52 protein-coding genes, 2 tRNA genes and 1 riboswitch (2 of these 55 only partly in view) are annotated in these 56,707 nt (G+C 69.0%); of the genes, 26 read left to right on the forward strand and 28 right to left on the reverse strand.

The genetic code is table 11. The features are described from left to right. The 4 genes from ABT115_RS16755 to ABT115_RS16770 all read left to right on the forward strand — a co-directional run. Window positions 1-388, forward strand: the 3' portion of a protein-coding gene (locus ABT115_RS16755; RefSeq protein ID WP_351789722.1) for a M48 metallopeptidase family protein. Its footprint begins 236 nt before the window's first position; only the last 388 of its 624 coding nucleotides appear in the window; its start codon lies off the left edge, out of view; the stop codon is at window positions 386-388. Between the two features lie 107 nt (window positions 389-495). Then, window positions 496-2,124 (forward strand): TerD family protein, encoded by a 1,629-nt coding sequence (locus ABT115_RS16760; RefSeq protein ID WP_351789725.1) that lies wholly within the window; start codon window positions 496-498, stop codon window positions 2,122-2,124. Window positions 2,125-2,135: 11 nt separating this feature from the next. Beyond that, window positions 2,136-2,816, forward strand: a complete 681-nt coding sequence (locus ABT115_RS16765; protein ID WP_351789728.1) for an AIM24 family protein — start codon at window positions 2,136-2,138, stop codon at window positions 2,814-2,816. 18 nt (window positions 2,817-2,834) lie between these two features. After that, window positions 2,835-3,590, forward strand: coding sequence for an AIM24 family protein (locus tag ABT115_RS16770; RefSeq protein WP_351789731.1), 756 nt, complete (start codon window positions 2,835-2,837; stop codon window positions 3,588-3,590). An 84-nt stretch (window positions 3,591-3,674) separates the two neighbouring features. Here the strand turns inward: ABT115_RS16770 and ABT115_RS16775 are convergent, their stop codons facing one another. Further along, a complete protein-coding gene (locus ABT115_RS16775; protein WP_351789734.1) occupies window positions 3,675-4,223 on the reverse strand; it encodes an NUDIX hydrolase in 549 nt (182 codons plus the stop codon). Next, a complete protein-coding gene (locus ABT115_RS16780) occupies window positions 4,220-5,671 on the reverse strand; it encodes a zinc-dependent metalloprotease (protein ID WP_351789736.1) in 1,452 nt (483 codons plus the stop codon). Before ABT115_RS16780 ends, ABT115_RS16775 begins: the two co-directional genes overlap by 4 nt. 192 nt (window positions 5,672-5,863) lie before the next feature. Between ABT115_RS16780 and ABT115_RS16785 the strand changes: the two genes are divergently transcribed. The 3 genes from ABT115_RS16785 to ABT115_RS16795 all read left to right on the forward strand — a co-directional run bounded on the left by ABT115_RS16785 (window position 5,864) and on the right by ABT115_RS16795 (window position 9,237). After that, complete coding sequence (locus ABT115_RS16785) at window positions 5,864-7,006, forward strand: SDR family oxidoreductase (protein WP_351789739.1); 1,143 nt, start codon at window positions 5,864-5,866, stop codon at window positions 7,004-7,006. Window positions 7,007-7,243: 237 nt separating this feature from the next. Further along, a complete protein-coding gene (locus ABT115_RS16790; protein ID WP_351789741.1) occupies window positions 7,244-7,705 on the forward strand; it encodes a molybdenum cofactor biosynthesis protein MoaE in 462 nt (153 codons plus the stop codon). 443 nt (window positions 7,706-8,148) lie between these two features. Next, window positions 8,149-9,237, forward strand: a complete 1,089-nt coding sequence (locus ABT115_RS16795) for a YlbL family protein (RefSeq protein WP_351789744.1) — start codon at window positions 8,149-8,151, stop codon at window positions 9,235-9,237. Between the two features lie 30 nt (window positions 9,238-9,267). On the opposite strand, the gene ABT115_RS16800 is transcribed toward ABT115_RS16795, so the two are convergent. Then, complete coding sequence (locus tag ABT115_RS16800; RefSeq protein ID WP_351789746.1) at window positions 9,268-9,828, reverse strand: PPA1309 family protein; 561 nt, start codon at window positions 9,826-9,828, stop codon at window positions 9,268-9,270. 137 nt (window positions 9,829-9,965) lie between these two features. Here ABT115_RS16800 and ABT115_RS16805 point away from each other — a divergent pair, with 137 nt between their 5' ends. The 4 genes from ABT115_RS16805 (at window position 9,966) to ABT115_RS16820 (ending at window position 15,515) form a co-directional block, all read left to right on the forward strand. Beyond that, entirely contained in the window at window positions 9,966-12,884 is a 2,919-nt protein-coding gene (locus tag ABT115_RS16805) for a UPF0182 family membrane protein (RefSeq protein WP_351789858.1), read from the forward strand. Window positions 12,885-12,935: 51 nt separating this feature from the next. Next, a tRNA-Met gene (locus ABT115_RS16810) sits at window positions 12,936-13,009 on the forward strand. A gap of 212 nt (window positions 13,010-13,221) precedes the next feature. Further along, window positions 13,222-15,360 carry an SEL1-like repeat protein gene (locus ABT115_RS16815; RefSeq protein WP_351789749.1) on the forward strand — a complete coding sequence of 713 codons (2,139 nt, stop codon included), beginning with the start codon at window positions 13,222-13,224 and terminating at the stop codon, window positions 15,358-15,360. A gap of 81 nt (window positions 15,361-15,441) precedes the next feature. Then, window positions 15,442-15,515, forward strand: a tRNA-Met gene (locus ABT115_RS16820). 61 nt (window positions 15,516-15,576) lie between these two features. Here the strand turns inward: ABT115_RS16820 and ABT115_RS16825 are convergent. The 4 genes from ABT115_RS16825 to ABT115_RS16840 form a co-directional block, all read right to left on the reverse strand. Then, a complete protein-coding gene (locus ABT115_RS16825; RefSeq protein ID WP_351789861.1) occupies window positions 15,577-16,686 on the reverse strand; it encodes an ABC transporter substrate-binding protein in 1,110 nt (369 codons plus the stop codon). 69 nt (window positions 16,687-16,755) lie between these two features. Continuing rightward, on the reverse strand, window positions 16,756-17,616 hold the full coding sequence (locus ABT115_RS16830) for an ABC transporter permease (RefSeq protein WP_351789752.1): 861 nt from the start codon (window positions 17,614-17,616) through the stop codon (window positions 16,756-16,758). Further along, window positions 17,613-18,428 (reverse strand): ABC transporter ATP-binding protein, encoded by an 816-nt coding sequence (locus tag ABT115_RS16835; RefSeq protein WP_351789754.1) that lies wholly within the window; start codon window positions 18,426-18,428, stop codon window positions 17,613-17,615. Before ABT115_RS16835 ends, ABT115_RS16830 begins: the two co-directional genes overlap by 4 nt. 198 nt (window positions 18,429-18,626) lie before the next feature. Beyond that, on the reverse strand, window positions 18,627-19,046 hold the full coding sequence (locus ABT115_RS16840) for a Fur family transcriptional regulator (RefSeq protein WP_351789757.1): 420 nt from the start codon (window positions 19,044-19,046) through the stop codon (window positions 18,627-18,629). 161 nt (window positions 19,047-19,207) lie between these two features. Here ABT115_RS16840 and ABT115_RS16845 point away from each other — a divergent pair, with 161 nt between their 5' ends. Next, window positions 19,208-20,659 carry a catalase gene (locus ABT115_RS16845; RefSeq protein ID WP_351789759.1) on the forward strand — a complete coding sequence of 484 codons (1,452 nt, stop codon included), beginning with the start codon at window positions 19,208-19,210 and terminating at the stop codon, window positions 20,657-20,659. Window positions 20,660-20,753: 94 nt separating this feature from the next. Here ABT115_RS16845 and ABT115_RS16850 read toward each other — a convergent pair whose 3' ends face one another. From ABT115_RS16850 to ABT115_RS16875, 6 genes are all read right to left on the reverse strand, one after another. Continuing rightward, window positions 20,754-21,158, reverse strand: coding sequence for a CBS domain-containing protein (locus ABT115_RS16850; protein ID WP_351789761.1), 405 nt, complete (start codon window positions 21,156-21,158; stop codon window positions 20,754-20,756). A gap of 165 nt (window positions 21,159-21,323) precedes the next feature. Next, window positions 21,324-22,127: a histidinol-phosphatase gene (gene hisN, locus ABT115_RS16855; RefSeq protein ID WP_351789764.1), complete on the reverse strand. Its 804-nt coding sequence runs from the start codon at window positions 22,125-22,127 to the stop codon at window positions 21,324-21,326. An 87-nt stretch (window positions 22,128-22,214) separates the two neighbouring features. Continuing rightward, window positions 22,215-22,538, reverse strand: coding sequence for a DMT family transporter (locus ABT115_RS16860; protein WP_351789767.1), 324 nt, complete (start codon window positions 22,536-22,538; stop codon window positions 22,215-22,217). 215 nt (window positions 22,539-22,753) lie between these two features. Then, window positions 22,754-23,770: a ribosome small subunit-dependent GTPase A gene (gene rsgA, locus ABT115_RS16865; RefSeq protein WP_351789769.1), complete on the reverse strand. Its 1,017-nt coding sequence runs from the start codon at window positions 23,768-23,770 to the stop codon at window positions 22,754-22,756. 3 nt (window positions 23,771-23,773) lie between these two features. Then, window positions 23,774-25,090 carry a 3-phosphoshikimate 1-carboxyvinyltransferase gene (aroA, locus tag ABT115_RS16870; protein ID WP_351789772.1) on the reverse strand — a complete coding sequence of 439 codons (1,317 nt, stop codon included), beginning with the start codon at window positions 25,088-25,090 and terminating at the stop codon, window positions 23,774-23,776. A 24-nt stretch (window positions 25,091-25,114) separates the two neighbouring features. Beyond that, window positions 25,115-25,828, reverse strand: coding sequence for a M50 family metallopeptidase (locus ABT115_RS16875; protein ID WP_351789775.1), 714 nt, complete (start codon window positions 25,826-25,828; stop codon window positions 25,115-25,117). A 65-nt stretch (window positions 25,829-25,893) separates the two neighbouring features. Between ABT115_RS16875 and ABT115_RS16880 the strand changes: the two genes are divergently transcribed. The 7 genes from ABT115_RS16880 (at window position 25,894) to def (ending at window position 32,761) form a co-directional block, all read left to right on the forward strand. Next, entirely contained in the window at window positions 25,894-26,709 is an 816-nt protein-coding gene (locus ABT115_RS16880; protein WP_351789778.1) for an SOS response-associated peptidase, read from the forward strand. A 362-nt stretch (window positions 26,710-27,071) separates the two neighbouring features. Beyond that, window positions 27,072-27,728: a sigma-70 family RNA polymerase sigma factor gene (locus ABT115_RS16885; protein ID WP_351789864.1), complete on the forward strand. Its 657-nt coding sequence runs from the start codon at window positions 27,072-27,074 to the stop codon at window positions 27,726-27,728. Then, window positions 27,725-28,045: a mycothiol system anti-sigma-R factor gene (rsrA, locus tag ABT115_RS16890; RefSeq protein ID WP_351789781.1), complete on the forward strand. Its 321-nt coding sequence runs from the start codon at window positions 27,725-27,727 to the stop codon at window positions 28,043-28,045. Before ABT115_RS16885 ends, rsrA begins: the two co-directional genes overlap by 4 nt. Window positions 28,046-28,201: 156 nt before the next feature. Then, on the forward strand, window positions 28,202-29,644 hold the full coding sequence (locus ABT115_RS16895; protein ID WP_351789784.1) for an HD-GYP domain-containing protein: 1,443 nt from the start codon (window positions 28,202-28,204) through the stop codon (window positions 29,642-29,644). Then, window positions 29,641-30,945 (forward strand): HD-GYP domain-containing protein, encoded by a 1,305-nt coding sequence (locus ABT115_RS16900; RefSeq protein WP_351789787.1) that lies wholly within the window; start codon window positions 29,641-29,643, stop codon window positions 30,943-30,945. The genes ABT115_RS16895 and ABT115_RS16900 overlap by 4 nt, the downstream gene beginning before the upstream one ends. Before the next feature lie 80 nt (window positions 30,946-31,025). After that, a complete protein-coding gene (locus ABT115_RS16905; RefSeq protein ID WP_351789789.1) occupies window positions 31,026-32,018 on the forward strand; it encodes a tetratricopeptide repeat protein in 993 nt (330 codons plus the stop codon). 104 nt (window positions 32,019-32,122) lie between these two features. Next, window positions 32,123-32,761, forward strand: coding sequence for a peptide deformylase (def, locus tag ABT115_RS16910; protein WP_351789792.1), 639 nt, complete (start codon window positions 32,123-32,125; stop codon window positions 32,759-32,761). Between the two features lie 125 nt (window positions 32,762-32,886). Here the strand turns inward: def and ABT115_RS16915 are convergent, their stop codons facing one another. Then, window positions 32,887-33,861, reverse strand: a complete 975-nt coding sequence (locus tag ABT115_RS16915; RefSeq protein ID WP_351789795.1) for a GlxA family transcriptional regulator — start codon at window positions 33,859-33,861, stop codon at window positions 32,887-32,889. An 81-nt stretch (window positions 33,862-33,942) separates the two neighbouring features. Between ABT115_RS16915 and ABT115_RS16920 the strand changes: the two genes are divergently transcribed. Continuing rightward, window positions 33,943-34,155 (forward strand): hypothetical protein, encoded by a 213-nt coding sequence (locus tag ABT115_RS16920; RefSeq protein WP_351789798.1) that lies wholly within the window; start codon window positions 33,943-33,945, stop codon window positions 34,153-34,155. Here ABT115_RS16920 and ABT115_RS16925 read toward each other — a convergent pair. The 5 genes from ABT115_RS16925 to ABT115_RS16945 form a co-directional block, all read right to left on the reverse strand. Next, the gene (locus ABT115_RS16925) at window positions 34,152-35,171 is read right to left on the reverse strand and encodes a ribonucleotide-diphosphate reductase subunit beta (protein WP_351789801.1); all 1,020 of its coding nucleotides are present in this window, start codon (window positions 35,169-35,171) and stop codon (window positions 34,152-34,154) included. The genes ABT115_RS16920 and ABT115_RS16925 overlap by 4 nt on opposite strands. Continuing rightward, complete coding sequence (locus ABT115_RS16930) at window positions 35,171-37,582, reverse strand: ribonucleoside-diphosphate reductase subunit alpha (RefSeq protein WP_351789804.1); 2,412 nt, start codon at window positions 37,580-37,582, stop codon at window positions 35,171-35,173. The genes ABT115_RS16925 and ABT115_RS16930 overlap by 1 nt, the downstream gene beginning before the upstream one ends. Window positions 37,583-37,733: 151 nt before the next feature. Continuing rightward, window positions 37,734-37,836: riboswitch (adenosylcobalamin-variant (AdoCbl-variant) riboswitch) on the reverse strand. Window positions 37,837-38,014: 178 nt separating this feature from the next. Next, a complete protein-coding gene (gene mctP, locus ABT115_RS16935; RefSeq protein ID WP_351789807.1) occupies window positions 38,015-39,652 on the reverse strand; it encodes a monocarboxylate uptake permease MctP in 1,638 nt (545 codons plus the stop codon). Beyond that, window positions 39,649-39,903, reverse strand: a complete 255-nt coding sequence (locus ABT115_RS16940) for a DUF3311 domain-containing protein (protein ID WP_351789810.1) — start codon at window positions 39,901-39,903, stop codon at window positions 39,649-39,651. The genes mctP and ABT115_RS16940 overlap by 4 nt, the downstream gene beginning before the upstream one ends. 312 nt (window positions 39,904-40,215) lie before the next feature. Continuing rightward, a complete protein-coding gene (locus ABT115_RS16945) occupies window positions 40,216-40,980 on the reverse strand; it encodes a GntR family transcriptional regulator (protein ID WP_351789867.1) in 765 nt (254 codons plus the stop codon). 280 nt (window positions 40,981-41,260) lie between these two features. Between ABT115_RS16945 and ABT115_RS16950 the strand changes: the two genes are divergently transcribed. Continuing rightward, complete coding sequence (locus ABT115_RS16950; RefSeq protein WP_351789813.1) at window positions 41,261-42,814, forward strand: glycoside hydrolase family 3 protein; 1,554 nt, start codon at window positions 41,261-41,263, stop codon at window positions 42,812-42,814. 35 nt (window positions 42,815-42,849) lie between these two features. Here the strand turns inward: ABT115_RS16950 and nagB are convergent, their stop codons facing one another. Continuing rightward, a complete protein-coding gene (gene nagB, locus ABT115_RS16955) occupies window positions 42,850-43,635 on the reverse strand; it encodes a glucosamine-6-phosphate deaminase (RefSeq protein ID WP_351789816.1) in 786 nt (261 codons plus the stop codon). A gap of 608 nt (window positions 43,636-44,243) precedes the next feature. Between nagB and ABT115_RS16960 the strand changes: the two genes are divergently transcribed. Further along, window positions 44,244-45,710 (forward strand): histidine kinase N-terminal domain-containing protein, encoded by a 1,467-nt coding sequence (locus ABT115_RS16960; protein ID WP_351789870.1) that lies wholly within the window; start codon window positions 44,244-44,246, stop codon window positions 45,708-45,710. A gap of 174 nt (window positions 45,711-45,884) precedes the next feature. On the opposite strand, the gene ABT115_RS16965 is transcribed toward ABT115_RS16960, so the two are convergent. After that, complete coding sequence (locus ABT115_RS16965) at window positions 45,885-46,142, reverse strand: WhiB family transcriptional regulator (RefSeq protein WP_003953983.1); 258 nt, start codon at window positions 46,140-46,142, stop codon at window positions 45,885-45,887. A 314-nt stretch (window positions 46,143-46,456) separates the two neighbouring features. Next, window positions 46,457-47,425, reverse strand: a complete 969-nt coding sequence (locus tag ABT115_RS16970; protein WP_351789819.1) for a diacylglycerol/lipid kinase family protein — start codon at window positions 47,423-47,425, stop codon at window positions 46,457-46,459. 239 nt (window positions 47,426-47,664) lie between these two features. On the opposite strand from ABT115_RS16970, the gene ABT115_RS16975 reads away from it, so the two are divergent. Further along, window positions 47,665-48,042: a hypothetical protein gene (locus tag ABT115_RS16975; protein WP_351789872.1), complete on the forward strand. Its 378-nt coding sequence runs from the start codon at window positions 47,665-47,667 to the stop codon at window positions 48,040-48,042. A 13-nt stretch (window positions 48,043-48,055) separates the two neighbouring features. Here ABT115_RS16975 and ABT115_RS16980 read toward each other — a convergent pair whose 3' ends face one another. The 3 genes from ABT115_RS16980 to ABT115_RS16990 all read right to left on the reverse strand — a co-directional run bounded on the left by ABT115_RS16980 (window position 48,056) and on the right by ABT115_RS16990 (window position 49,958). Continuing rightward, window positions 48,056-49,009 carry an RNA polymerase sigma factor SigF gene (locus ABT115_RS16980; RefSeq protein WP_502969108.1) on the reverse strand — a complete coding sequence of 318 codons (954 nt, stop codon included), beginning with the start codon at window positions 49,007-49,009 and terminating at the stop codon, window positions 48,056-48,058. Then, entirely contained in the window at window positions 49,006-49,419 is a 414-nt protein-coding gene (locus ABT115_RS16985; RefSeq protein WP_073781878.1) for an ATP-binding protein, read from the reverse strand. Before ABT115_RS16985 ends, ABT115_RS16980 begins: the two co-directional genes overlap by 4 nt. Before the next feature lie 278 nt (window positions 49,420-49,697). Further along, complete coding sequence (locus tag ABT115_RS16990) at window positions 49,698-49,958, reverse strand: UBP-type zinc finger domain-containing protein (RefSeq protein WP_351789822.1); 261 nt, start codon at window positions 49,956-49,958, stop codon at window positions 49,698-49,700. Between the two features lie 35 nt (window positions 49,959-49,993). Here ABT115_RS16990 and ABT115_RS16995 point away from each other — a divergent pair, with 35 nt between their 5' ends. After that, a complete protein-coding gene (locus ABT115_RS16995) occupies window positions 49,994-51,598 on the forward strand; it encodes a Na+/H+ antiporter (RefSeq protein ID WP_351789825.1) in 1,605 nt (534 codons plus the stop codon). Window positions 51,599-51,665: 67 nt separating this feature from the next. Here the strand turns inward: ABT115_RS16995 and ABT115_RS17000 are convergent, their stop codons facing one another. From ABT115_RS17000 to ABT115_RS17010, 3 genes are all read right to left on the reverse strand, one after another. Continuing rightward, window positions 51,666-52,559, reverse strand: coding sequence for a 1-aminocyclopropane-1-carboxylate deaminase/D-cysteine desulfhydrase (locus ABT115_RS17000; protein ID WP_351789828.1), 894 nt, complete (start codon window positions 52,557-52,559; stop codon window positions 51,666-51,668). A gap of 202 nt (window positions 52,560-52,761) precedes the next feature. Continuing rightward, window positions 52,762-53,958, reverse strand: a complete 1,197-nt coding sequence (locus ABT115_RS17005) for a globin domain-containing protein (protein WP_351789831.1) — start codon at window positions 53,956-53,958, stop codon at window positions 52,762-52,764. A gap of 102 nt (window positions 53,959-54,060) precedes the next feature. After that, on the reverse strand, window positions 54,061-54,510 hold the full coding sequence (locus ABT115_RS17010; protein WP_351789834.1) for an RrF2 family transcriptional regulator: 450 nt from the start codon (window positions 54,508-54,510) through the stop codon (window positions 54,061-54,063). Between the two features lie 178 nt (window positions 54,511-54,688). Here ABT115_RS17010 and ABT115_RS17015 point away from each other — a divergent pair, with 178 nt between their 5' ends. Further along, entirely contained in the window at window positions 54,689-56,095 is a 1,407-nt protein-coding gene (locus ABT115_RS17015) for a family 2B encapsulin nanocompartment shell protein (protein ID WP_351789837.1), read from the forward strand. A gap of 156 nt (window positions 56,096-56,251) precedes the next feature. Then, window positions 56,252-56,707, forward strand: the start of a protein-coding gene (locus ABT115_RS17020) for a family 2 encapsulin nanocompartment cargo protein polyprenyl transferase (protein WP_351789877.1). Its footprint extends 573 nt past the window's final position; the window shows 456 of its 1,029 coding nt (coding positions 1-456); its start codon is at window positions 56,252-56,254; its stop codon lies off the right edge, out of view.

Consider the following 56,707-nt stretch of genomic DNA (forward strand, 5'->3'; position numbering starts at 1 on the left):
GCTCGACAAACTCGCGGCCCAGGAGCGCAAACGCATCCTCGGCGACAGCGGACTCGCTGAGCGGGCCGAGCGGTTGTCCGCCCAGTATTTGCAGGGCCGGGCCAGACCCGCGTCGGTGCGGTGGGTGACCAACCAGAACACCCGATGGGGATCCTGCACCCCGGCGGAGGGCAGCATCCGCCTGTCACACCGGCTGCAGGGTATGCCCGAGTACGTGGTCGACTACGTACTGGTCCATGAACTGGCCCATCTGCTCGTACCCGGCCACGGTCCGCGCTTCTGGCGGCTGCTGGAGGCGTATCCCCGTACCGAGCGGGCTCGCGGCTACCTGGAGGGCGTGGTGGCGGCCGACCGGCTGCCGCATCTGCCCGCCGCACGCGGTGAGTGACATCCGGCGATTCTGTACCGGGTGTGTACCGACTCAGCTCGATGTCGGAGTTTGCGGTTAGCCTGGCGCGACGCATTCACATTTGGGATGGGGGACGGTCGTTACGCATGGCCAGGGAATTCCAACGCGGCCACAAGGCCAAGATCAGCGATCTCACGCCGGGGACGGACCTGTACGTAGGTGTGCAGATCGCCGGCCCGGGACTGACCTTTGACATCAGCTGCTTCGGCCTCGATGCCCATGAGCAGCTCTCCGACGACCGGTATTTCATCTTCTTCAATCAACCTAAATCGCCCGAGGAGTCCATTCAGCTCCTCGGCGCCCAGGCCGGTGACACCGAGTCGTTCCGCGTCACGCTGGACCGCATTCCGGCGAACATCCACAAGCTGTCGTTCACGGCGACGGTGGACGGCGCCGGACAGATGTCCCAGGTCGGTCCCGGGTACATCCGGATCGTCGCAGGTGGCGAGGAAGTCGCCAGGTACGCCTTCACCGGTTCGGAGTTCACCACCGAGCGTGCGGTGATGCTGGGTGACTTCTACATGAAGGACGTCTGGCGGTTCGCCGCCGTCGGTCAGGGCTTCGACGGTGGCCTCGACGCGCTGCTGAAGAACTTCGGCGGCGAGGTTGCCGAGGAGGAGCCCGCCGCACCTCAGGCGCAGGCAGCCGCCCCGCCGTTCGCCCCGCCGTCGTTCGCCCCGCCAACCCAGGCAGCCGGGCCGGCGCCCGCCCTGTCCTTCGGCGCCCCGCCAGCGCCACAGGCGCCCCAAGCCCCGCAGCCCGCCCCGTCCTTCGGCCCGCCGGCCGGGCAGACCCCGGTACCCACGCCGCAGCAGCAGATGCATGCCGCGCCGACGATGGCAGCACCGATGGCGCCGCACGGTGGCTCGGTGCCGCCGCCCGCCCCCGCCCCGGCTCCGTACGGACAGCCCGGCCAGCCGCCCCAGCAGCCGCAGTTCGGGCAGATCCCCGGCCAGCAGCCCGCCGCCCCGGATGGTCAGCAGGCTCCTGCTCCGTACGGCCAGCAGCCTCCCGGTATGCCCCAGGGAGTACCGCAAGGCGTACCGCAGGCCGGTGCCGGTCTGCAGGCAGCGCTCCAGCCGTACAAGGAGACGGCCACCGGGCAGCGTTGGACCCCGCAGAACCAGCAGCTCATGCGGGTCGACCTCACCATGGGCGGTACGCCCGTGCTCGCCCGCCAGGGCAGCATGGTGATGTACCAGGGCAAGGTCGACTTCGGCTACAAGGGTGCCGGTTTCGCGGGCCGCATCGTCGGCAATTCCACCGGCCAAGAAATGCAGCTGATGCGTTGCACCGGCCGCGGACAGGTCTTCCTGGCCGAGGACGGCTCCCATCTGCACGCCATCGAGCTGCAGGGCGACGGCATCTGCGTCTCGGCGGAGAACGTCCTCGCCTTCGACGAGTCGCTGCAGCACGAGGTCCGCAGGATCGAGGGCCACGGCATCCCAGGCGGCGCGCTGTTCACCATGCAGTTCCAGGGCACCGGCACGGTCGTCGTCAAGACGCATGGCGTCCCCGTCGTCCTGCCTGTAACCCCGACCACCTTCGCCGACTGCAATGCGGTCGTGGCCTGGTCGTCCGCGTCCCAGGTGATCATCTCCAGCCAGGTCCGGCTGCGCCGCAACGCGTACCCGGGACACAGCGGAGAGACCGTGAACCTTCAGTTCCGGGGCGCCCCCGGCAACTTCATCGTCGTCCAGCCCTACGAGGTCTGAGGGAGCCCGTCATGAACCAGCAACTCGCGGGCTACGCCCCGACCCCCGTCACGGCCCGTATGGAGAACCACGGCCGCACCATGCTCAAGGTCGCCATGGCCACCGGCCAGGACCTCTACGCACGCACCGGTTCGATGGTCGCGTACGAGGGCTTCATCCAGTACGAACCCAATCCGCCCGCCGTCCGCCAGGTCGCCTCTCAGTGGATCGTCGGCGAGGGCGCCCCGATGATGAAGTGCTCCGGTGACGGACTGCTCTACCTAGCCGACTACGGCGCCGATGTGGTCGTCATCAACCTCAACAACGACGCCCTCTCGGTCAACGGCACCAACGTCCTCGCCTTCGACAGCCATCTCACCTGGGGCGTGGAGCGTGTCAAGGGCCTCGCCAAGTTCGCCGGCCAGGGCCTGTGGAACGTCTGTATCTCGGGCACCGGCTGGGTCGCCGTCACCTCGCGCGGCACACCGATCGTCGTCGACTGCGGACGCGGCGAGGACGAGACCTACGTCGACCCGGACGCGCTCGTGGCGTGGTCCCCGAACCTCAAGGTGAAGGGCAAGCGCAGTTTCAAGGCATCCTCGCTCATCGGGCGGGGCAGCGGCGAGGCGTACCAGATGGCCTTCTCAGGCCAGGGCACCGTCGTCGTGCAGCCGAGCGAGGACAGTACCGACCGCCTGCGGATCCGGAACTGAGGGGGAGGGAGACACACTATGCAGAGTCCGCTTTTCAGCTACACGGAACAGCAGTCCCGGGACCGGTACACCGTCCAGAACCCGCAGCTCCTGCGGGTCTCGCTGACCGGCCAGGACGATGTCCTCGCCCGCAAGGGCGCCATGGTCGCCTACCAGGGACTGATGGAGTTCGACGGCGAGTACCAGTCGCACGGGCAGCGCCGCGCCCGCGCGAGCACCGGTGAGGGCCTCGACCTGATGCGCTGCTCCGGGCAGGGCACCGTCTACCTCGCCAATCTCGCGCAGCACATCCATGTCGTGGACGTTGATCACGACGGCATGACGGTGGACAGTGCCTACGTCCTGGCGCTCGACTCCTCGCTGCACACCGAGGTCATCGCGGTGGACAGCCAGTACGGCATCTCGGGCACCGGTAAGTACCAGCTCAACATCTCCGGCACCGGCAAGGTCGCTCTGATGACCTCGGGCCAGCCGCTGATGATGCAGGTCACGCCGGACAAGTACGTCAACGCCGATGCCGACGCGATCGTCGCCTGGTCCAGCTCGCTGCGCGTACAGATGCAGGCCCAGACGCACTCCTCGGGCGTCTGGCGGCGGCGTGGCAACACCGGCGAGGGCTGGGAGCTGAGCTTCCTCGGCCAGGGCTTCGCCCTCGTCCAGCCGAGCGAGGTGCTGCCCCCGCAGAACCACGAGATCGGCCAGGGCGTCCGGGCCCAGTACGGGATGGGCCAGCACGGCGCCCACGGCCAGAACCAGAACAACTCCTGGAACTGAGCCGCAGCGCACCGGCGCGGACGATATGGGTGAGGGGCGGTCTCCAGAGAGCGCAACGCCCCTCACCCATGCCGTATGTCGCTCCTACCCGCGCTGCTCCAGCGCGGCGCGGACGCGCGTCATCAGCCGTACGACCGATGTATCGGCCACCGACTCGACCTCGTCGTAGGCGAACCAGCGCAGGTCCAGCGATTCGTCGCTGATCTGCTCCGTCGCGCCCGACGGTGCGAGCGCCGCGTACTGCACGTCCAGGTGCCAGTGACAGGGCGCGGGGATCCGGTGGCGGTCCAGCGTCACCGGTCCGCCCGCGAGCAGGGTCAGGCCGCTGATGCCGGATTCTTCGGTGGCCTCACGCAGCGCCGCGGCGGCCAGCGTGGTGTCCTGCGGCTCGCAGTGCCCGCCCATCTGCAGCCACATCTGCAGCTTGCGGTGGAGGGTGAGCAGGACCCGGCCGCGCTCTGCATCGATGACGAGTGCGCTGGCCGTCAGATGCCCGGCTTCGCAGGCCTTCCACATGCCGTCGGAATGCCGAGCCAGATGCTCCAGATAGACCTGGCGCAGATCCTCCTGGGCCGGGTCCACCGCGTTCTCGTACGCCTTCAGTACGAGGACGGCGTCGTCGTACAGGCTCACTGGTCGGTTTCGCCCTTGCCGTCGCTCTTCCGGTCGTCGGTTCCTTCGGAACCCGCGTCGCCCGCTTCGTCCTCTGGCTTCTGCGGGCCCTTCGCGGCTTCGCCGAGCATCTTGTCCAGCTCGGAAAAGTCCAGCTGCTCGTGGTGCACAAACCCGTCCGGATCGTCCAGGTCCTGGGCCGTCGGCAGCATGTCGGGGTGCTCCCACAGGGCGTCGCGCCCGTCGAGACCGCGGGCGTCCGTGAGCGACGCCCACAGGCGCGAGGCGTCACGAAGCCGCCGCGGACGCAGCTGAAGGCCGATGAGCGTGGCGAACGTCTGCTCGGCCGGCCCGCCGGAGGCACGGCGCCTGCGCATGGTCTCGCGCAGTGCGTCCGCCGAGGTCAGACGGGACTTCGCGGCCTCGTGCACCACCGCATCCACCCAGCCCTCGACCAGTGCGAGCGCCGTCTCCAGCCTGGCCAGAGCGGCCTTCTGCTCCGGCGTGTCCTCCGGCTGGAACATGCCCTGCTGAAGGGCGTCCTGCAGCTGCTCGGGCTGCGACGGGTCGAACTGGCCGACGACATCCTCCAGCTTGCTGGTATCGACCTTGATGCCGCGCGCATACCCCTCGACGGCGCCGAACAGATGCGAGCGCAGCCACGGAACATGGGCGAACAGCCGCTGGTGGGCGGCCTCGCGCAGGGCGAGATACAGCCGCACCTCGTCCTGCGGCACGCTGAGGTCCTTGCCGAACATCTGGACATTCAGCGGAAGGAGCGCTGCCTTGCCGGCCGGGCCCAGCGGCAGTCCGATGTCGGTCGAACCGACCACTTCGCCCGCCAGCACACCGACGGCCTGCCCGATCTGCTGGCCGAACATCGCGCCGCCCATCGACCGCATCATGCCGATCAGCGGGCCCGCCATCGCCTGCATCTCCTCGGGCAGCACATCGCCCATGGCCAGACCGACGCGCTCGGCCACCGGGTCGACCAGCTTCTGCCAGGCGGGGAGGGACGCCTCGACCCACTCCGCACGGCTCCAGGCCACGGTGGAGACCGAGCCGGAGGGCAACGACGTCACGCCGTCCAGCCAGAGGTCGGCAAGCCGCAGCGCCTCGTCGACCGCGGACCGCTCGGTCTGGCTGACGCTCGCGTCCTTGGTGCCGTCCGGCGTGCCCTGCGAGACCGTCTGGCGGGCGATCTGCTTGGCCATGTCCCAGTTCACGGGACCGCCCTCATAGCTCAGCATCTGGCCGAGCTGCTGGAAGGCCGCACCCAGGTCGTTGGGGTTCATCGTGCCGAACATCGCCGCGAACGGGTTGTCCCCGCCCGCGCCGGGCCCGAAGCCGAACGGGTTCGCCGGCCCGCCCGAACCCTGCCCACCTCCGGTGGGGTCCTTCTTCTTGCCCTCGTCGCCGTTCTCCGGCTCCTCCGGCGGAAGGCCGAATCCGAATGGGGTGTCACTCACGGGTTTCCTCGGCTCGTAGGGCCGCCGGCTCGAACCGACGGCGACTGCCCGACATCACCATCCAGCGTAGACACCAAAAGTCCGCTCGGGGCCTCAGTGCTCCGCCGGCTCCCGGCCTGCGGCAGGATGGACGCCACCTGGTACGTACGCGTCATTCGGGTACGTACTGAAGACAACCGCTGGAGACGCCTGGTGAGTTCCCCAGATCCTCAGGTTCGCGCAGCGCGAAACCTGTCCGACCCCTCGAACGAGACCAAACCCGCAATGAGCCCCTCCAGGAGCCGTGGCCCCGTCGTCGCGGTCACCGGAGCCGCGGGGGGCGTCGGTGAGCTGCTCACCGCACGCCTCACGGCATCCGAGGAGATCAAGCAGGTGATCGCCATTGATGAACGCCGAGGAGAGGTCTCCGAGGCGACCTGGCACATCCTCGACGTACGGGACCCCGCCATCGCGCAGAAGCTGCGCGGTGCAGATGTCGTCGTGCATCTGGCACTCGATCTCGACCTGGAGACCGACCCCGCCGCCCGCACCGCCTACAACGTGCGCGGCACCCAGACCGTGCTGACGGCCGCTGCGGCCGTCGGGGTCCACCGGGTCGTGTTGTGCACCTCGGCGATGGTCTACGGGGCGCTGCCCGACAACGACATCCCGCTCGCCGAGGACGCCGAGCTGCGCGCCACGGCCGAGGCCACCGGCGTCGGCGACCTCCTGGAGATCGAACGGCTCGGCCGCCGCGCGCCCCGCGCCCATCCCGGACTCAATGTGACCGTGGTCAGGCCCACCGTCCTGGTCGGCGGTACGGACACCGCGCTGACCCGCTACTTCGAGTCGCCGCGCCTCCTGGTCGTCGCCGGATCGCGCCCCACCTGGCAGTTCTGCCACGTCGACGACCTGGTCACGGCCCTGGAGTACGCCGCGCTGGAGAAGATCGAGGGCGAGTTCGCGGTCGGCTGCGACGGCTGGCTGGAACAGGAGGAGGTCGAGGAGCTCAGCGGCGTCCGCCGGATGGAACTGCCCTCCGCCGTGGCACTCGGCGCCGCCGCCCGGCTGCACCGGATCGGCCTCACCCCGTCCCCGGCGGGCGATCTGGCGTACACGATGCACCCGTGGGTGGTCAGCGTGAGCCGGCTGCACGACGCCGGCTGGCGCCCGAGCTGGACCAACGAGGAGGTGCTCGCCGCGCTCCTCGAAGAGGTCGAGGGCCGGCACACCGTCGCCGGGCGCCGCCTTGGCCGCAAGGACGCCACCGCAGCAGGTGCCGCCGGTGCGACCGTGGCGCTGCTCGGCACCGCTGCCCTGGTCCGCCGTGCTCGTAAGGCGCGCCGCCGGATCTAGGGCCTGTCTGGGGTTGTGATCTGGATCAGGGAGTGGGGCGTGGTGCGTGCGATCGCAAGGCGGCGGAAGGTCCTCGGATGGGGGCGACGACAGCTACGGCGCATCGCCGCGCGCCCGCCAGGGATTATGGGACAGCCCTTGGAGCGGGACGTCTGTAGAAGGCTCCAGGGCCATGAGCGGCCCGCCGGTGGTAGACACTGTTCCACGATGTCGGTGCGGTACGGCACCATGGGCCCCATGGCTCCCACCCACGACCACCCCGGCGAGCGGGCGGCAAGCGACCCCATCCGGCTGCTGGCGATTCGCGACACGCCGTTGTCGGTCGACGAGATCCTCCGGGCCGTCGGGGACGACGCGGCGGGCGGCACGGCGCTCTTCGTCGGCACGGTGCGCAACCACGACGGCGGCCGGGATGTCGGTGCGCTCGGCTATTCCTGTCACCCCTCGGCACAGGACGAATTGCGCAGGGTGGCCGAGAAGGTCGTCGCGGAATTCCCGGTCCGGGCGCTGGCCGCCGTCCACCGAGTGGGTGACCTCCAAGTGGGTGACCTCGCTGTGGTCGTCGCCGTCGCCTGTCCCCACCGCGCCGAGGCGTTCGAGGCGTGCCGCAAGCTGATCGACGACCTCAAGCACGAGGTTCCGATCTGGAAACACCAGCGCTTTTCGGACGGCACCGAGGAGTGGGTCGGCGCCTGCTGAGCGCAAGCCGATCGGGTGGTCGTCCGCCCCGATTTGCATGACCGCACCCCTGCCGTGAGCGTTGGTCCTGCAGGTGGTTAATCTGCTGATCGGTCAGTTGCGGTCGCTCATGGGGTAGGGAGGTCGTAATGGCAGCACTCGCTTGGTTGCTGATTCCGCTTTTCGCTGCCCTCGGTGCTGCGATATGGGGAAGCTGGGTCACCCGGAATCGCGCGGCCGGTGATGTCTCAGAACTCGCCGGGTACGCCCGGTTCCGTGAGGCGATGGAGAAATCGCACTCCGGTTCCGATGCAGTCTGACCTTCCACCGAACGTACGCAGTAGCCAATCCGCATAGCGATGCCGGGTGCCGAGGCCCTCGACACAGCGCCACTCCTGGCTCCCCCGCCCCGTCCGGACCGGCCCCGACCGTGCACTGACAGACCTTTCCCGTACTGTCGTTCCATGCCACGCCGCACCGCGACGATGCTCGCCTCCACGCTGATCCTCATCGCGCTGCTCTGCGCAGGCGTGCTGATTCCAGTACCGTATTCGGAGATGTCTCCCGGGCCGACCGTGAATACCCTCGGCAAGGCCGACGGCGAACCGGTCCTGCAGATTTCCGGACACAAGACGTACCCGACATCCGGCAACCTCAATATGACGACGGTCAGGGTCACCGGCGCGGACTACAAAATGAACCTCGTCGAGGCCGCCTACGGCTGGCTGGCCCACGACAGCGTGGTCGTACCGCACGGCACCCTCTACCCCGACGGCAAGACCGAGCAGCAGTCCACGCAGGAAAACGCCGAGGAGTTCAGCCAGTCCCAGGAGAGCGCCAAGGTCGCCGCCCTGAACGAGCTGGACATTCCGGTGTCGTCGCGCGTCGTGGTCTCCACGGTCGTCAAGGGCAGCCCCGCCCAGGGCAAGCTGCACGCCGGCGACGTGATCAAGCAGGTCGACGGTACGGCGGTCGAGCAGCCCGAGGACGTCGCGAAGCTCGTCACCCGCCGCAAGCCCGGCGAGGACGTCACGTTCACGATCATCCCGGCGAAGACGGCGCAGGCGGCGGAGAAGGCCGGCAAGGAGCCCGAGGGCAGCCGGAAGATCGTCATCACCACCGCGAAGGCTCCCAAGGAGAACCGCGCGATCGTCGGCATCCAGGCCGGGACGGACCACACGTTTCCGTTCCCGATCGACATCGACCTCGCCGATGTCGGCGGCCCGAGCGCGGGTCTGATGTTCTCCCTGGGCATCATCGACAAGCTGACGCCCACCGATCTCACGGGCGGCGAGTTCATCGCGGGCACCGGCACGATCGACGACAAGGGCAAGGTCGGCCCGATCGGCGGCATCAACATGAAGCTGGTCGGTGCACGCGACGCGGGCGCGCAGTACTTCCTGACGCCGGAAGACAACTGCAAGGCCGCCGCCTCCGACACCCCTAGCGGACTCACGCTGGTGAAGGTGAAGACGATCGACGACGCAACGAAGTCGCTGGAGAAGATCCGGACGGGGGACACGGCCGACCTGCCGAGCTGCTCGGCAGGCTGACCGCGCCCCCGCGGCGGGGAAGCGGCGAGGTCAGGCCTCGAAGGTCGCGGCCAGTGCGTCGGCCAGCCCGGGCACCAGACCGGCGCCGGTCCGCACCTCGCTCGAGGTGTCCTTCTCGCGAAGCCGCACGGCCGACTCGCGCGTACCGTCCCGAAGGACGGCCACGGTCATCCGCACCTCCTGGCGCTCCGGGTGCCCCGCGACCCACTTGGTCAGCTGGGCATCGCTGAGCCCCTCCGGGACGGATGCCTCGGCGGACGGCGGCAGCATCAGTCGCTCCACGGACATCGCGCATCCGATCACCGCGTCGGGCCAGGCGATCGTGGCGAGGAACTCGTCCAGGGCGGTGCCCGGCGGAAGCTCCTCCTGCTCGATGGGGGTGAGTGAGGCGGTCGGGGAGTCGGAGCTGTCGAGACCGAGCTGGGCGGCGAGGCCGGGCTCCTGGGCCCGCAGCCGGGCGGTGTCGACGAGAGCGAAGAGCCGGGCCGGCTGGTCCCAGCCGAGGCCGGAGATGTACTCGTCGATCTCGAGCACTGCGACGGTGAGGGGGCTCGCGGCCATCGGGGGGCCTGAGGGGGAAACGTTGGGCATGACCAATATCCTGCCTCCTTCCGCCCCGGGTACGGGAACTAGGTAAAGCCTCAGTAAGTTGCATAGGTGGGCTCTACGATCGCTGGGCCCGCTTCACACGACCCGCGAACTTCGAGGTGCGCACGTTGGCTTTCCAGATGCCGGACCGCGGCGGAGGCCCGACCGGGCCACGGATCAGAGTCGGCCGCCCGTCCCGGCGCGCCCGTACCCTGCTCATGACATTGGGCGTCCTGGCGGTTCTCGCCATGGCGTTCGTCATGTTCGCCGGGTTCTGGACGGACTGGCTCTGGTACCGGTCGGTCGATTTTTCGTCCGTCTTCACCACCACCCTGTGGACCAAGATCGGGCTGTTCCTCGTCTTCGGACTGCTGATGGCGTTCGTCGTCGGCCTGAACATCTGGCTCGCGCACCGGCTCCGGCCGCCGCTGAGCGCGATGTCGCTGGAGCAGCAGAGCCTGGACCGCTACCGGATGAACCTCGCCCCATACAAGAAGTGGGTGCTGCTCGCGATCACCGCGCTCGTCGGACTGATCGCCGGAGCTTCCGCCTCAGGTCAGTGGCGTACCTGGTTGACGTATGCGAACGGCGTGCCGTTCGGCCAGAAGGACCCCCAGTTCCATCTGGACGTGTCCTTCTACGCCTTCGACCTGCCCTGGTACCGCTTCCTGCTGGGCTTCGGCTTCGCAGCCACGGTGCTCTCCCTGATCGCCGCCGCGCTGACCCACTATCTGTACGGCGGGCTCCGCATCACCAGCCCCGGCGCGCGGGCAACCGGCGCGGCCACCGGCCACCTGTCGGTGCTGCTCGGCGTCTTTGTTTCGCTGAAGGCTGTGGCCTACTGGCTCGACCGGTACGGCCTGGCGGTGAAGTCCAGCGACTTCAAGGCCACGGACAACTGGACGGGCCTGCGATACGTCGACGCCAATGCCTACCTTCCGGCGAAGACCATCCTGTTCTGCATCGCTGCGATCTGCGCCGTGCTCTTCTTCGCGACGCTCTGGCGCCGCACCTGGCAACTCCCGATGATCGGCTTGGGTCTGATGGTGCTCTCGGCGATCCTCATCGGCGGGCTGTACCCGGCGATCGTGCAGAAGTTCCAGGTCCAGCCGAACGAGCAGGCCAAGGAAGCGCCGTTCATCCAGAAGAACATCGACGCGACGCGTGACGCGTACGACATCGCCGACGTGCCGGTCGAAGACTACTCGGGCAAGAGCACGACGGACGACGGCGCCAAGCTGCGCGCGAGCGCGGACGAGGCCGCCAGCTACCGGGTGATGGACCCCAACGTCGTCTCCCCGGCCTTCCAGCAGCTCCAGCAGAAGAGGAACTACTACCAGTTCCCCAAGACGCTGGACGTGGACCGCTACAAGGACGCCGCCGGCAATGATCAGGACACGATCATCGGTCTGCGCGAGCTCAACCTCGACGGCATCCCCAAGCGCAACTGGATCAACGACCACTTCACCTACACCCACGGCTACGGCGCCATCGCGGCCAAGGGCACGACGACCGGCAAGAACCCGAAGGGCTCCCCGGACTTCACGGAGTCCGGTCTGCCGACCACGGGTGACATCAGCTCGGGCACGTACGAGCAGCGGATCTACTACGGCGAGAAGACCGAGCAGTACTCCATTGTCGGCGGGCCCCAGAAGGAGCTCGACTACGAGGAGCACGGCGAGAAGACCACCAGCTACCAGGGCGACAGCGGGGTCAGCATCTCCAACCCCCTCAACCGCGCCGCGTACGCCGTGGCGTTCAACGAGCCGCAGATCCTCTACTCGGGAGCCATCGGCGAGGGCTCGCGGATTCTCTACAACCGCACGCCCAAGGAGCGCGTCGAGGCGGTAGCCCCGTGGCTGACCATCGACGGCGACGCCTACCCGGCCGTGGTAGACGGCCGCATCCAGTGGATCGTCGACGCGTACACCACCACCAACAGCTACCCGTACGCCTCCCGCACGACGCTCGGTGACACCACGGCCGACTCACTGACCACCGACCAGCGTGCGGTCGTCGCCCAGCAGAACCAGGTCAACTACATCCGTAACTCGGTGAAGGCCACCGTCGACGCGTACGACGGGACGGTCAAGCTGTACGAGTGGGACACCAATGACCCGGTCCTCAAGACATGGAGCAAGGCGTTCCCGGGGACGGTGACGCCGCGGGACGAGATCCCGAAGGAGCTGATGGACCACCTGCGGTACCCGCAGGATCTGTTCAAGGTGCAGCGCGAGCTGCTCACCCGCTACCACGTCACGAACCCCGCCCAGTTCTACAGCGGCAGTGACGCGTGGCAGGTGCCGGACGACCCGACCAAGAAGGAGTCCGGCGCCGTCCCGCCGTACTACCTGAGCATCAAGATGCCGGACCAGACGGCCCAGAAGTTCTCGCTGACGACGACCTTCACTCCGAAGGGACGGCCCGACCTCGGGGCGTTCATGGCGGTGGACGCGGACGCGTCCAGCAAGGACTACGGCAAGATCACACTGCTCAGAGCGACGACGACGGTGAAGGGTCCCGGCCAGGTACAGAGTGAGCTCAACGGCAACGACGATGTCGCCGAGTTCGTGAGAAACCTCAAGGGGACCGACTCCGACATCGAGTACGGCAACCTGCTCACCGTGCCGCTCGAAGGGGGCTTCCTCTACATCGAGCCGGTGTACACGCGCGGTGGCACGCAGAACTATCCGCTGATGCGCAAGGTCGCCGCCTCGTACGGGTCGAAGACCGTCTTCGAGAACAGCCTCGGGGAGGCGCTCGACGCGGTCTTCGGGGTGACGGAACCCGGCACCACCCAGCCGCCCGCGGAGACCACGCAGCCGCCGGCCACCGGTGACGCAGCGCTGGAGAAGGCGATCGCGGATGCGCAGAAGGCCTATGCGGAAGGCGAGGAAGCCCTGAAGAAGCAGGACTGGAGCGCCTACGGCAAGGCCCAGGAGGATCTGCAGAACGCGTTGCAGCGTGCGGCGGCCGCCCAGCCCAAGTCGGGCAGTGCGAATAATGCTGGCAATTCGGGCAGTGCGAGTAGAAAGCCCGATGCCGGCGGCGGTGGCTGAGTAACTCGGTGAAGGCTCGCCCCGCGTCGTGGTACGGTTTCAACACAACGACGCGGGGTGGAGCAGCTCGGTAGCTCGCTGGGCTCATAACCCAGAGGTCGCAGGTTCAAATCCTGTCCCCGCTACTGAAAGACGAAGGCCCGGATCCTTACGAGGATCCGGGCCTTCGCCATGCCGCGACGACTTTCTTGTGCGGTGGGTGTGAAGTGCGGTTTGCAGGGCACGAGTTGAGCCCGGACGTGTTTGACTTATCTCTCTGTGGGCATGTCGACAAAACGCTGAAGTGACCTTGCTGCCGCGATATACGAGGTGTACGCGGGTCGTAGGTGGTGCGACGATGGTATTTATGGGGGACAGGGCAACTCTGTTGGAGACAGGGCGGTTTGCGCGGCGCCGCGTGTATCAGCCGGATAGCGTGATGAATGCGGCTTTTGGCGCTGCCGGAGAGAAAGAGAACAGCGAGAGCACTGAAGCCGCTGAGATCATTGAGGCGACCGAGACCGCCGAGACTGTGGGGTGTGCCGCGACCGTCGAGAGCATGGAGAGTGCAGAGGGCACGGAGAGCGCCGGGGCCACTGGGAGCGCGGGGGCCATGGAGGCTGCGGAGAGCCCCGAGATCCGGGAGAGCCCGGAGAGCCCGGAGAGCCCGGAGAGCGCCGCGAGTGAGGCGCGCCACCGTCGCGCCGCCGACGCCGGGGACACCACATCGATGAGCATCCTCGGCGCCCTGCTGCTGCGCCGAGGCGATCTGGACGGCGCCGAGCCCTATCTGCGTGCGGCCACCGCCGACGGCGACCGGGCCGCGGCCAACAACCTGGGTGTTCTCCTCTACCAGCGCGGATACACCGACGAGGCGGCCGGCTGGTGGCGTATCGCAGCCGTCGCGGGTTCCGCCGCCGCCGCGCACGCCCTCGGCCGCCACTACCGCGAGCGGGGCGACGAGCCCGGCGCCGAGTACTGGCTGCGGCAGTCCGCCGAACAGGGCCATGCGCTGGGTGCGTACGCCCTCGCTGACCTGCTGGAACACCGCAGTGACGTCGGCGCCGAGCGCTGGCTGCGCGCCGCTGCCGAGCAGGGGCACCGGGAGGCCGCGTACCGCCTCGCGCGCATGCTGGACCGCCACACCGCCGACGAACCGCACGACGCCTTCGGCTGCCGTTTGGGCCCCGTACCTGGCCCCACTGCGGGCGCCGCCGGTCGTCCGGGCGCTGCCACCCGTTCCGCGGTACGCAAGGACGACGGCCCCGTGGCCGGTCCGGCGACCGGGCGCGTGGACGAGGCCGAGCAGTGGTACCGGCAGGCCGCCGCGCGTGGCCACCGGCGTGCCGCCCTGCACCTCGGCGCCATCCTCGAACAGCGCGGCGAGCCCAAGGAGGCCGGCCGCTGGTACCTCATCTCCGCGAAGGCCGGCGAGGCGCGGGCGGCCTGCGCGCTCGGATTCCTGCTGCGTGACGCGGGCGATGAGGAGAGTGCCGCCGTGTGGTGGCTGCGCGCCGCCCAGGACGGCGACGGAAACGCCGCCAATGCCCTGGGCGCCCTGCACGCCGCCCGCGGAGAGCAGCAGACCGCCGAGCGCTGGTACCGCGCCGCCATGGACGCGGGCGACGTCAACGGGGCCTACAACCTGGGGCTGCTCTGCGCGGCCCATGACCGTACGCCGCAGGCCGAGCAGTGGTACCGCCGTGCCGCGTACGCGGGCCACCGCGAGGCCGCCAACGCACTGGCCGTACTCCTGCTCCAGTCGGGCGACACGACCGGCGCCGAGCCCTGGTTCTCCAAGGCGGCCGAGGCGGGCAGTGTCGATGCGGCCTTCAACCTCGGCATCCTGTACGCCGGACGCGACGAGGACCGTACGGCACTGGTCTGGTACGAACGGGCCGCGGCGGCAGGCCACACCGAGGCCGCGCTTCAGGTCGGCATGGCCCTGCTGTACCACGGCGAGGAGCAGGAGGCCGAGCGCTATCTGCGCTGCGCGGCGGGCGGCGGCAGCGCCGAGGCCGCCTTCCGGCTGGCCGGGGTGCTGGATTCTCGGCAACCGCCGCCCGGACCTCCCGCGCTCGGCGAGCCGATGCCGGAGAAGACCGAGTGCGAGGAGTGGTACGAGCGGGCCGCCGAGCAGGGGCACCGCCGCGCCCAGGTGCGGGTGGGGATGCTCGCGGCGGCCCGTGGCGACGTGGACAGCGCGGCCCGCTGGTACCGCGAGGCCGCCGAGTCGGGCAGCCGCAACGGCGCCTTCAACCTCGGGCTGCTGCTGGCCCGAGAGGGCAGCGAGCGCGAGGCCGCGCTGTGGTGGAGCCGTGCCGCGAACGACGGGCACGGTCGGGCCGCCCTGCGTCTCGCCCTGCTGGCCGCCCGCCGCGGGGAGCTCGCCGAGGGGCAGCACTGGTGCGCGCGGGCGGTCGAGCTGGGCCCGGCGGAGGTCGCCGAGCGGGCTGCCCGGCTGCGCGAGGCGCTGCATCAGGAGCTGACCGCGTAGCGGTGCGTGGCGACCCCTTTACGGCCCGCAGGAACGGATTTGCGCTGGTCCAGGGGCGTCACGTACTGTTGGGTTCAACGACGCGGGGTGGAGCAGCTCGGTAGCTCGCTGGGCTCATAACCCAGAGGTCGCAGGTTCAAATCCTGTCCCCGCTACTGAACGCAGAAGGCCGGATCCTTTAGAGGGTCCGGCCTTCTGCGTATCCATGCGCGCGAGTCAGAGCTTGTGACCCACCGCCTCCGAGTACATCGCCCGGTCGACGGCCTTCGCCTCCGGCACCGGGGTGCCCCTTGAGACACCCGAATCGGCATACGCCTGCTGCAGCCGGTCCGTCGTGCCCTTCCGTATCTCCCAGTCCATCCGCATCGACGGGGTCGACCGCAGGGTGGCCTCGTCGGTCTTCAGCAGCTTCGCCAGCTCGGCGACGAAGGCGGGATCGGATTTGTAGTCGTCGGCGAAATAGGTGTTCACCGTCCGGATGTAGGCGCGGAGAAAGGCGACGCCCGCGTCCGGATCCTTGTTCAGGAGCGTCGGCCCGAAGAGCAGGCCGCCGAGCGGTTCACCGACAGGCTGGCCGCCCAGGAACGCGTACTTCTCGTCGCCGTCCACCTTGCGCCAGATCGGGTCGAGCAGCCAGGCCGAGTCCACGCCACCGTTCTGCAGCGCGGTCAGCACATCCGCGGAACCGAGCTGCTGGAAGCTGATCTTGTCGAGACCGCCGCCGTGCTTCTTCAGGGAGGTGTCCATCGGGTACGCGATGACCGAGCCCTTGCCGATCATCGTGCCCATCTTCCGGCCCGCCATCTCGACGTGATCGGCGCTCTCGCCGTCCCTCAGACGCACCCACAGGCCGCTCTTGGAGGTGGGATCGGGGGAGAAGTTCCCAGCCACCCACTTGATCTCGAAGCCGCCGTTGATGCCATTCATCACGGCCGCCTCGGGAGCCGCCCACTGGGCGTCCACATCGCCCTTGGCGAGCAGAGGCAGGGCGTCCGGGGTGGGCAGTACCTTCAGTTCGACGTCCAGCCCCTCCTTCGCGAACTCGCCCTTCGACACCGCGACCTGGAGCGGAGCAACGTACTCCGCGCTCAGGGTGCCGGTGGCGACGGTGATCTTCCGCTTCTTCGCCAGGGGCTGGGCGGCCGGGGCGCCTTTGTCGCAGCGGGCCGGTTTTCGGTCGGGGGCGAGATTGGCCGGGTCGGTCCAGCTGCCGGCGCCACAGCCCGCGACAGGCTTGACGGTGCGCGGTGCGCCGGCGGCGCTGTCACCGTCGGAGTCGTTCCCGGCGCAGCCTGCCGCACCGAGCAGGGATGCCATGACGAGCATGGCGGTGCAGGTGAAGGGGGTATGTGTACGCACAGGGCCTCCGTACGAAGAACGTGGGGAGCTGTCCGTTCAGTGGCCGCGGTCGCGCGGGGCCCATGGTGTGAGCAACCGCCCGGCGATCCGCACCAATTCGGAGAAGACGACACCGAGGACCGCCACACACACGATGCCGACGAACATCACGTCGTTCTGGAACAGCGCCCGGGAGTCGAAGATCAGATGGCCGAGACCGTCGGCCGCCGCGATCTGTTCGGAGGCGACGATGACGAGCACGGCAACCCCCGCCGCGATCCGTGCCCCGACCAGGACCGCGGGCAGCGATGCGGGCAGCAGCACATGGCGGAACATCTGCCAGGGCGAGGCGCCGAAGACCTGACCGGCATCACGGTGTCCGACCGGGACGGCGAGCACGGCCGCCATGGTGGAGACCCAGACGAAGAAGAAGACGGTCGCGGCGACCAGGGCGATCTGCGGCCCTTCACCAAGGCCGAACATATTGAGGAAGACCGGCAGGAGAGCCAGTTTCGGCACAACGTACAGAGCATCGAGCAACGGCTCCAGCGCCGCCCGCACGAGGGAGAGCGAGCCCATCAGCAGGCCGAGCGCGTATCCCGTGACGGTTCCGATCGCGTAGCCGCCGAGGACCCGCTTGAGCGTGGCCCGCACATCCGGCCACAGTTCACCGGCGCCCGCCCGGTCCCAGCCGTCCGCCAGGACGGTGGAGGGGGCGGGGTAGACCCGGTCGTCGATCCAGGACTGTGCCGCGGCCAGTTGCCAGAGCAGCACGAGGAGCAGCGGTACGGCGACGGCGAGCGTGAGTTCCAGGGCGCGGCGCCTGCGGTGGGTGCGTACCGGATGCAGTTCCTGCGGGCCCGGCCTGCGGATCAGGACGCCGTCGTCGGACTTCGCGGCATTCACGGTGGTGGTCATGCCGGGACCACCTCCCTTCGCACCTCGCCGCGCAGCAGCTCCCACAACTCGCTCTTCAGCGCAGTGAATTCGGGTGTCGACCGGACCCCGCCGGTGCGCGGCCGGCCGAACGGCGGGCGGTGCTCGGCGATGATCCGCCCCGGCCTGGCAGACATCACCAGCACCCTGTCCCCGAGCACGATCGCCTCTTCGAGGCTGTGGGTGATGAAGAGGGTGGTGGTACGGGTGGTCTGGGTGAGGTCGAGCAACTCGTCCTGGAGGATCGTGCGCAGCTGGGCGTCGAGCGCCGCGAACGGCTCGTCCATCAGCAGCATCTCGGGTTCGACGGCCAAGGCGCGGGCGATTGCGACCCGTTGCCGCATCCCGCCGGAGAGGGCGGCCGGATACGCGCCCGCGAAGTCCGAGAGCCCCATCCGGGCCAGCCAGTCGCGCGCCCTGGCGTCGGCCTCCTTGCGCGGTACGCGCTGGATGTCGAGACCGAACCGGACATTGGCGAGCACGGTCTTCCAGTCGTAGATCCCGTAGTCCTGGAAGATCATCGCCGCCGGACGGGGTGAGGTCGTACGGATGGACAGCTCGCCGGAGCTGGGGCGGAGCAGTCCGGCGGCGATCCTGAGCAGCGTGGACTTGCCGCAGCCGGACGGGCCGACGATGCAGGTGAACTCGCCCGGTGCGATGGAGAGATCGAGCGGTCCGAGGGCGGGCAGGGCTTTGGTGCCGCGCCCGAACGAGCGGGTCAGCGCGTCGGCGCGGAGTTTGGGACTCGTGGCTGGGGGTGGGGGTGGGGGTGGGGTCGGGTGCGGATCTCCCACGTGTCTCTCCTCGCGCGTATCGAGGTGCGGATCCGCCGCGGGGCGGACGTGATCGCCGCCGACGATATGACTACCCGTCAGATTCGGGAAGGGGGTGCGCGCGTGGTGGGGGCGGGGATGTGTGTCATCCCTTGCAGGTGCTCATGCGGAAGGCCCCGGTGCGCGTGATGCTCGCACCAGGGCCTTCCGTGGCAGGAATCAAGCCGTCGCGGCGCAGTTCGGGCAGATGCCGCGGTAGGTCACTTCGACATTGGAGACCGTGAAACCGAACCGCTCGTCGCTCGGCAGATCCGCCAGCGGGTCGCCCGCCGGGTGTACGTCGCGGATGGTGCCGCAGCTCGCGCAGACGAGGTGGTGGTGAGGGCGGTGTGCGTTCGGGTCGTACCGCTTGGCCCGGCGATCCGTGGAGACCTCGATGACCTCGCCGAGCGTCACCATCTCGCCCAGGGTGTTGTACACGGTGGCGCGGGAGATCTCGGGCAGCTTTGCGACGGCCCGGGCGTGGACCTCGTCGGCTGTCAGATGTACGTGGTCCCCGTCGAGGACCTCGGCCACGACGCGCCGCTGCGCAGTCATGCGCCAGCCGCGTCCGCGAAGTCGTTCCAACAGGTCACTCATGAGAACAAGCCTAACAGTGGAGGGACCGGGTCCCGAACGGGTGTGACTTTGGATGTTCCCTTGACTTGGACTAAGTCCATTGTAGGATCGGAACCGGCCTAAGCCAAGGGACAGGCTGTGCAGGACTCGACGAATGTTCAGGAACGACGCAGGAGGCGCACGTGACGCAGGGACCGCTCACCACGGAGGCCGGCGCGCCGGTCGCCGACAACCAGAACAGCCAGACCGCAGGCGTCGGCGGTCCGGTCCTGGTGCAGGACCAGTCGCTGCTGGAGAAGCTCGCGCACTTCAACCGCGAGCGCATTCCGGAGCGCATCGTGCACGCCCGCGGCGCCGGTGCGTACGGCACGTTCACGCTGACTCGTGACGTCTCGCAGTGGACCCGGGCGAAGTTTCTCTCCGAGGTCGGCAAGCAGACCGAGACATTCCTCCGCTTCTCGACCGTCGCGGGCAATCTCGGCTCGGCCGACGCGGTGCGCGACCCCCGCGGCTTCGCGCTGAAGTTCTACACCGAAGAGGGCAACTACGACCTCGTCGGCAACAACACCCCGGTGTTCTTCATCAAGGACGCCATCAAGTTCCCGGACTTCATCCACACCCAGAAGCGCGACCCGTACACCGGCTCGCAGGAGGCGGACAACGTCTGGGACTTCTGGGGCCTGTCGCCCGAGTCCACCCATCAGGTGACCTGGCTCTTCGGCGACCGCGGCATCCCTGCCACGCTGCGTCACATGAACGGGTACGGCTCGCACACGTACCAGTGGAACAACGAGGCCGGCGAGGTCTTCTGGGTCAAGTACCACTTCAAGACCGACCAGGGCATCAAGAACCTCACCCAGGCCGAGGCCAACAAGCTCGCCGGTGAGGATCCGGACAGCCACCAGCGAGATCTGCGCGAGGCGATCGAGCGCGGCGACTTCCCGTCCTGGACGGTCCAGGTGCAGATCATGCCGGCGGCCGAGGCGGCCACGTACCGCTTCAACCCGTTCGACCTCACCAAGGTGTGGCCGCACGCGGACTACCCGCCGATCGAGATCGGGAAGCTGGAGCTCAACCGCAACCCGGAGAACATCTTCGCGGAGACCGAGCAGTCGATCTTCAGCCCCGCGCACTTCGTGCCGGGCATCGGTCCGTCCCCCGACAAGATGCTCCAGGGTCGTCTCTTCGCGTACGGCGACGCCCACCGCTACCGCGTCGGCATCAACGCCGACCACCTGCCGGTGAACCGCCCGCACGCCACCGAGGCGCGCACCAACAGCCGCGACGGCTACCTGTACGACGGCCGCCACAAGGGTGCGAAGAACTACGAGCCGAACAGCTTCGGCGGTCCGGTGCAGACGGACCGGCCGCTGTGGGAGCCCATCCCGGTCACGGGCGAGATCGGTACGCACGAGGCCCCGAGCCACGCCGAGGACAACGACTTCGTGCAGGCCGGGAACCTCTACCGGCTCTTCTCCGAGGACGAGAAGGCCCGGCTGATCGACAACCTCGCCGGGTTCATCGCCAAGGTGTCACGCGATGACATCGCCGAGCGAGCGATCAATAACTTCCGCCAGGCGGACGGCGACTTCGGCAAGCGTCTGGAGGCCGCGGTCCAGGCCCTGCGCGGCTGACAAGGCGCCTGTCGTCGACGGTGGGCCGGGCCCCTTTTCGGAGGGGACCGGCCCACCGGCCGTTCATGGGGCTCAGAGGCCACCGGACAGCCTCTCAGCCGACGAGTTCCGCGCGGTGGCGCCGCCTGGTGGGCGCCCAGCAGCGCAGGATGTCGCGGACCGAGACGATGCCGACGGGCCCATGGTCGTCCAGCACGATCAGATGGCGGAACCCGCCGTGCGTCATCGCCTCCGCGGCCTCTTCCAGGGTCCAGGTGGGGGCAGCGAAGACCACATCGGTGGTGGTGTGGGCGGAGGCGGTCTCGACATCGGGATTCCGCCCCGAGCCGACCGCGTCGAGGATGTCGCGCTCGGTGAGAATGCCGAGCCCGCTGGTGTCCCGGTCGAGGACGACTGCGGCTCCCACGTGCCGGACCGACATCAGCCGGGCGGCATCGCGGAGCGTATGGGCGGGCCCGATGGTGAGGACCAGCGTGCTCATGGCGTCACGGACGAGCATGAAGGGAGCCACCTCCTTCGTGAAGCGACTGCGTGAGTCGATTCACGAGTTCACAAGCAAGGGGACTTTCAGGGTTGCATCGATGCTGCACCGGGACAAGGGGAGACGAGATCATCCGAGGGGGCGTGCGGTGGTGCGCGACGCCCCCAGGGGGAGCGAGTCGGATCAGTAGCGCTGGTTCAGATAGCCCAGCAGTTCGTGGTGGAGCAGCCCGTTCGAGGCGGCCGCGTTGCCGCCGCCGGGGCCGGGCACCCCGTCCAGGCTGGTGAACTTCCCGCCCGCCTCCTGGACGATGATCGCGTTCGCGGCCATGTCCCAGAGCGAGAGCTCCGGCTCCGCGCAGATGTCGACCGACCCCTCGGCGACCATCATGTACGGCCAGAAATCCCCATACCCGCGAGTGCGCCAGCAGGCCCGGGTCAGATCCATGAACCCGTCGAGCCTGCCCAGCTCCTCCCAGCCGCTCAGCGACGCGTACGCGAACGAGGCGTCCGCGATCCGCTCCACCTTCGACACCTGCAGCCGGGTCGCGGAGGTCAGGCTGCGGCCGGTGAATGCACCCGCACCCTTCGCCGCCCACCAGCGCCGGTTCAGTGCGGGGGCCGAGACCACACCGACCACCGGCTGGAACCCTCCCCCACTCTCGGCTTCCATCAGGGAGATGAGCGTCGCCCAGACCGGCACACCGCGTACGTAGTTCTTGGTGCCGTCGATCGGGTCGACGACCCAGCGCCGCGGTCCGGTGCCCTCGATTCCGTACTCCTCGCCCAGAATCGCATCGCGTGGGCGCGCCCGATGAAGGTGGCCGCGGATCAGTTCCTCGGCGGCCTTGTCGGCCTCGCTCACCGGCGTCATGTCCGGCTTGGTCTCGACCTTGAGGTCCAGAGCCTTGAACCGGTCCATCGTCGCCGCGTCGGCGGCGTCCGCCAGCACATGGGCGAGGCGCAGATCATCGTGGTAATCGGGCATGTCGTCACAGTATCGACCGCAGGTGAACAGAGCTACAGGACCCCGCGGCCGCTCGTCCCACTGACAGTCCATGCGACGCGCGGACTGTCAGTGGGAGGAGCCCGAGAGCTGCAGCCCGATCACTCCGACGATCACCAAGGAGATCGAGACCAGCTTGAGGGTGGAGACCACGTCGCCGAGGAAGATCATGCCGTAGGTCGCGGTGCCTGCTGCTCCGATGCCCGTCCACACGGCATAGGCGGGCCCCACGTCGAGTTTCTTCAGCGACAGCGTCAGCAGACCGAAGCTGCCGAGGGCAAAGACGCAGAACGCGATGGTCGGCCAGAGCCGGGTGAAACCGTGCGAGAGCTTCAGACAGACCGCGAAGCCCGTCTCCAGAAGTCCTGCGACCACCACCAGCAGCCACGCCATCGTCAGTGCCCTCCCACGTCGGTCACCGCCTTGCCTCGCTGGGCCTGGGTGCGATTATGCACTTACGGCCTGGTACACGATAGCGAGCGGGCGACGCGGAGCGTCGTCGACCGACGACAACGCCGGAGGCGGAGCCGCATGACGCCGGGAGCTGATCCACTCTCTATCGTGCACCAGGCCGTTACCGGCGGCAGCGGATCGCAAACGTGCCCGGGTCAGTCGCCTTCACGTCGCTCCCGGGTGGCCATCAGCCGACGCAGCGATTCCAGCCGCGCCGGATCTGCGTGGCCGTCCGCCACCCAGGCGTCCAGGGCGCATTCCGGTTCATGGCTGTCGTGGGTGCAGCCGCGCGGGCAGTCCACGGAGGCGGGCCCCAGGTCCGGGAACGCGTGGATCACCCGGGACGGATCGATGTGGTTGAGCCCGAAAGAGCGCACACCGGGGGTGTCGATCACCCAGCCGCGGTAGCCGGGCAGGGGGAGTGCCAGCGCCGATGTGGTGGTGTGCCGGCCACGGCCGGTGACCGCGTTGACGACCCCGGTGGTACGCCGCCGGTCCTTCGGCACGAGCGCGTTTACCAGCGTCGTCTTCCCGACACCGGAGTGCCCGACGAAGGCGGTGACCCGGTCGTGCAGCTGCTCGCGGACCCGCTGTGCCGCGTCGCCGTTCTCCAGCTCCTCGCGGCTGGTGACGATGAACGGGACGCCCAGCGGGGTGTACGCCTCCAGCAGCTTGTCCGGGGATGCCAGATCGGACTTGGTCAGCACCAGGAGCGGGGAGAGCCCGCCGTCGTACGCGGCGACCAGACAGCGGTCGATCATCCGCGGGCGGGGTTCCGGGTCGGCCAGTGCGGTGACGATCGCCAACTGGTCGGCGTTGGCGACGACCACCCGCTCGTACGGATCGTCGTCGTCCGCGGTCCGGCGCAGCACCGAGCGGCGCTCACCGATGCGGACGATGCGGGCGAGGGTGTCCTTGTCGCCGGACAGGTCGCCGACGATGGAGACGGTGTCACCCACCACGGCGGCCTTCCGGCCCAGTTCACGGGCTTTCATCGCCACGACCGTACGGCCGTCGACAAGACAGGTGAGGCGGCCGCGGTCGACGGTGAGGACCATGCCCTCCTCGGCGTCCTCGTGCTTCGGGCGGGTATGCGTACGAGGCCGGTTGCCCTTCGGGTTCGGGCGGAACCGGATGTCGTCCTCGTCGGGGTTCTTCCCGTAGCGGCGCATGTCTCAGGCCCCGAGCATTCCGGTCCACATCTGCGGGAAGTCCGGCAGGGTCTTGGCGGTTGTCGCCACGTTCTCGATCTCCACTCCAGGGACGGCAAGGCCGATGACCGACCCTGCGGTTGCCATCCGGTGGTCGTCGTACGTATGGAAGGTACCGCCGTGCAGCGGTCGGGGCCGGATGTGCAGCCCGTCGGCGGTCTCGGTGACATCGCCGCCGAGCTCGTTGATCTCCTTGGTGAGCGCGGCCAGACGGTCCGTCTCGTGCAGCCGCAGATGGGCGACACCGCTCAGAGTGGACGGGCCGTCGGCGAGGGCCGCGACCGCCGCGATGCCCGGGGTGAGCTCGCCGACCTCGCCGAGGTCGACGTCGATGCCGTGGATACGGCCCGAACCGGTGAAGGTGAGGCCGCGCTCGGTCAGCTCACAGCTGCCGCCCATCGCGGTGAAGATCTCCCGCAGGGCGTCACCGGGCTGGGTGGTGCGCTCGGGCCAGTCGGGGATGGTGACCCGGCCGCCGGTGACCAGCGCGGCGGCGAGGAACGGCTGAGCGTTGGAGAGGTCGGGCTCGACGGTCAGATCGCGGCCGAGCAGAGCCGAAGGGGCGACCCGCCAGACGTCCGTCTCGCCGCCCGTCTCCGGCTCGTCCACCTGGGCGCCGACGGCCCGCAGCATGTCGACGGTCATCCGGATGTGCGGCATGGAGGGGAGCCTCGCGCCGGTGTGGCGCACCTCCACTCCCTGGTTGTAGCGCGGCGCCGACAGCAGCAGCGCCGAGACGAACTGGGAGGACGAGGAGGCGTCGATCGATACCGTTCCGCCGTCCAGCGCACCGCCGCCGTGCACGGTCATCGGCAGCGAGCCGCGCCCGTCGTCGTCGATCCGGGCACCCAGTACCCGCAACGCGTCGATCACGCCGTTCAGCGGGCGTTCGTACGAACGCGGATCGCCGTCGAAGCGGATCGGGCCGTCGGCGAGGGCCGCGACCGGCGGCAGGAAGCGCATGACCGTCCCGGCATTGCCGACATCGATCGTGGTGGGGCCGTGCAGCCCGGCCGGGATGACCCGCCAGGTCTCGCCGGAGCCGTCCGGTCCGACGCCTTCCTCGATGCCGACACCCATCGCGCGCAGCGCCTCGGCCATCAGCAGGGTGTCGCGGGAGCGCAGCGGGCGGCGCAGCCAGCCGGGTTCGGCGGCGAGAGCGGCGAGCACGAGGGCGCGATTGGTGACCGATTTCGATCCGGGCACGGTGACGGTCGCGTCGACGGCGCCGCTCGCTCGGGGGGCGGGCCAGAGGGCGGGGTGCACGGCACTTTCGGTCATGGACCTTACTTTACGACCCGGCGCTCATAGGCCGAGCAGCCAGCGCCCGCCGCCAATCAGCGAACAGAGCGACACCGCGTGGAAGAGGAAGAGCCAGAGCGCGGCCGGTACATCCGTCAGTCGCGACAGCTGGTCCACGTCCGAGTCCGGCGCGCCGCCGCGCCGGCGCTTCGACTGGAGCTCGAAGGCCGGGCGTACGCCGCCGAGCAGCAGGAACCAGACCACGGTGTATGCGAACAGCGACTGCACGGCGGGCGAGGCGAGCCAGGACACCAGCAGGAAGGCCGACCCGGTGAAGATCACCGACAGTGCCCCGTACACATTGCGGATCATCACCAGCATCACCGCGAGCAGGGCGGTGGCCAGCCACAGCAACAACGTGATCCTGTCGTTGACCAGCAGCCACGCCCCGCCCAGGCCCAGCAGTGGCGGGGCGGTGTAGCCCGCAGCCGCGGTCAGGATCATCCCGATGCCGGTCGGCTTACCGCGGCTGACCGTCAGCCCGCTGGTGTCCGAGTGCAGCCGTATGCCGGACAACTGCCGCCCGGTGAGCAGTGCGATCAGCCCGTGCCCGCCCTCGTGCGCGATGGTGATCGCGTTGCGGCTCAGCCGCCATATCAGGTTCGGTACGACGGCGATCAGTGCGAGCGTTCCGGTCACCACCACCAGCCACTGCTCGGGTGCGGGCTGGGTGCCGAAGACGCGGTCCCACAGATTGCCCAGATCGGTGCTGTCCATGATGCGGGCGGCTCCTTACGGTATCGGCGTTTCGTCGTCGTGACGGTCGTGGCAGTCTGGCACTTATGTGCGGACGGTATGCAGCGAGTCGGCGGCCCGAGGATCTGACCGGACTCTTCCGGGTCGAGAAGTGGGAACCGGCAAAGACCTTGGCGCCCGATTGGAACGTGGCGCCGACCAAGGAGGTCTACGCCGTACTGGAACGTCCGGTGAGGGACGCGGATGATCAGCGTTCGGTTCGTCAGTTGCGCGCCCTGAAATGGGGACTTGTGCCGTCCTGGGCGAAGTCCCCCGAGGGTGCCGCACGCATGATCAACGCTCGTGCGGAGACCGTCCACGAGAAGCCCTCCTTCCGGCGCCCCTTCGTCTCCCGGCGCTGCATCCTGCCTGCCGACGGCTACTACGAGTGGGTCACCGGTGCGGATGAGCGTCAGATGGAGGAGAAGGGGAAGAAGAAGCGGCCGCGCAAGCAGCCCTACTTCGTGACACCCGCCGACGGATCGGTCTTCGCGATGGCCGGACTGTACGAGTTCTGGCGCGACCGAACCCTGCCGGACGACCACCCGATGGCCTGGTGGGTGACCTGCTCGGTGATCACGACCGAGGCGGAGACCACCCCGCTCGCCGTCGCCCCTGCCGAGGGCCCGGCCGCGCTCGCCGACATCCACCCCCGGATGCCGCTGATGCTGACCCCGGACCGGTGGGACGCCTGGCTCGACCCGTCGCGCACCGACGTCGAGGAGCTGAGGGGGCTGCTCGCACCGCCGCCGGGCGGGCTGATGCGGGCCTATCCGGTGGCCACGGCCGTCAGCGACGTCCGCAACAACGGTCCCGAGCTGTTGAAGGAGCTGGCCGCGCCGGAGGCGAGCACGCTCTTCTGAACCCCTTCCTCTCACCACCGCCGTGACCGCGTGGCTGCCCACCCTCGTATGACGTACGCCACCCTGCGGGCGGCACCGGTCACACTTACGACCTCCCCCGGGAATGTTGAGCGAGGTACCACTGTTCTCGGTGACATCGGTACATCAACGTCGTATGTGGAGAGGGAGTCCGTCGCATGGGTTCAACCATCTGCCCGCGCCGCTCGAACGCCGCTGACGTGGAGTGGACGGTCCTGCGTGCGGCCAGGACCACTCCCGAGCGGGCACTGAGCGGGGCGGATCGACAGCCCGTATCGAAGCAAGGTCGACTATTCTCCGATTCGAGCGGGTCCGGTTTCGGCTCCGCCACAGCGTTGGAGGAGGTGGGTCCGGTCACTGGGACCGACACAGGGACCGACGACGGCCGCGCGCAGGAGACGACAGCCGAGCGCAATGCGCGCTTCGAGCGGGACGCTCTCGGTTACCTCGACCAGATGTACTCGGCCGCGCTGCGCATGACGCGCAACCCCGCAGACGCCGAGGACCTTGTCCAGGAGACGTACGCCAAGGCGTACGGCTCCTTCCACCAGTTCCGTGAGGGCACCAACCTCAAGGCGTGGATGTACCGCATCCTCACCAACACGTTCATCAACTCGTACCGCAAGAAGCAGCGCGAACCCCAGCGCAGCGCCGCCGAGGAGATCGAGGACTGGCAGCTGGCGCGCGCCGAGTCGCACATGTCGACCGGTCTGCGCTCCGCGGAGTCGCAGGCTCTCGACCACCTGCCCGACTCGGATGTGAAGTCCGCTCTGCAGGCGATCCCCGAAGAGTTCCGCATTGCCGTGTATCTCGCCGATGTAGAGGGCTTTGCCTACAAGGAGATCGCGGACATCATGGGGACTCCCATCGGTACGGTGATGTCCCGACTGCACCGGGGCCGCCGCCAACTGCGCGGCATGCTGGAGGACTACGCCCGTGAGCGCGGGCTCGTCCCGGCCGGTGCCGGAGGGGCGGACGATCGGAAAGGCTCGGGCTCATGAGCTGCGGAGAGCCGCATGAGACGGACTGCTCAGAGGTCCTCGATCATCTCTACGAGTTTCTCGACCATGAGATGCCCGACAGCGACTGCACCAAGTTCGAGGTGCACTTCGAGGAGTGCTCCCCGTGCCTGGAGAAGTACGGCCTGGAACAGGCGGTGAAGAAGCTGGTGAAGCGCTGCTGTGGTCAGGACGACGTGCCGACCGATCTGCGTTCCAAGGTAATGGGCCGGATCGACCTGATCCGCTCAGGGCAGGCTGTGCCCGAGCAGGACGTGACGGCGTCGGAGACCGGTCAGCCGACCGCCGCCCAGGAGTAAAGCCCGGCGGCCGTCACTCGTGGCTGGCCCCCCCGCGTCGCCCGCGCCCCGCGCGCATCACCCGAATGTGCTAATCGGGCACATGGACGCTCAACGGGACACACAACTCGCTAGCGTGGCGCCTTCATTGACCACGTTGGGGGGCGGGCGGGGCGGGTGAGGGCCACACGTGGGGCGGCGCGCGCGTACATTCTGACGGCCGCGGTCGGCGCCCTGCTGTGTGTGCTCCCCGCGCTGCGTACAGGCGCCGGTACGCCGTGGGCGACCGTCGGACTGCTCACCGGGCTCTATCTGGCGTGTGAACTCCCCAGGCGTTGCCCCTTCGGCAGCTCCGTGCCGATCAGCGCCGGATCGTTCTTCCCGCTGCTGCTCGCCGCCGCCTTTCTGCTGCCGCCCGCCGCGGCTGCCCTGGTCGCGATCCCCGGATCGCTTGTCGGCCGGGTGGATACCCCGCCGGCCACCGCACGTCGTGTCTGGCGGACCGCGCAGCTCGCCGTCACCGTCTGGGCGGCCTCGTCCCTGCACAGTCTGCTCGCCGGTGCCGCCACGCTCGGTGGCACCGGCACCGAGCGGCTCCCCGACCTCCCCTACGCCCTGCTGCCCGCCTGTGCCGCCGCCCTGGCCTTCAGTCTCGTCCTGACCGCTCTGGACGGCTCCATCCTGGTCGCGGCCGAACGGCTGCCCGTCCGGCGCGCCTGGAGCGGACTGCTGCCCCGCTCGCTGGGACCGCATCTGGTGCACGGACTCGCCGGGCTGATGATGGCCGTCCTGTGGCGCGGTCCGTACGGGCCGCTGTCCGCGCTCGTCGTCCTGCTGCCGATGTACATCTCCTGCTGGGCCTTTGCTCAGTACCACCGTGAGCACGCCGCCCACCGCGCCACCGTCAGGGCACTGGTGCAGGCCGTCGACATCAAGGACACATACACCCGCGGTCACAGCGAACGGGTCGGGCAGGCCTCCGTCCTCATCGCCCGCGAACTGGGCATGGACCAGGGCCGACTGGAGGTCCTCCGGTTCGCCGGCATCCTGCACGACGTCGGCAAGCTCGGCGTCCCCACCCGGGTGCTCCGCAAGGACGGACCGCTCACGCCTCAGGAGCGGCGGGTGATCGAACTGCATCCGGAGTACGGGCACGAGATCGTGCGCGGCATCGGCTTCCTCGGCGAGGCACGGGCCGCGATCCTGCATCACCACGAACGTCTCGACGGCAGCGGCTACCCGTACGGGCTCAGCGGACGGGAGATCCCCGAGTCCGCACGGGTCGTCGCGGTGGCGGACGCCTTCGACGCAATGACGTCGACCCGGTCGTACCGGCGGGGGAGACCGGTGCCCGCGGCGCTGGAGGAGCTCAAGCGGTGCGCGGGTACGCAGTTCGATCCGCAGATGGTGCGGGCGCTGCTGCGGGCGGTGGACCGGCATGGGTGGTCGGCGGCCACGACGGTGGTGACGGCGGACGAGGCGGTTTTGCGGCAGCGGAGCAAGGGGTCGGCGGACGAGGGTGCCGGGGCCGGCCGAGGGCTGGTTCGTCCTCAATCGCCGGACGGGCTCGGCGATCAGGTCACCCCCGGTCCGCAGTCGGCCGAAGGCCGTCGCCGATGACCCGGACCGAAACCCGGTTGCCCCCCGTGGTCCTCGCCGTCCGCGGCGCAGCTGCGGTGCTCGCTGTCGCCGGGCTCGGCCACACCCTCTGGGACGGTGTCCACGAACCCGGACATGCCCTCGTCTTCGGGGTGCTCATCACCGTCGGCGAACTGGCCCGCTGGGGCGCACTGCCCGGCGAGCGTGAGCCCGCGCCGCTCGGAGCCGCCGGAGCACTCGCGTACGCCCTCCTCGGACGCAGCGGCGGCGAACCGACCACCCACGGCGTCCTCCAGGTGATCGCTGTACTCGTCTCGGCACAGCTCGTCGCCTGTGCGCCCCATGTCGCGCGCGGCAGCGGACCCGCGCCCGACCGGGTGGCCCGCCGCATCCTGGCCGTCACCTTCGCCGCCGTGTGCTTCCAGCCGCTGAACAACTCCGGCCGCACCGCGGACTGGTTCGGCGAAGGCCCCTGGTACGTGCTCTTCATGCTCTTGTTCCTTGTCCTGACCGCCCTGTGCGACGCCGTGCTCGCCGCCCTGCTGCTGCGCTCGCGCAGCGTCCCCCATGGCCTGAAGAGCATGGGAGGTACCCCCCTCCTGTACGGGCCGCTGCTCCGCGACGAGCTGCGCGCCCTGATCGGTATCGGGTCGGCGGTCTGTGCGACCGGGGTCGTGATGGCCCTCGGGGTCGCCGTCGCCGGGCTGTGGGCGCTGCCCGTCCTGTGCGTACCGCTGCTGCTGACCCAGGTCTCGTTCCGCCGGTTCGTTGCCGCTCGCACCACCTACCGGCAGACGATCGCCTCGCTCGCCCGGTCCACCGAGATCGCCGGATACACCCCGCACGGGCACGCCCGCAGGGTCGCGGTGCTCTGCACGGCCGTCGGACGTGAGCTGGGGCTCTCCGGGAGCGAGCTGACCGTGCTGGAGTACGCGGCCCTGATGCACGACATCGGCCAGCTCTCCCTCGTGGACCCCGTCCCGGACGGGGCGACGGCCACCCTGTCCGCCGCCGAGCAGCGGCGTATCGCGGTGCTCGGCGGGGCCGTGGTCCGGCAGACCGGGGTGGACACCGAAGTCGCTGTCATCGTGGAACGGCAGGCCGACCCCTACCGCGAGCAGCCGTTGTCGGCCAGGATCGTCAGGGCCGTCAATGCATACGACGACCTCTCCGGGGAAAGTCTCATCGGGCCGCTGGGTGCGCTGGAACGACTCAGGCTCGGTACCGGTCACGACTATCAGCCCGAGGTCGTGGAATCACTGGCCCGGGTCCTGGCCCGGGGCGGTCCGACCCCCGTGCAGCCCGGGGTGACCCATGGGTAATGAGCGAGCGTCCGGCCCGGCATGGTTGGATGCGAAGAAGAGCGGAAAACGAGGGTGTCCAGTCGGGACAGGCGGGAATCGTGAGGATCTTCGGGAAGGTACGGCATCGGCCATCCGCCTCTTGGCGGCAGGCCACGGACCGCGCGTTCACGCTGATCGGCGACGGCCGGTACGAGGACGCGGGCGCGCTGCTGACACGTGCGGCGGACCTGGAACCCTGGCTCTCCGAGTCGTGGTTCAACCTGGCGCTGCTGCACAAATTCCGGCATGACTGGGAACAGGCGAGAGCCGCCGGCCTGAGGGCTGTCGCGCTGCTCGACAAGGAATCCGGCGCTCCCGACTGGTGGAACGTCGGGATCGCCGCCACCGCACTGCAGGACTGGCCGCTGGCGCGCCGAGCCTGGCAGGCGTACGGCCTCAAAGTGCCGGGCGTGGGCCAGCACACCTCGGCGGCCAACAGCGAGCCGGTCGGGATGGAGCTGGGCAGCGCCGCGGTACGGCTGTCGCCGGAGGGCGAGGCCGAGGTCGTCTGGGGCCGCAGGCTCGATCCGGCCCGGATGGAAGTGCTCTCCATCCCCCTGCCGTCGTCCGGCCGCCGCTGGGGCGAGGTCGTCCTGCACGACGGCGTGCCGAATGGGGAGCGGGTCACCGCGGCCGGCCCCTCGTACCCCGTCTTCGACGAGATCGAGCTGTGGGCGCCGTCCCCCGTGCCCACCTGGGTCGTGCTGCTCGAAGCGGCCACCGAGGCGGACCGGGACGCCCTGGAGCAGCTGGCGTCCGATGCCGGTTTCGCCGCCGAGGACTGGTCGTCCTCCGTGCGGCTGCTCTGCCGGGCCTGCTCGGAGAGCCGGATGGAGAGCTACGAGGGCGACGGGGAGCACCTGGACCCGCACGACCACAGCGAGCCGGGGCATCCGGGCCCGCTGGGGCACCGCACCGCCGGTGAGCTGTGGGTGCCCGAGCGCGAGTGCGGGATAGCGGCACCGGCCGGGCTGGTGCGCGGCCTGCTGGACGGCTGGGTGGCCGACAGCCCGGACAGCCGTGAGTGGCGGGATCTCGAAGAAGTCTGCTGACCGGTGCCCGTAGGCTGTACGGGCACCGGTCGCGGTGCTCGGGTGCACGGCCCCGGTTCATCGGATATCCGGGGTTCAGGTTTTGAGGAAGGCGTACGGCGGACATGGCGCAGCAGGAGACGGACGAGCAGATCAGCGTCGACGACGAAGGTTTCGTCGTGGACACCGAGGACTGTGAGGCGCGCGAGGCGGCATATCGTGAGCGCGGTACCTCCCGTCCGATCACGGTCGTGGGCAACCCGGTGCTGCACAAGGAGTGCAAGGACGTCACCGAGTTCGACGACGAGCTGGGCCGACTGATCGACGACATGTTCGCGAGCCAGCGGACGGCGGAGGGCGTGGGCCTGGCCGCCAACCAGATCGGCGTCGACCTGAAGGTCTTCGTCTACGACTGCCCGGACGACGACGGCGTGCGGCACGTGGGCGCCGTCTGCAATCCGGTGCTGGAGGAGCTGGCGCCCGGGGAGCGGGTCCTGGACGACTCCAACGAGGGCTGCCTCTCCGTCCCGACGGCGTACGCCTCGCTGGCCCGCCCGGACTACGCGGTGGTCCGCGGACAGGACGCCAAGGGCAACCCGGTCAAGGTCCGAGGCAACGGCTACTTCGCCCGCTGCCTCCAGCACGAGACGGACCACCTGTACGGATACCTGTACATCGACCGGCTCTCGAAGCGGGACCGCAAGGACGCGCTGCGGCAGATGGCGGAGAACACGCCGCGCTACGAGATCGTGCCGAACGACTGAGCATCCGATTGCCACCGGGCGGGCCCGGTCTCCCTTGCGAGGGCGGCCGGGCCCATCGCTTCCATCCCTGGGTGGATCGTCACCTCTCCTTTGGGCGAATGATCGGACCTCAGGCCCGTTATGGATCAGGCTACTTCGGTCATTGCACTCGGGCCGCGGAAGGTGCGACGGTATGCATTCGGCGTCGTGCCCAACGACCGAACGAACTGATGGCGCATCGCGGCGGCAGTTCCGAAGCCGGTGCGACCGGCGATCGTGTCCACCGTTTCATCGGATGTCTCCAGTAGATGCTGTGCCAGCAGCACCCGCTGGCGGAGCAGCCAGCGGTACGGAGTGGTACCGGTCTCCTGCTGGAAACGACGGGCGAAGGTGCGCGGCGACATGTGTGCCTGTACGGCGAGCTGTTCGACGGTCATCTCCTGATCGAGGTGGCGCTCCATCCAGACGAGCGTCTCGCCGACCGTGTCGCACCGGGTGCGGGGCAGCGGCCGCTTGATGTACTGCGCCTGCCCGCCGTCCCGGTGCGGCGGCACCACCATGCGGCGGGCGATCGCGTTGGCGACATCGGGGCCGTACGCCTGCCGGACCAGATGCAGACAGGCGTCGATCCCGGCCGCCGTGCCCGCCGATGTGATGACCGGGCCCTCGTCCACGTACAGCACATCGGGTTCGACGACGGCCCGCGGGAAGCGGCGGGCCAGTTCCGAGGCGTGGCGCCAGTGAGTGGTGCAGCGGCGCCCGTCCAGCAGTCCGGCCGCGCCGAGCACATACGCACCGGAGCAGACGCTCAGCACGCGCGCGCCCCGGTCCACCGCCCGGCGCAGGGCGTCGAGGACCTCTTCGGGGTAGTCGCGCCGCACGAAGTGGCTGCCGGCCGGCACGGCGATGAGGTCGGCCTCGTCCAGACGGTCGAGTCCGTGCGGTGTGCTGATGGTGAACCCGGCATGGGTCCGCAGTACCGGGCCCTCGGCGGAGACCACGGCGAAATCGTGGACCGGCAGGCCCTCGTCGCTGCGGTCGAGGCCGAAGACCTCGCACAGCACACCGAGTTCGAAGGGGTGGACCTCGTCGAGCAGCAGAGCGGCGACATTCTTCAGCATGGAGCAAGTGTGGCAGTAATTCGATGCTTTATGACAGTCCTGCCACTGCCGCAATCCGTCCGTGCGGACGAGAGTAGAGGCATGAATACATTCCTGAATGTTCTGGGCATAGCTGCACTTATCGCCCTCTTTCTGTTGCGCACCCTCGCCGGGCTCGCCCGGGAGCGCCGCATCGACCGCGAGCTGCGGGAAGCGGAACGGGAACGGGGGGAGGCGCCCCCCGAAACGGCGGGCGCCGCGCAGTCGGTGACGGATGCGCGGCGCCCCTACCTCAGAAGCTGGGCCAGGATCTAGAAGTCCTCGTCGAGGTCCACCGAGCCCTCCACCGCCACCTGGTACGCGGACGGCCGGCGCTCGAAGAAGTTGGTCAGCTCCTGGACGCCCTGGAGCTCCATGAAGGAGAAGGGGTTGCCGGAGCCGTAGACCGGCGAGAGGCCGAGGCGTACGAGGCGCTGGTCGGCGACGCACTGGAGGTACTCGCGCATCGACTCGGTGTTCATGCCGGGGAGGCCGTCACCGCAGAGGTCGCGGCCGAACTGTAGTTCCGCTTCGACGGCTTCCTTGATCATGGCGGTGATCTGTCGGCCGAGCTCGTCGTCGAAGAGGTCGGGCTCTTCCTCTCGTACGGTGTCGACGAACGCGAACGCGGCATCCATGTGGCAACTTTCGTCACGGAACACCCAGTTGGTGCCCGTGGCGAGACCGTGCAGCAGACCCCGCGAGCGGAACCAGTAGACGTACGCGAACGCGCCGTAGAAGAACAGCCCTTCGATGCACGCCGCGAAGCAGATCAGGTTCAGCAGGAAACGGCGGCGGTCGGCCTTCGTCTCCAGCCGCTGGATCTTCTCCACCGAATCCATCCACTTGAAGCAGAACTGCGCCTTCTCACGGATCGACGGAATCTCCTCGACCGCGTCGAACGCGGCGGCACGGTCGTCAGGATCGGGCAGATACGTGTCGAGCAGCGTCAGATAGAACTGGACGTGCACGGCCTCCTCGAAGAGCTGCCGCGACAGATACAGCCGCGCCTCGGGGGAGTTGATGTGCTTGTACAGCGTCAGCACGAGGTTGTTGGAGACTATCGAGTCGCCCGTCGCGAAGAACGCGACGAGCCGGCCGATCATGTGCCGCTCGCCGGGGGAGAGCTTCGCGAGGTCGGCGACGTCGGAGTGGAGGTCGACCTCCTCCACCGTCCAGGTGTTCTTGATCGCGTCGCGGTAGCGCTCGTAGAAGTCCGGATAGCGCATGGGCCGCAGCGTCAGTTCGAAGCCCGGGTCGAGCAGGTTCTTCTCTGAGTCGGTGGAGTTCATCACTGGCAGGCCTCGCAGGACTCGGGGTTTTCGAGGGAGCAGGCGATCGCGTCCGTGTCGGGAGCCTGGGCCTGCTGTACGGGAATGGGTGCGGCGGTCGCGGCCCGGCCGGAGGCCGCGCGGGCGATCCGGGTCGCCGGGCGCGAGCGCAGGTAGTACGTCGTCTTCAGCCCCTGCTTCCAGGCGTACGCGTACATCGAGGAGAGCTTGCCGATCGTCGGCGTCTCCATGAACAGGTTCAGCGACTGGCTCTGGTCGAGGAACGGCGTACGGGCCGCCGCCATGTCGATCAGACCGCGCTGCGGGATCTCCCACGCCGTGCGGTACAGCGCCCGCACATCCTCCGGGATCCAGGCGAAGCCCTGCACGGAACCGCTCGCCTCGCGCAGCGCCTCACGGGTCCGCGCGTCCCACACGCCGAGCCGCTTCAGCTCATCCACCAGATATGCGTTGACCTGGAGGAATTCACCACTGAGCGTCTCGCGCTTGAAGAGGTTGGAGACCTGCGGCTCGATGCACTCGTACACACCCGCGATCGAGGCGATCGTCGCCGTCGGTGCGATGGCGAGCAGCAGCGAGTTGCGCATCCCGGTCTTCGCGACCCGGGCGCGCAACGCGTCCCAGCGCTCCGGCCAGTTCAGGCCGGTGTCGTAGTGGTCGGGGTGCAGCACGCCGCGGGCGGCACGCGTCTCGGACCAGGCGGGCAGCGGGCCGGACCGCTCGGCGAGCGCGCAGGAGGCCTCGTACGCCGCGAGCATGATCCGCTCGGAGATCTTCGTGGAGAGCGCGCGGGCCTCGGGCGAGTCGAACGGCAGCCGCAGCTGGAAGAAGACGTCCTGCAGACCCATGGCACCCAGGCCGACGGGGCGCCACTTCGCGTTGGACCGGCCGGCCTGCTCGGTCGGGTAGAAGTTGATGTCGATGACCCGGTCGAGGAAGGTCACGGCGGTGTGGACGGCCGCGTCCAGCCGCTCCCAGTCGATGCCACCGTCGGCGACGAACGCGCCGAGGTTGACCGATCCCAGGTTGCAGACGGCCGTCTCGCCGTCATCGGTGACTTCGAGGATCTCGGTGCACAGATTCGACGAGTGGACGACGCGGCCCGGCTCGGCGGTCTGGTTCGCGGTCCGGTTGGCGGCGTCCTTGAACGTCATCCAGCCCTGGCCGGTCTGCGCGAGGGTACGCATCATCCGGCCGTACAGCTCACGGGCCGGAATCGACTTGCGGGCCAGCCCCTTGGCCTCGGCGGCCCGGTACGCGGCGTCGAACGCGTCGCCCCACAGGTCGACCAGCTCGGGCACATCGGCGGGCGAGAACAGCGACCAGTCACCGTCCGCGTCGACCCGGCGCATGAACTCGTCCGGGATCCAGTGCGCCAGGTTGAGGTTGTGCGTACGACGCTGGTCCTCACCCGTGTTGTCGCGCAGCTCCAGGAACTCCTCGATGTCCGCGTGCCAGGTCTCCAGGTAGACGGCGGCGGCGCCCTTGCGGCGGCCACCCTGGTTGACCGCGGCGACGGAGGCGTCGAGCGTCTTCAGGAACGGCACGATGCCGTTGGAGTGCCCGTTGGTGCCACGGATCAGCGAACCGCGGGCGCGGATACGGGAGTACGGGAGACCGATGCCGCCCGCGTGCTTCGAGAGCCGGGCCACCTGGTGGTAGCGGTCGTAGATCGAGTCGAGCTCGTCGAGCGGGGAGTCCAGCAGATAGCAGGAGGACATCTGCGGGTGCCGGGTGCCGGAGTTGAAGAGCGTGGGGGAGGAGGGGAGGTAGTCGAGGCGGTTCATCAGGCCGTACAGCGAAGCGACTTCGTCCACGGCGCGCTCCGAATCGTCCTCGGCCAGCCCGGCCGCGACGCGCAGCATGAAGTGCTGGGGCGTCTCGATGACCTGACGGGTGTGCGGGTGGCGCAGCAGATATCGGCTGTGCAGGGTCCGCAGCCCGAAGTAGCCGAAGCGGTCGTCGGCGCCGTCGGCGAGCGAACGTTCCACCAGCGCGTCGAGTGCGGCCGCGTGCAGCGCGACGAACTCGGCGGTACGGTCCGCGATCAGGCCCTCGCGGTGTCCGACGGCGACCGAGGCGGAGAACGAGACCGCGCCCTGGCCGGACGCCTCGTCCGCGATGGTGCGGGTAAGCAGCCTGGCCGCGAGCCGGGAGTAGGCGGGGTCCTCGGAGATCAGCCCTGCGGCGGCCTCCGTGGCCAGCGAGCGCAACTCCGCCTCGTCCGACCGGGCGTTACGGCCGCGCAGCGCGGCGGCGGCGACGCGACCGGGGTCGGTGTCGGGCAGATCGACGGTGAGGCCGGTCAGGGTCCGCAGCAGTGCGGCCCCCGGTCCGTCGTGTGCGGTTCCCTCGGAATCGGCCGCTTCGGACACGGCGGCTGAAGCCGGATCGGCTGGCGCGATGGTCACGTGGTGCTCTCCCTCGCTCGGCTCGGGGCCGGCGGGGAACGGGGGCAGCCGGGCAGAGGCGGGCCCGCGTCGGGCAGCACTCATTACGGCGTCCACCGGCCCATCCGCGAGGCCCGGACGTCTGGCATCCGGTTCGGTCGAGCCGGATGCGCTGTCGGCAGGTCCTCGGACTTACTCGATGGTGTGTAAAAGCACACCGAATACACCGTTGCGGGACAGTTCCGGATTTGCACCGGATTTCCCTGCGGCGACAGCGAGCACGAGCATACATGTGGGGGCTGCGGGATGAGACGGCCCCCACATGTTGTGTCGTGTAACGGATGTCGAGCCGACGGGACAAGCCGTGCGATCCCCCGTCGGAGCAGACGGACGGCCCGCCACACCCCGCTGAAGGGGGCGCGACGGGCCGTCATCGGGCCGTAGGAGCGGTCTTCAGTGGACGCCGCTCGGCGCCCCCGCCGTGGCCGGCGGGAGCTCCGCCTGGACGCCCGGGTCGCCCGCGTCGGCCGTGTAGTCGGCCGGGGAGGTCTCGTCGATTCCTGCGGGTGCCTTCACTGCGTTCAGGACGAAGGTGAGCACCACCGTCACCACCGCGTTCAACACGAACGCGGTCAGACCGATGTAGCCGATCTCGCCGATGCCCGGGATCTCATTGGACGACCCGCCGAAGTGCGCCTGGGTCGGGCTGGCGACCCCGTACGCGGCCACCGTCCCGTACACCATGCCGACCACCCAGCCCGCGAGTAGCGCCCAGCGGTGGAACCAGCGGGTGAACAGGCCACCGACCAGGGCCGGCATCGTCTGGAGGATCCAGATCCCGCCCAGCAGTTGGAAGTTGATCGCGACCGTCTTGTCCATGGCGAGGACGAAGGCGAGCGCGCCGACCTTCACCAGCAGCGACACCAGCTTGGAGACCTTGGTCTCCTGCTCCGGGGTCGCGTCCGGCTTCAGGAAGTCCTTGTAGATGTTGCGGGTGAAGAGGTTTGCTGCGGCGATCGACATGATTGCGGCAGGCACCAGCGCGCCGATGCCGATGGCGGCGAATGCCACGCCCGCGAACCAGTCCGGGAACATGTTCTCGAACAGCTGGGGGATGGCCAACTGCCCGTTGTCCACCTTGATACCGGCGGCGATCGCCATGAAGCCGAGCAGCGCCAGCAGGCCCAGCATCAGCGAGTACAACGGCAGGATCGTGGTGTTGCGCCGGATCACATTGCGGCTGCGGCTGGAGAGCGTCGCCGTGATCGAGTGCGGATACATGAAGAGTGCCAGCGCCGAACCCAACGCGAGTGTGGCGTAACCCCATTGGCCCGCCTCACCAGGCGCGAGCGCACCGCGCGGCTTGCCGGTTGCCGGGTTGGTCTGGGAGAACGCATCGCTCGCCTTGGCGAAGATGTCGTCGAAGCCGCCGAGCTTGATCGGGATGTAGATGATTGCCACCGCGATGACCAGGTAGATCAGTCCGTCCTTGACGAACGCGATGAGCGCGGGCGCCCGCAGACCGGACGAGTAGGTGTACGCGGCGAGCACCGCGAACGCGATCAGCAGCGGCAGGTCCTTGACGAACCAGTGGGTGTTCTCGCCACCGCCGACGCCCATCACGTCCAGTACCGCCTGGATGCCGACGAGTTGGAGCGCGATGTACGGCATTGTGGCGAGGAGGCCCGTGACGGCGACCGCCAGCGAGAGCCCCTTCGAGCCGAAGCGCCCGCGGACGAAGTCCGAGGTGGTCACGTACCCGTGCTTGTGCGAGACCGACCACAGCCGCGGCAGGAAGGTGAAGATCAGTGGGTACACGAGGATGGTGTACGGCACCGCGAAGAAGCCTGCCGCGCCCGCCGCGTAGATCGCCGCGGGAACGGCGACGAAGGTGTACGCGGTGTACAGGTCGCCGCCGAGCAGGAACCAGGTGACCCAGGTGCCGAACGACCGTCCGCCCAGGCCCCATTCGTCGAGACTGGCGTCGTTCTCGGCCTTCCGCCAACGCGCCGCCAGGAAGCCCATGACCGTGACGGCCAGGAAGAAGAAGATGAAGACGCCGAGCGCGACGCCGTTCACGCCGTCCTTCATGCCGACGCACCCCCCTTGCGGGCGCGCTGGTCACGCTGCCACAGCTTGTACGCGATCGTCGTGAGTGCGGTGGAGATCAGCACCCAGAGCATCTGGTACCAGTAGAAGAACGGAATACCGATGAAGGTGGGGTCCACCTTCGCATACGAACTCACCCAGAGCATCGCCACGAACGGCGCGATGAGACAGAGGGCGATGACCACCCGCACGGGTGTGATGGTGGGTGGCTTTCCTTCTGGGTCTGCTGGCATGCGGCGACTCCGTCCCCTCGCTGATCACCTGGTGTGATACCGACCGGCAAACGGGGGCGTCCCTCATTCGCCGGTCGGCCTGATGCGCAGGAAATCTAGGGGAGGCTTCCGGTCACCGTCACCCCCTGTCCGCATTGCGGTCCGACAACGGTCCCGTGAGCAGGCGCGCATGTTCAAAATGCCGTCAAACGTACGACACTTGGTCCGTATCAAGGTGCGTGAACGGCCCCCGTGGAGCAGTGGATTCCACAGGACCGCGACGGTTGTACGCAGGGTGCGGTGGCCGGGACCACTCGACCGGTGCACCCGGATTCAGTCCGTCGGCCGCTTCAGACGCGCCACGAACTTGTACCGGTCGCCCCGGTAGACCGAGCGCACCCACTCCACCGGCTCGCCCCGCCCGTCGAGCGAGTGACGGGACAGCATCAGCATCGGCAGGCCCACATCCGTACCGAGCAGTCCGGCCTCCCGCGGGGTGGCGAGCGAGGTCTCGATGGTCTCCTCGGCCTCGGCCAGCCGGACGTCGTACACCTCTGCCAGCGCGGTGTAGAGCGAGGTGTACTTCACCAGCGAACGACGCAGCGCCGGAAAGCGTTTGGCCGAAAGGTGGGTGGTCTCGATCGCCATCGGCTCCCCGCTGGCGAGCCGCAGCCGTTCGATCCGCAGCACTCGCCCACCGGCCGTGATGTCGAGCAGCCCGGCGAGCGTCTCGTCCGCCGTGACGTAGCCGATGTCCAGCAACTGGGACGTAGGTTCGAGTCCTTGGGCGCGCATGTCCTCGGTGTACGAGGTGAGTTGCAGGGCCTGCGAGACCTTTGGCTTGGCGACGAAGGTGCCCTTGCCCTGGATGCGCTCCAGCCGGCCCTCGACGACGAGCTCTTGGAGCGCCTGGCGCACGGTCGTGCGCGAGGTGTCGAACTCGGCGGCCAGGGTCCGCTCCGGTGGCACGGGGGTGCCCGGCGGCATGGTGTCCGTCATGTCGAGGAGATGTCGCTTCAGTCGGTAGTACTTCGGGACACGCGCCGTCCGCGTGGCCGCGCCCGTCTCGTTCTCCGTACTGCCCCCGTCGGCACCCATGGCCCGCCTTCCCGACTGCTGCGTTGCTGCCGTCACCGGCTCCTCCGTCTGTCGCGGCTCACATGGTGGCACGCTCCGGTCACGGCTCGTCGCCCTCCCTCAGGTGTCGGTCCTGTAACGGACGCGAGTGCACTTCTTATACACCCTTGACACCCCTAAAGGTCTAGGCCAAGCTCCCGATGCTGGTCTAAACCATTAGGGCTCCCAGTTCCAGAGCCACCTGCAGCGCAAGGCCGTCAGCGGCCTCACCGACGGCGCCGTGAAGGGATAACACCGCCCCATGACCACGCTGATATCCACCACGGACACCGTCACCCGCGACGCCCTCGCCGTCCTGCAGCCCGGATTCACCGGCACCACCGCCCCGGGCTGGGTGCTGCGCCGGATCGACGAAGGCCTCGCCTCCGTCGCCCTGTTCGGCCGCAACATCCAGACGCCCGAGCAGGTTGCCGCGCTCACCGCCCAGCTCAGGGCCGAGTGCGACGCCCTGCTTGTCGCGATCGACGAGGAGGGCGGTGACGTCACCCGCCTCGAGGTGCGTACCGGCTCCTCCTTCCCCGGCAACCTCGCGCTCGGCCACGTCGACGAAGTGGCACTGACCCGCACGGTCGCCCGGGAGCTGGGCCGCCGGCTCGCCGAGTGCGGCGTCAACCTCAACTGGGCGCCGTCCGCGGACGTCAACTCCAACCCGGGCAACCCGATCATCGGTGTACGGTCCTTCGGCGCCGACCCCGAGCTCGTGGCCCGGCACACCGCCGCGTACATCGAGGGCCTCCAGGCCGCCGGAGTCGCCGCCTGTACCAAGCACTTCCCCGGGCACGGCGACACCGCGATCGACTCGCACCACGCGATGCCGCGCATCGACGTGGACCTGGAGACCCTGTACGCCCGTGAACTGGTGCCCTTCAGGGCAGCCATCGCCGCCGGTTCCAAGTGCGTGATGAGCGCGCACATCCTGCTGCCCGCCCTCGACCCTGACCGCCCCGCGACCGTGAGCCCGCAGATCCTCACCGGTCTGCTGCGCGAGGAGTTGGGGTACGACGGACTGATCGTCACCGACGCCGTGGAGATGCAGGCCATCGCCGGGACGTACGGCATCGAGCGCGGCTCCGTCCTCGCGATCGCCGCGGGGGCCGACGCCCTGTGCATCGGTGGCGGTCTGGAGGACGACGGCACGGTGCGGCGGCTGCGCGACGCGCTGGTCGCGGCGGTACGCAGCGGTGAACTCGCCGAGGAGCGGCTCGCGGACGCGGCCGCACGGGTGCGTGCCCTCGCCTCCTGGACGCGGGCGGCCGAGGGGACCGGTTCGGAGCCGGGTGCGGCGGTGCAGGAAGGGACCGCGTCCGGCACCGGAATCGGTTCCGGCATCGGCCTGGCCGCCGCCCGCCGTGCGGTCGAGGTGACCGGCTCCGCCGAGCCGCTGATCGACCCCCCGTACGTCGCCTCCTTCACCTCCGAGTCGAACATCGCGGTCGGCGACGAGACCCCGTGGGGCGTCGCCGCGGAACTGGGCCGGCTGCTGCCGGGCACGGAGACCGGCACGTACGGCACCGGGACACCCGTCGCCGCGGTGCTGCGGGCCGCGGGGGAGCGGCGCATCGTCGTGGTCGTCCGTGACGCGCACCGTCACGCCTGGATGACCGAGGCCCTCGACGCCCTGGTGGCGAAGCGCCCCGGCACAGTCGTGGTCGAAATGGGCGTCCCGCAGGCGGCCCCCAGAGGTGCCCTGCACATCGCCACCCACGGCGCGGCCCGAGTCTGCGGCGTCGCGGCCGCGGAGATCATCGCCAGGGGTAACGACCTCCGCCGCTGCCAATCGTGGGTGAGGTCGTAAGGACCGCCCCTGGGCCTGAGAGGCTGTGAGCTCCTCTAAATACCCTGCCACGGCGGCTTCGTCGCATACGTGGCGCGGAAGTAGTCCGCCAGCTTCAGCTTCGACGCGGCAGCCTCGTCCACCACCACCGTCGCATGCGGATGCAACTGCAGCGCCGACGCGGGCACGATCGAGGCCAGCGGCCCCTCCACCGTCTGCGCCACGGCGTTTGCCTTGCCCTCGCCGGTGGCGAGCAGAATCGCGTGGCGGGACTCCAGGATGGTGCCGATGCCCTGGGTGATCACATGGTGCGGCACCTGCGTGACGTCATGGTCGAAAAAGCGCGCATTGTCGGCCCGGGTCTGTTCGGTGAGCGTCTTGATCCGGGTACGGGAGGCGAGCGAGGAGCACGGCTCGTTGAAGCCGATGTGCCCGTCGGTGCCGATGCCGAGGAGCTGCAGGTCCACCCCGCCGGCCTCGGCGAGCGCCTTGTCGTACGCCTGGCAGGCGGCCGGGACGTCCTCGGCGGAGCCGTCGGGGCCCATGAAGGACGCCTCGGACAGGCCGAGCGGTTCAATGACCTCGCGCAGCACCACGGAGCGGTAGGACTCGGGGTGACCCGCCGGCAGACCGACGTACTCGTCGAGCTGGCAGATGCGGGCGCGCGAGGCATCCACGGCGCCGGAGCGGACCTTGGCCGCCAGCGCCTGGTAGATGGGCAGCGGGGTGGAGCCGGTGGCGACGCCGAGAAGGGCGTCGGGCTTGCGGCTGAGCAGGGCGCCGATGGCCTCCGCGATGAGTTCGCCGCCTGCCTTGGCGTCCGGGACGATGACTACTTCCACGCGGGGGCCTGCCGATCTGAAGAGTGGAACCATGTGGTATAGACCAATCGTGGTTCAATCTACCAGAATCCGGCAACGTGGACACGACGGCCTTACCCGTCCCGGCCCTGCCCGTCCCGGTCCTGGTCCACCGGCGGGTGCCCGGTTGCGCGGCCGCGGCGCCGACCTGTTCGTGGTCGGCCCCAAGGTCCAGGCAGCGTCGGCGTCCGCGTGATCAACAGGGTGGGGTTGCGGGCGGGGCCCGTAGAAACGCCCGCGGGCCGCGGCGCCAGGACGGGACCCTCGGCCCGTCCGGCACCGCAGCCAAGACCGACCACCGCCTGGCGCCGGACGGTCTGCTCGGCCGGCGGTGTGCGGTGCCCCCGGCCGGGGAGAGGCACCTGCGCGGTCAGGGCAGAGGGCGCGGGTACCTCGATTCCACTCTCCTGTGCGGGGAGAGCGGAAGCTCTGTCTTGAGCATTGTGGACTAGACCATTCGCCCGTGTCCATCCATCGGAGCACCGCAATTTTCCGGGCCCTTGCCCCGCCCTTCCCCTGCACACCTGCGGCCGCGTCGTCCGGTTCGGAACCATTGCCCGTCCGCGGGTACGCTCGCAAACGTGCCCTCCATGAACGACCTCGTCCGCCAGCACACAGCCCTCAGTGACACCGACCTGGAGTGGCTGCATCTGCTGGTCTCGGAGTGGCAGCTGCTCTCCGATCTGTCCTTTGCCGACCTCGTGCTGTGGGTTCCCACCCGCGACGGCACCCGCTATGTGTCCGTGGCCCAGATGCGGCCCAACACCGGCCCCACCTCCTACCAGAACGACATGGTGGGTCACTTGGTGCCGCGAGGCCGCCGCCCACTGCTCGACGCGGCGCTGGACGAGGGCCGGATCGTACGCGAGGGTGACCCGGAGTGGCGCGAGGAGGTGCCGGTACGGGTCGAGTCGATCCCCGTACGCCGTGAAGGCCGGGTCCTCGGCGTCATCGCCCGGAACACCAACCTCCTGACCGTCCGTACGCCGTCTCGGCTGGAGCTCACCTACCTCCAGTCGGCCTCCGACCTGGCTCAGATGATTGCCGCCGGGTCCTTCCCGTTCCCCGATCAGCAGGTCGACATGGACGCGTCGCCGCGCGTCGGCGACGGGCTGATCAGGCTCGACGCCGACGGAGTCGTCCAGTACGCCAGCCCCAACGGCCTCTCCGCGTACCACCGCCTCGGCCTCGCCTCCGATCTGGTCGGCCAGCACCTGGGCAGGATCACCGCCGAACTCGCCCCCTCCCGCGGCCCGGTTGACGAGGCCCTGGTCAAACTCGCCAGCGGTTACGCACCCCGTGAGTTCGAGGTGGAGTGCGCGGGCGGGGTGATCCAGCTCCGGGCGATCCCGCTCAAGCCCAAGGGGGTCAGGATCGGCTCCCTGGTCCTCCTCCGGGACGTCACCGAACTGCGCCGCCGCGAGCGGGAGTTGATCACCAAGGATGCCACCATCCGGGAGATCCACCACCGGGTGAAGAACAACCTCCAGACCGTCGCTGCCCTGTTGCGGCTCCAGGCCCGCCGGATGGACTCCGCGCAGGGCCGCGAGGCGCTCAACGAGGCGGTACGGCGCGTCGGCTCGATCGCCATCGTCCATGAGACGCTGTCCCAGAATCTGGACGAGCGGGTGGAGTTCGACGAGATCGCCGACCGGGTCATCGCGATGGTTGCCGAGATCTCCCCGGGCAAGGTGACCTGTCGCCGTACGGGACGCTTCGGCATTCTCGACGCCGAAGTGGCCACACCGCTGGCGATGGTGCTCACCGAAATCCTGCAGAACGCCCTGGAGCACGCCTTCACCCTCGCCGAGTCCGGCACGGTGGACGTCTCGGCGATACGCGGCGGTTCCTCCGCCGGGAAGCGGCTGCTGATCACGGTCCAGGACGACGGCTGCGGACTGCCCGAGGGTTTCGACTCGCAGAGCGCCGGCAATCTGGGGCTGCAGATTGTGAGGACGCTGGTGGAAGGCGAGTTGAGCGGCACCTTCACCATGGTTCCGGCCCCCGTGCGTGGCACCCAGGTCGTCCTCGACATCCCGGTCCGCGCAGAGAAGTAGCCCCGGCGGCCGGCAAGGCGCCAACACAGCAGTGAGCCCGGACCGTTGATCGCGGTCCGGGCTCACTGTTCATGCATGGGCTTCGGGGGTACTGCGCGCTGCGACTCGGGGGGCGGGGTTGTGCGTACGCTCTGTACGCGCCGCCTGGCTGAGGCTCGTAGCGGTGGCGTTGGATCAGGCGCTGGCGTTACGCGCCCGGTTGCGAGCGGCACGGCGCTTCATTGCGCGGCGCTCGTCCTCGCTGAGGCCACCCCAGACGCCGGAGTCCTGGCCGGACTCGAGCGCCCACTGCAGGCACTGCTCCATGACGGGGCAGCGACGGCAGACGGCCTTGGCTTCCTCGATCTGCAGCAGCGCAGGACCGGTGTTGCCGATGGGGAAGAACAGCTCGGGGTCTTCCTCACGACAAACGGCGTTGTGACGCCAGTCCATGGCTGCTACCTCTCCTTGGTGTTACATGTGCTTGTGAATGTGAACGCTTTCACGAATCCCCCCGCAGGTGAACGGGCCGACGCCCAGATGAACTGGTTGTGGTCCTGTGGAGTGAGGAGGGGTTCTGGCTCTCAGTGGAGGCTGTTGTTGCGCCGTCCCGATCGCCATGTAGAGATTCGCAAACCTCGGCGGCGGATACAACCCCTTCTGGAAACTTTTTTTTGATTCCTCGGTGTCGGCTAGGTCACAGCCGTACTTCTATGGGGTGGGGCCCAGCCCAAACGTTCGAGTTAAAGGACTTTAGGCCCTTCCACTCACACAATCACACGCAGTGCACGGCGTACGCCTGTGAACGTCACACTGGTACGCACTCCCAGGTGGTCGCCGTCCATCTGAAAGGGCAATGGCACCTTTGAATGCAAGGTGAAGTCCGTGAGGTCGTGAAGTGAAACTGCGTGCTTTCCGGACGGGCCCCTCTCCGGGCTCGAAGTGAGCAGCTGGGTGCCGTAGCGGGCGACCGCCGGGGTGGAGAGCCGTTTCAGCCCGAGCACGTCCAGGCCGGTGTCGAAGGTGGCCTTCGGGGACGCGTACATGGGGCGATTCCCCAGGTAGGTCCAGGGGGCGGTGTTGGAGATTATGGACAGCGCGAGGTCGGTGATCGGTTCTCGTCCGGGTGTCTCCAGTGTCATCGCGCCGTGCCGCCGGTGCGGCTCCTCAAGGAATTGCCGGACCACCTGGCGTACGTACAGCGCATGCGTCGAACGCTTGCCGCTTTCGCGCTTCTGTTCCACCCGGCCGACTACGCCCGCGTCGAATCCGAGCCCGGCGCAGAAGGTGAACCAGCGCTCCGGGACCGACTCGTCCTCGGTGCCGGGGGTGCCGGCCGCCAGTCCGAGACCGACCGTGCGTTCGGTGCGGTTGGCGAGCGCGTCCAGGATCGCGCCGGTCGCCTCCACTGCGTCGTTGGGCAGGCCCAGGGCGCGCGCGAAAACATTGGTGGAGCCGCCGGGTACCACTGCGAGCCTCGGCCGGTTGGCCAGGTCGGGGCCGTTGTGGAGCAGTCCGTTGACGACCTCGTTGACCGTGCCGTCGCCGCCCAGGGCGACCACCAGGTCGATCTCCGAGGAGTCCGCGGCCTGCCGCCCCAGGTCCCGGGCGTGGCCCCGGTACTCCGTGGTCACGGCCTCCAGCTTCATTTCACTGGCCAGTGCGTGGATGAGCACATCGCGCGTTCGTGCACTGGTGGTGGTAGCAGCTGGATTGACCACGAGGAGTGCGCGCATGGCGGCCAGACTACCTACCGCGTGGTATCCCTCTGAAGCCCTGCCCCATGACCTTCACGCTCGGTGACGACTCGGGCGCGGTCGGACGGGCGGCCGTCCGCGCCCGTACCGTTCCCGACCCCGACTTCGCTTTCGCGGGGCCGGGATGTCAACCTGCAAGGGTGATTACTGAGCAGAACACGCCCTCCTCGCCGCCTTCGCCGCCGGTCGAACCGGCGAAGCCGAGCAGGATCACTCTCGTGGCCGTACTCACCGCCCTGGAAGGGACGGCGCTCGCCGCCGTCGGGATCTACATGCTGGTGATGGGGCTGCTCGGGAGTCCCGAGAGCTCGCAGCAGGCGGAGATGGGCGGCCTCACGCTGATCGCGCTCGGCCTGATCCCGCTGATCGCCGCGCGTGGTCTGCTGCGGCGGCGCAGCTGGAGCCGCGGCCCCGCGCTCATCACGCAGATCATCGCGCTTCCGGTGGTCTGGACGCTGCTGAGGTCCCACGGTGCACTGATCCCGGTCGGCATGGTCCTTGCCGCGGTGGTCCTGACGGCGCTCTACCAGCTGGTCAGGCCGACGACGATCGAGGCACTCGGCATTCGCCGACCGGGAGCCACGCCGGACGCCTGAATGGGCCTTCGCGCTACTCCTCGATGAGCAGCCGCTCGCGCAGCTGAGCCAGCGTGCGGGCCAGCAGCCGCGAGACGTGCATCTGCGAGATGCCGACCTCCTGCGCGATCTGCGACTGCGTCATGTTGCCGAAGAAGCGCAGCAGCAGAATCCGCTTCTCGCGCGGCGGCAGGCCCTCCAGCAGCGGCTTGAGCGACTCCCGGTACTCGACCCCCTCCAGCGCCTCGTCCTCTGAGCCCAGAGTGTCCGCGACCGCCGGGGACTCGTCGTCCGTATCCGGCACGTCCAGCGAGAGTGTGCTGTACGCATTGGCCGATTCCAGGCCCTCCAGGACCTCTTCCTCGGAGATACCCAGCCGCTCCGCCAGCTCGTGCACCGTCGGCGAGCGGCCGTGCTGCTGGGAGAGTTCGGCGGTGGCCGTGGTGAGCGAGAGCCGCAGCTCCTGGAGCCGGCGCGGCACCCGGACCGCCCAGCCCTTGTCACGGAAGTGGCGCTTGATCTCGCCGACGACCGTGGGGGTCGCGTACGTCGAGAACTCGACGCCGCGGTCCGGGTCGAACCGGTCCACCGACTTGATCAGGCCGATCGTGGCGACCTGGGTCAGATCGTCCAGCGGCTCGCCGCGGTTACGGAACCGGCGGGCCAGATGCTCCACGAGCGGCAGATGCATCCGCACCAGCTGATTGCGCAGCTCCGCCTTCTCGGCCGACCCGTCGGGCAGCTTGCGCAGTTCGATGAACAGCGCCCGCGCCGCGCTGCGGTCGTGTGGATCGTGGTGCCCGTGCTCGCTCATCTGGCCTGCCTGCTCCGCCTGCGACTGCTCCACCACGACCGTACGGCCCGCAGGCCCATCCGCCTCGTCCACCGGATGGGGCAGGGCCTGCTGTTCCGGGATGCCTGCTGCGCGCACCACCCCTGGTCGGATCGTCTCGTCCCGCACAGGACCGTCCCCGTTCCCGTTGCTCACGCCGGCCCGGGTCCCGCGCCGCGCTGTTTGTAGAGGCTGATGCTGACAGTACGGTCGTCGGCGACCGAGGAGTCGACCTTTCCGGCCAGTGCGGAGAGCACTGTCCAGGCGAAGGTGTCCCGCTCCGGCGCCCGGCCGTCCGTCGTCGGGGCCGACACCGTCACCTCGAGAGAATCCTCGATGAGCCGGAAGACGCAGCTGAGGACGGAGCCCGGCACGGCCTGCTGAAGCAGGATCGCGCAGGCCTCGTCGACCGCGATGCGAAGATCCTCGATCTCGTCGAGAGTGAAGTCCAAGCGCGCTGCGAGACCGGCTGTTGCCGTACGCAGCACCGACAGGTAGGCACCCGCAGCGGGCAGCCGGACCTCTACGAAGTCCTGATTCCCGGGCTCGCCTGCGATCTGGGACACCCTCACCTCCAAGGTGGCACAAACTCTTCCGAGGATCCGGGAAAGGTGCCCCGGAGCCATGCGGTATGTCGTCGGTTCTGGTCCGGCGACGCTATCGCGATCCATGATGCCGTGTCGCCGGACCCCTGGAGTCTGCCCGGTGGATCACGGCCGGGGATCGCGCCGGAGAGGCGTCGGCCCATGCTGTCACTCATGGTAAGCCCATAAGTACACACGGTGGATAGGGGTCTGCGGTGGTCAATTACGAACAACCGGCGCCGATTTGACGTACCCAGGCGTCAGACGATCGAACCGTCCGCGAAGCACCAGCGCCAGCTTTCGCCCGATTCGAAGCTCCGCATCACCGGATGACCGGTCTCCTTGAAGTGCGCGGTGGCGTGCTGCAGCGGCGACGAATCGCAGCAGCCTACATGGCCGCAGAGCAGGCAGAGTCGTAGCTGCACCGGATGGGTGCCCGCTTCGAGGCATCCGAGGCAGGTTTCGCTGAGCGGGACCGGCTCGGGGTGCGGCAGTTCGGACAGGTGCGGGCAATCCCTCATGATTGTCAGGTTACGACGGATGCGAGGACCGTGAAATGGACGCATTGCCGCTGGTGGCATTGGTCGCGGCCAGTGCGGCCGTGGCGGGGGCCGCCCGCCGCACCCCCGTTCCGGCCCCCCTGCTTCTGGTCGCGGCGGGGCTGATCGCCTCATATCTGCCCGGGGTGCCGACGTACACCCTGGACGCGCACATCGTGCTGCCGCTGCTGCTGCCGCCGCTGCTCTATACGGCGGCCGTCGACAGCTCGTACCTCGATCTGCGGGCCAACCTCCGGCCGGTCGCGCTGCTCTCCGTCGGTTACGTCCTGTTCGCGACCGTCGCGGTCGGCTGGCTGGCGTACCGCCTGGTGCCCGACCTGCCACTGACTGCCGCGCTGGTGCTCGGCGCGGTCGTCGCCCCGCCGGACGCCGTCACGGCCGCCGCGATCGCCCGCCGGGTCGGGCTGCCCGGCCGGGTCACGACGATCCTGCAGGGCGAGTCCCTGGTGAACGACGCCACCGCGATCACCGCCTACAAGGTGGCGCTCGCCGCCGCCGTGGGTGAGGGCATGAGCTGGGGCGCCGGGATCGGCGAATTCCTCCTCGCCGCGGTCGGCGGTGTCGTGGTCGGCCTGGCACTGATGGTGCCGCTGCACTGGCTCCGCACACACCTCGAGGAAGCCCTGCTGCAGAACACGCTGTCGCTGCTGATCCCCTTCGTGGCGTACGCGGCGGCGGAACGCGTGCACGCCTCCGGAGTGCTCGCCGTGGTCGTCGTCGCGCTCTATCTGGGCCACCGGTCGTGGCAGGTCGACTTCGCCACCCGGCTCCAGGAGGCGGCCGTCTGGAAAATGGTCGCGTTCATCCTGGAGTCCGTGGTCTTCGCGCTGATCGGGCTCCAGCTTCCCTTCGTCCTTCAGGGGCTCGGTACGTACGCGGTGACCGATGCCCTCTGGTACGCGATGGCCGTGTTCCTCGCAGTCGTCGTGGTCCGCTTCATCTGGGTCTACCCGGCGGCGTATCTGCCCAGGTGGCTGTCGAAACGGATCAGGGAGCGCGAGCCCGAGACCAACTGGACGGCGCCGCTGATCGTCGGCTGGGCCGGGATGCGCGGGGTCGTCTCGCTCGCCATCGCCTTCTCCATCCCGATGGTCACGACCAGCGGGCAGGCCTTCCCGGCCCGCAACCTGGTGCTGTTCCTGACCTTCACCACCGTCATCGGCACCCTCGTCATCCAGGGGCTCAGCCTGCCGCTGCTGGTACGGGTGCTGAAGCTGCCGGGGCGCGATGTGACGGCGGAGACCCTGGCCGAGGCGCAGGCGCAGAGCGAGGCGTCCACGGCCGCCGAGGCTCGCCTGGAGGAGCTGCTCACCGACCGGCGCAACTCTCTGCCCGGACCGCTCACCGACCGGCTGCGCACCGTCCTGGAGCGCCGCCGCAACGCCGTGTGGGAGCGGCTGGGCGCGGCCAATCCGGTGACCGGGGAATCGGCGGACGACACGTACCGTCGTCTGGCCAGGGAAATGATCGATGCCGAGCGCGAGGTCTTCGTACGGCTGCGGGACGAGCGGCAGATCGACGACGAGATGCTCCGGACGCTGCTCAGACGGCTCGACCTGGAGGAGGCGGCGGCCTACCGGGAGGAGTCGAAAGCGCCTTGAGAGGCTGTCGGGCGGCCTCCGATCAATAGCGTGCGTGCCGCGCGATCAGACGTCACCCGAGAGTTTCTCAGGGCCGGCCCGTGACGACGGCAGCGACCGTGGTTCCCGCTGGGAACGCCCCCTCCTCGGCCAGCGCGTTGAGCGCGTACAGCAGCTTGGCGACATAGAGCCGCTCCACGGGCAGCCCGTGCCGCTGCTCGAAGTCGTCCGCGAAGGCATGCAGCTGCGGGGTCGTACGGGCGTAGCCACCGAAGTGGAAGCGTTCGTCCAGGGACCACGACCCGGCAGGCCCGCCGAACGCCTCCTGTTGCAGTTCCCGTATCGCGTCGCCGAGGAAGCCGCCGCGCAGCACCGGGATGCCGAGTGCGCGCTGCCCCGGGGCGAGGCCGGCGGCCAGTCCGGCGAGGGTGCCGCCGGTACCGCAGGCGACTGCGACCACATCGGCCCTGCCGCGCAGCTCGCGTCCCAGCTCCGTACAGCCCTGTGCGGCCAGGGCGTTGCTTCCGCCCTCCGGGATGACACAGCACTCCCCGAAGGCGCTCAGCAGCCCCGCCAGGGCGTCTGGATCGGCCTTCGCGCGGTACGTCGTACGGTCCACGAAATGCAGGATCATCCCGTCGGCGGCGCACTGGGCGAGCGAGGGGTTGAGGGGACGGCCGGCCAGTTCGTCACCGCGTACGACCCCTATGGTGGGGAAGCCGAGCAGCCGCCCGGCGGCGGCGGTGGCCCGCAGATGGTTGGAGTACGCGCCGCCGAAGGTCAGCACGGTGCGCCCGGCGGCAGCCCGCAGGTTGAGGGAGAGCTTGCGCCATTTGTTGCCGGGCAGATCGGGGTGTATCAGATCCTCGCGTTTGAGCAGCAGCCGTATGCCGTGGCGCGCGAAGCGTTCGTCCTCGGCTGGTTGCAGGGGTGAGGGAAGCAGCGGCTGCAGCTGGGAGAGGTCGAGTGCTTCGGAGGGCATGCCGCAATTGTCGCCGTGCCGTGCGCCAGCCGCAGATCGGACGACGGTGAGCCCCTCGTTCATCACGGCTTCCGGAAAGGCGTTCTCGGACATGGGTGAGGACATGGGTAGCGGCATGGCCGGCTCTTTGTGCGCGCGGGAGGACCGGGCCTTGGGCCGTGGGCGGGTCGACCCGGTCAATTCCGCGAGCAGTGGGCCGGGTTCAGTCCTGGGCGAGCCACAGGTCGGGGCCGAACACCTCGTAGTGGATGTCCGCCGCCGGGACACCCTTGGCCAGCAACTGGGTGCGTACGGCGCGCATGAAGGGCAGCGGTCCGCAGAGGTAGGCGTGGGTGCCGGGGGTGACCGCGAGGCCGCTCAGGTCCACCCGGCCGGTGCGATCGGCGGGGTGCCCGGGCTCCGGGTTCTCGTACCAGAAGTGTGCGGTGGCGTCGGGGAGTTTGCCGGTGAGCATGGCGTGGTCGGTGCGCATCGCGTGGTCGGCGGGGGAGCGGTCGCCGTGCACGACGGTGACCGGGGCGCGGTGTCCGGTCGCCGCGAGGTGTTCCAGCATCGAGAGCATCGGGGTGCAGCCGATGCCCGCGGAGGCGAGCAGGAGCGGGGCGTCGGCGGAGTCGAGTACGAGATCGCCGTACGGGGCGGAGACGCGCAGCCGGTCGCCTGCCCCGACCTCGGCGTGCAGGTGACGGGAGACCTCGCCGTCGGGGGAATCGCCGCCGTGCACACGCTTGACGGTGATCGAGCGGAGCGAGGAGCCGGGGGCGCTGGTGAGGCTGTACTGGCGGATCTGGCGGGCCCCGTCGGGGAGTTCCACCTGCACGGAGACGTACTGGCCGGGGCGGAAGTCGGGGGCGGGTGCGCCGTCGGCCGGACGGAGCTGGAAGGTGGCGACATCCGCCGTCTCCTCGATCCGGGTGGTCACCTCCCACTCGCGCCACACGTCACCGGCGACAACGCCCTGCTGTGCGTACAGCCGCTCCTCGATCGAGATCAGGGCGCCCGCCATCAGCCAGTAGACCTCGTCCCAGGCTGCGGCGACCTCCGGGGTGACCGCGTCGCCGAGCACCTCGGTGATGGCGGCGAACAGATGGGTGTGCACGATGTCGTACTGCGCGGCGGTGACGCCGAGCGAGGCGTGCTTGTGCGCGATCCGGCTGAGCATCACGTCGGGGCGGGTGTCCGGGTGCTCGACCAGCTGGGTCGCGAAGGCGGCGATGGAGCCCGCAAGAGCCTGGCGCTGGGCACCGGATGCCTGGTTGCCGCGGTTGAAGAGGTCGCGCAGCAGTTCGGGGTGAGCGTCGAAGAGCTTGCGGTAGAAGAGATCGGCGATGTCTCCGATGGCCGCTCCCACGGCGGGGAGGGTGGCACGGATGGTGGCGGTCGACGTCTCGGAGAGCATCGGTGACTCCTGGATCATTGAATTGGTATCTGAGATTCGCATTTTCAGGCAGCGCGAATCCGGGCGATGGCGCCCTTGGTGCGGTGTGCGGGGTGCGGTGGCTCAGTCGGTGGCCGGGCGGCCTCTGCTGATGCCGATGAGTACCGGTCCGGTGGGGGACGCGACGAGTTCGGCGACGGTGACCGGATCGAGCGAGGCGTAGAACGCGTCTTCCGCCTGGCGCAGGGCGCCGCGCAGTCGGCAGGCCGAGCGCAGGGGGCAGGGGGTGGTGCCCTCGCAGTCGACGACGTCGCCGGGCCCCTCCAGCTCCCGGACCAGACCACCGATCGAGGCGGTCCGGCCCGCTCCGGTGAGGCTGAGTCCGCCGCCGCGGCCCCGGCGCGCCTCGATGAGGCCGAGGTGCTGAAGCTTGGCGACGACCTTCGCGGTGTGGGTGTACGGCACCTGCATGGTCGCCGCCACCTCCCGGGTGGTCGGCGGGTCGTCGTTCTCCGCGACGGCGAGGCGCATCAGTACGCGCAGCGCCACGTCGGTGAATCTCGTCAGCCGCATGACGGACACCGTAGATAAGTTGCATCAAGGATGCAAATTATTGGGTTCCGTGGACATTGCTGAGCGTCGTGCCCAGCCCAAAGCCCGAATAGTCACACTCTTTTGTGTAATGGCGTGCCGTCTCTCCGTGCTGAAAGGCTTCTTCGCGCAGGTCAGCCAATGATCGAGAGGACGTCAGATGTCCGTTGGTGAAGAGGTTCAGAACGCGCCGGTGCCGCCGCAGCAGAGTCTGGGCACGGCGGCGGCGCGGAACCTCGCGACGACCACCAAGTCCGCTCCGCAGATGCAGGAGATCACCTCACGGTGGCTGCTGAAGATGCTGCCATGGGTGCAGGTACAGGGTGGCACCTACCGGGTGAACCGCAGGCTGAGCTACTCGGTCGGGGACGGCCGGGTGACTTTCGTGCAGACCGGTGACCGGGTCGCGGTCATTCCCGCCGAGCTCGGAGAGCTCCCCGCTCTGCGGGAGTTCGGCGACGAGGAGGTGCTGGGCGAGCTGGCCAGGCGGTGCGAGCAGCGTGACATCGCCGCCGGCCAGGTGCTGGCCGGCGCCGGGGACCCGGCGGATCGTGTCTTTCTGCTGGCGCACGGCAAGGTCGAGAAGGTCGGCACCGGCCCGTACGGGGACGAGACGGTGCTCGGGGTCCACGCCGACGGGGCCTACTTCGGCGACCACGCCCTGATCGACGGCGACGCCGTCTGGGAGTACACGGCCCGTGCCGTCACCGCCTGCACGGTGCTGACGCTGAGGCGGGCCGATGTGCTGAATCTCGCCGAGCGCGCGGATTCGCTCCGCACCCACCTCGCCGGTCTTCTCAGCGTTCCGCAGCAGCGCACCAACAAGTACGGCGAGGCGGAGATCGATCTCTCCGCCGGCCATGTCGGCGAAGCCATGGTCCCGCACACGTACGTGGACTACGAGTCGGCGCCGCGCGAGTACGAACTGAGCGTCGCCCAGACCGTGCTGAAGGTCCACAGCAGGGTCGCCGACCTCTACAACCAGCCGATGAACCAGACCGAGCAGCAGTTGCGGCTCACGGTCGAGGCGCTGCGCGAGCGCCAGGAGCACGAGCTGATCAACAACCGTGAGTTCGGCCTGCTCAACAACTGCGACTACGGGCAGCGCCTCCAGCCGCACGACGGGGTGCCCGGACCGGACGACATGGACGAACTGCTCTCGCGCCGCCGCGGCTCGAAGCTCTTCCTCGCCCACCCGCGGGCCATCGCCGCATTCGGCCGCGAATGCAACAAGCGCGGTCTGGTGCCGGAGAGCGTTGAGGTCGGCGGACACCATGTGCCGGCCTGGCGGGGCGTACCGATCTTCCCGTCCAACAAGATCCCGGTCACCGATGCCCAAACCACGTCGATCATCTGCATGAGGACGGGTGAGGCCGAGCAGGGCGTCATCGGACTCCAGCAGACCGGCATCCCCGACGAGATCGAACCCAGCCTGTCGGTCCGCTTCATGGGCATCGACGAGCAGGCGATCATCTCCTACCTGGTGACGGCCTACTACTCCGCAGCCGTCCTCGTACCGGACGCCCTCGGCGTACTGGAAAACGTAGAGGTCAGCCGCTGGCGGTAGCCCATCGGGGGCCCGGACGGCGATGTCCGGGCCCCGTCAACCTCCGCCACCGGGCAGCCGTGCCCGGGGCGGCCTCGGGAGGACGCCCCAGTGAAGACCCACCACGCACTCCACACACCCACCCCCCGGGCCCCGGGTGACGACGACCCGGCCGCCCTGGCGACGCAGGGCCATGAGGCCGTAGCCCTCCTGGAACAGACCCGCACCCTCGTCGATCCCCAACTGCATGCCGCCGTCGACTCCTTGCCCGGATCGATCCGCCGCGTAGCGATGTACCACTTCGGCTGGCAGCAGGCTGACGGCACCCCGTCATCGGGGCGGGCGGGCAAGGCGATCAGGCCCGCGCTCGTCCTCGCCGCCGCCCGGGCGCTGGGCGGAGACCCGCAACGGGCGGTACCGGCAGCCGTCGCCGTGGAGCTGGCGCACAACTTCACCTTGTTGCACGACGATGTCATCGACGAGGACCGGACCCGTCGGCACCGGCCCACGGCCTGGGCGGTTTTCGGTATCCCGGACGCAATCATCGCCGGTGACGCCATGCTCGCCCTCGCCCAGCGACTGCTCGCCGAGGACACCGGCCCGGCCTCGGCCCGCGCCTCGGCGAGGCTCTCG

The sequence above is a fragment of the Streptomyces sp. NPDC001832 genome (assembly GCF_040297265.1).
GTDB lineage: Bacteria > Actinomycetota > Actinomycetes > Streptomycetales > Streptomycetaceae > Streptomyces.

Bases quoted from the DNA above. Each gene is read 5' to 3' on its own strand.
- ABT115_RS16760 (WP_351789725.1), top strand. From the start codon at position 496: ATGGCCAGGGAATTCCAACGCGGCCACAAGGCCAAGATCAGCGATCTC.
- ABT115_RS16765 (WP_351789728.1), top strand. From the start codon at position 2,136: ATGAACCAGCAACTCGCGGGCTACGCCCCGACCCCCGTCACGGCCCGT.
- ABT115_RS16770 (WP_351789731.1), top strand. From the start codon at position 2,835: ATGCAGAGTCCGCTTTTCAGCTACACGGAACAGCAGTCCCGGGACCGG.
- ABT115_RS16790 (WP_351789741.1), top strand. From the start codon at position 7,244: ATGGCTCCCACCCACGACCACCCCGGCGAGCGGGCGGCAAGCGACCCC.
- ABT115_RS16795 (WP_351789744.1), top strand. From the start codon at position 8,149: ATGCCACGCCGCACCGCGACGATGCTCGCCTCCACGCTGATCCTCATC.
- ABT115_RS16800 (WP_351789746.1), bottom strand. From the start codon at position 9,828: ATGCCCAACGTTTCCCCCTCAGGCCCCCCGATGGCCGCGAGCCCCCTC.
- ABT115_RS16805 (WP_351789858.1), top strand. From the start codon at position 9,966: ATGCCGGACCGCGGCGGAGGCCCGACCGGGCCACGGATCAGAGTCGGC.
- ABT115_RS16815 (WP_351789749.1), top strand. From the start codon at position 13,222: ATGGTATTTATGGGGGACAGGGCAACTCTGTTGGAGACAGGGCGGTTT.
- ABT115_RS16825 (WP_351789861.1), bottom strand. From the start codon at position 16,686: ATGCTCGTCATGGCATCCCTGCTCGGTGCGGCAGGCTGCGCCGGGAAC.
- ABT115_RS16830 (WP_351789752.1), bottom strand. From the start codon at position 17,616: ATGACCACCACCGTGAATGCCGCGAAGTCCGACGACGGCGTCCTGATC.
- ABT115_RS16840 (WP_351789757.1), bottom strand. From the start codon at position 19,046: ATGAGTGACCTGTTGGAACGACTTCGCGGACGCGGCTGGCGCATGACT.
- ABT115_RS16850 (WP_351789761.1), bottom strand. From the start codon at position 21,158: ATGCTCGTCCGTGACGCCATGAGCACGCTGGTCCTCACCATCGGGCCC.
- hisN (WP_351789764.1), bottom strand. From the start codon at position 22,127: ATGCCCGATTACCACGATGATCTGCGCCTCGCCCATGTGCTGGCGGAC.
- ABT115_RS16860 (WP_351789767.1), bottom strand. From the start codon at position 22,538: ATGGCGTGGCTGCTGGTGGTGGTCGCAGGACTTCTGGAGACGGGCTTC.
- rsgA (WP_351789769.1), bottom strand. From the start codon at position 23,770: ATGCGCCGCTACGGGAAGAACCCCGACGAGGACGACATCCGGTTCCGC.
- aroA (WP_351789772.1), bottom strand. From the start codon at position 25,090: ATGACCGAAAGTGCCGTGCACCCCGCCCTCTGGCCCGCCCCCCGAGCG.
- ABT115_RS16875 (WP_351789775.1), bottom strand. From the start codon at position 25,828: ATGGACAGCACCGATCTGGGCAATCTGTGGGACCGCGTCTTCGGCACC.
- ABT115_RS16880 (WP_351789778.1), top strand. From the start codon at position 25,894: ATGTGCGGACGGTATGCAGCGAGTCGGCGGCCCGAGGATCTGACCGGA.
- rsrA (WP_351789781.1), top strand. From the start codon at position 27,725: ATGAGCTGCGGAGAGCCGCATGAGACGGACTGCTCAGAGGTCCTCGAT.
- ABT115_RS16900 (WP_351789787.1), top strand. From the start codon at position 29,641: ATGACCCGGACCGAAACCCGGTTGCCCCCCGTGGTCCTCGCCGTCCGC.
- def (WP_351789792.1), top strand. From the start codon at position 32,123: ATGGCGCAGCAGGAGACGGACGAGCAGATCAGCGTCGACGACGAAGGT.
- ABT115_RS16915 (WP_351789795.1), bottom strand. From the start codon at position 33,861: ATGCTGAAGAATGTCGCCGCTCTGCTGCTCGACGAGGTCCACCCCTTC.
- ABT115_RS16920 (WP_351789798.1), top strand. From the start codon at position 33,943: ATGAATACATTCCTGAATGTTCTGGGCATAGCTGCACTTATCGCCCTC.
- ABT115_RS16925 (WP_351789801.1), bottom strand. From the start codon at position 35,171: ATGAACTCCACCGACTCAGAGAAGAACCTGCTCGACCCGGGCTTCGAA.
- mctP (WP_351789807.1), bottom strand. From the start codon at position 39,652: ATGAAGGACGGCGTGAACGGCGTCGCGCTCGGCGTCTTCATCTTCTTC.
- ABT115_RS16940 (WP_351789810.1), bottom strand. From the start codon at position 39,903: ATGCCAGCAGACCCAGAAGGAAAGCCACCCACCATCACACCCGTGCGG.
- ABT115_RS16945 (WP_351789867.1), bottom strand. From the start codon at position 40,980: ATGGGTGCCGACGGGGGCAGTACGGAGAACGAGACGGGCGCGGCCACG.
- ABT115_RS16950 (WP_351789813.1), top strand. From the start codon at position 41,261: ATGACCACGCTGATATCCACCACGGACACCGTCACCCGCGACGCCCTC.
- ABT115_RS16960 (WP_351789870.1), top strand. From the start codon at position 44,244: ATGAACGACCTCGTCCGCCAGCACACAGCCCTCAGTGACACCGACCTG.
- ABT115_RS16965 (WP_003953983.1), bottom strand. From the start codon at position 46,142: ATGGACTGGCGTCACAACGCCGTTTGTCGTGAGGAAGACCCCGAGCTG.
- ABT115_RS16970 (WP_351789819.1), bottom strand. From the start codon at position 47,425: ATGCGCGCACTCCTCGTGGTCAATCCAGCTGCTACCACCACCAGTGCA.
- ABT115_RS16990 (WP_351789822.1), bottom strand. From the start codon at position 49,958: ATGAGGGATTGCCCGCACCTGTCCGAACTGCCGCACCCCGAGCCGGTC.
- ABT115_RS16995 (WP_351789825.1), top strand. From the start codon at position 49,994: ATGGACGCATTGCCGCTGGTGGCATTGGTCGCGGCCAGTGCGGCCGTG.
- ABT115_RS17000 (WP_351789828.1), bottom strand. From the start codon at position 52,559: ATGCCCTCCGAAGCACTCGACCTCTCCCAGCTGCAGCCGCTGCTTCCC.
- ABT115_RS17005 (WP_351789831.1), bottom strand. From the start codon at position 53,958: ATGCTCTCCGAGACGTCGACCGCCACCATCCGTGCCACCCTCCCCGCC.
- ABT115_RS17010 (WP_351789834.1), bottom strand. From the start codon at position 54,510: ATGCGGCTGACGAGATTCACCGACGTGGCGCTGCGCGTACTGATGCGC.
- ABT115_RS17015 (WP_351789837.1), top strand. From the start codon at position 54,689: ATGTCCGTTGGTGAAGAGGTTCAGAACGCGCCGGTGCCGCCGCAGCAG.